Origin of the sequence: Amycolatopsis sp. NPDC051106 (assembly GCF_040682775.1) — a bacterium.
GTDB lineage: Bacteria > Actinomycetota > Actinomycetes > Mycobacteriales > Pseudonocardiaceae > Amycolatopsis.
The window spans coordinates 57,672-110,469 of record NZ_JBFBBQ010000024.1 but is presented as its reverse complement, the minus strand read 5'-3'; the positions used below and the strand labels follow the sequence as shown (position 1 = coordinate 110,469).

At 71.5% G+C, this 52,798-nt stretch carries 35 protein-coding genes and 2 pseudogenes; 27 read left to right on the top strand and 10 right to left on the bottom strand.

The window, feature by feature from the left end:
* Positions 1-207 precede the first annotated feature (207 nt).
* The 8 genes from AB0M83_RS20230 (at position 208) to AB0M83_RS20195 (ending at position 10,035) form a co-directional block, all read left to right on the top strand.
* The gene (locus tag AB0M83_RS20230) at positions 208-1,971 is read left to right on the top strand and encodes a glycoside hydrolase family 18 protein (RefSeq protein WP_364519095.1); all 1,764 of its coding nucleotides are present in this window, start codon (positions 208-210) and stop codon (positions 1,969-1,971) included.
* A gap of 43 nt (positions 1,972-2,014) precedes the next feature.
* On the top strand, positions 2,015-2,770 hold the full coding sequence (locus AB0M83_RS20225) for an IclR family transcriptional regulator (RefSeq protein WP_364519093.1): 756 nt from the start codon (positions 2,015-2,017) through the stop codon (positions 2,768-2,770).
* Positions 2,771-2,839: 69 nt separating this feature from the next.
* Positions 2,840-3,991: a 4-hydroxybenzoate 3-monooxygenase gene (locus AB0M83_RS20220; protein WP_364519091.1), complete on the top strand. Its 1,152-nt coding sequence runs from the start codon at positions 2,840-2,842 to the stop codon at positions 3,989-3,991.
* A gap of 209 nt (positions 3,992-4,200) precedes the next feature.
* The gene (locus tag AB0M83_RS20215; protein WP_364519089.1) at positions 4,201-5,817 is read left to right on the top strand and encodes an FAD-dependent oxidoreductase; all 1,617 of its coding nucleotides are present in this window, start codon (positions 4,201-4,203) and stop codon (positions 5,815-5,817) included.
* 47 nt (positions 5,818-5,864) lie between these two features.
* A complete protein-coding gene (locus AB0M83_RS20210) occupies positions 5,865-6,920 on the top strand; it encodes a LacI family DNA-binding transcriptional regulator (protein WP_364519088.1) in 1,056 nt (351 codons plus the stop codon).
* 73 nt (positions 6,921-6,993) lie between these two features.
* On the top strand, positions 6,994-8,283 hold the full coding sequence (locus AB0M83_RS20205) for a sugar ABC transporter substrate-binding protein (protein WP_364519086.1): 1,290 nt from the start codon (positions 6,994-6,996) through the stop codon (positions 8,281-8,283).
* Positions 8,280-9,218 carry a sugar ABC transporter permease gene (locus AB0M83_RS20200; RefSeq protein WP_364519084.1) on the top strand — a complete coding sequence of 313 codons (939 nt, stop codon included), beginning with the start codon at positions 8,280-8,282 and terminating at the stop codon, positions 9,216-9,218. The genes AB0M83_RS20205 and AB0M83_RS20200 overlap by 4 nt, the downstream gene beginning before the upstream one ends.
* Positions 9,208-10,035 carry a carbohydrate ABC transporter permease gene (locus AB0M83_RS20195; RefSeq protein ID WP_364519082.1) on the top strand — a complete coding sequence of 276 codons (828 nt, stop codon included), beginning with the start codon at positions 9,208-9,210 and terminating at the stop codon, positions 10,033-10,035. Before AB0M83_RS20200 ends, AB0M83_RS20195 begins: the two co-directional genes overlap by 11 nt.
* 1,761 nt (positions 10,036-11,796) lie before the next feature.
* On the opposite strand, the gene AB0M83_RS20190 is transcribed toward AB0M83_RS20195, so the two are convergent.
* Entirely contained in the window at positions 11,797-13,701 is a 1,905-nt protein-coding gene (locus AB0M83_RS20190; protein ID WP_364519080.1) for a HAMP domain-containing sensor histidine kinase, read from the bottom strand.
* On the bottom strand, positions 13,691-14,386 hold the full coding sequence (locus AB0M83_RS20185) for a response regulator transcription factor (protein ID WP_364519078.1): 696 nt from the start codon (positions 14,384-14,386) through the stop codon (positions 13,691-13,693). Before AB0M83_RS20185 ends, AB0M83_RS20190 begins: the two co-directional genes overlap by 11 nt.
* Before the next feature lie 159 nt (positions 14,387-14,545).
* On the opposite strand from AB0M83_RS20185, the gene AB0M83_RS20180 reads away from it, so the two are divergent.
* Complete coding sequence (locus AB0M83_RS20180; RefSeq protein ID WP_364519076.1) at positions 14,546-17,689, top strand: GH92 family glycosyl hydrolase; 3,144 nt, start codon at positions 14,546-14,548, stop codon at positions 17,687-17,689.
* A gap of 35 nt (positions 17,690-17,724) precedes the next feature.
* On the opposite strand, the gene AB0M83_RS20175 is transcribed toward AB0M83_RS20180, so the two are convergent.
* Entirely contained in the window at positions 17,725-18,588 is an 864-nt protein-coding gene (locus AB0M83_RS20175; protein ID WP_364519074.1) for an alpha/beta fold hydrolase, read from the bottom strand.
* A 115-nt stretch (positions 18,589-18,703) separates the two neighbouring features.
* On the opposite strand from AB0M83_RS20175, the gene AB0M83_RS20170 reads away from it, so the two are divergent.
* Together AB0M83_RS20170 and AB0M83_RS20165 are read left to right on the top strand one after the other, a co-directional pair.
* Positions 18,704-19,831 (top strand): helix-turn-helix domain-containing protein, encoded by a 1,128-nt coding sequence (locus AB0M83_RS20170; protein WP_364519072.1) that lies wholly within the window; start codon positions 18,704-18,706, stop codon positions 19,829-19,831.
* A gap of 370 nt (positions 19,832-20,201) precedes the next feature.
* Entirely contained in the window at positions 20,202-20,624 is a 423-nt protein-coding gene (locus tag AB0M83_RS20165) for a hypothetical protein (RefSeq protein ID WP_364519070.1), read from the top strand.
* On the opposite strand, the gene AB0M83_RS20160 is transcribed toward AB0M83_RS20165, so the two are convergent.
* From AB0M83_RS20160 to AB0M83_RS20140, 5 genes are all read right to left on the bottom strand, one after another.
* On the bottom strand, positions 20,621-22,246 hold the full coding sequence (locus tag AB0M83_RS20160) for a DUF885 domain-containing protein (RefSeq protein WP_364519068.1): 1,626 nt from the start codon (positions 22,244-22,246) through the stop codon (positions 20,621-20,623). The genes AB0M83_RS20165 and AB0M83_RS20160 overlap by 4 nt on opposite strands.
* 64 nt (positions 22,247-22,310) lie before the next feature.
* Positions 22,311-24,902, bottom strand: a complete 2,592-nt coding sequence (locus tag AB0M83_RS20155) for an exo 1,3/1,4-beta-D-glucan glucohydrolase (RefSeq protein WP_364519103.1) — start codon at positions 24,900-24,902, stop codon at positions 22,311-22,313.
* Between the two features lie 219 nt (positions 24,903-25,121).
* Positions 25,122-26,006, bottom strand: a complete 885-nt coding sequence (locus tag AB0M83_RS20150) for a sporulation-delaying protein SdpB family protein (protein WP_364519066.1) — start codon at positions 26,004-26,006, stop codon at positions 25,122-25,124.
* Positions 26,003-26,542 carry an SdpA family antimicrobial peptide system protein gene (locus tag AB0M83_RS20145; RefSeq protein WP_364519064.1) on the bottom strand — a complete coding sequence of 180 codons (540 nt, stop codon included), beginning with the start codon at positions 26,540-26,542 and terminating at the stop codon, positions 26,003-26,005. The genes AB0M83_RS20150 and AB0M83_RS20145 overlap by 4 nt, the downstream gene beginning before the upstream one ends.
* Positions 26,543-26,548: 6 nt before the next feature.
* Positions 26,549-26,695 carry a hypothetical protein gene (locus AB0M83_RS20140; protein WP_364519062.1) on the bottom strand — a complete coding sequence of 49 codons (147 nt, stop codon included), beginning with the start codon at positions 26,693-26,695 and terminating at the stop codon, positions 26,549-26,551.
* 289 nt (positions 26,696-26,984) lie between these two features.
* On the opposite strand from AB0M83_RS20140, the gene AB0M83_RS20135 reads away from it, so the two are divergent.
* The 16 genes and pseudogenes from AB0M83_RS20135 to AB0M83_RS20060 all read left to right on the top strand — a co-directional run bounded on the left by AB0M83_RS20135 (position 26,985) and on the right by AB0M83_RS20060 (position 52,007).
* Positions 26,985-30,035 (top strand): BTAD domain-containing putative transcriptional regulator, encoded by a 3,051-nt coding sequence (locus AB0M83_RS20135; protein ID WP_364519060.1) that lies wholly within the window; start codon positions 26,985-26,987, stop codon positions 30,033-30,035.
* 208 nt (positions 30,036-30,243) lie between these two features.
* The gene (locus AB0M83_RS20130; RefSeq protein ID WP_364519058.1) at positions 30,244-31,014 is read left to right on the top strand and encodes an AfsR/SARP family transcriptional regulator; all 771 of its coding nucleotides are present in this window, start codon (positions 30,244-30,246) and stop codon (positions 31,012-31,014) included.
* Between the two features lie 119 nt (positions 31,015-31,133).
* Positions 31,134-31,559 carry a cobalamin-dependent protein gene (locus AB0M83_RS20125; RefSeq protein ID WP_364519056.1) on the top strand — a complete coding sequence of 142 codons (426 nt, stop codon included), beginning with the start codon at positions 31,134-31,136 and terminating at the stop codon, positions 31,557-31,559.
* A complete protein-coding gene (locus tag AB0M83_RS20120) occupies positions 31,553-32,872 on the top strand; it encodes a methylaspartate mutase (RefSeq protein ID WP_364519054.1) in 1,320 nt (439 codons plus the stop codon). Before AB0M83_RS20125 ends, AB0M83_RS20120 begins: the two co-directional genes overlap by 7 nt.
* Positions 32,869-33,849 carry an asparagine synthetase A gene (locus AB0M83_RS20115; protein ID WP_364519052.1) on the top strand — a complete coding sequence of 327 codons (981 nt, stop codon included), beginning with the start codon at positions 32,869-32,871 and terminating at the stop codon, positions 33,847-33,849. Before AB0M83_RS20120 ends, AB0M83_RS20115 begins: the two co-directional genes overlap by 4 nt.
* Entirely contained in the window at positions 33,846-35,123 is a 1,278-nt protein-coding gene (locus AB0M83_RS20110) for a glutamate synthase-related protein (protein ID WP_364519050.1), read from the top strand. Before AB0M83_RS20115 ends, AB0M83_RS20110 begins: the two co-directional genes overlap by 4 nt.
* Positions 35,104-36,822 carry an amino acid adenylation domain-containing protein gene (locus AB0M83_RS20105; RefSeq protein WP_364519048.1) on the top strand — a complete coding sequence of 573 codons (1,719 nt, stop codon included), beginning with the start codon at positions 35,104-35,106 and terminating at the stop codon, positions 36,820-36,822. Before AB0M83_RS20110 ends, AB0M83_RS20105 begins: the two co-directional genes overlap by 20 nt.
* Positions 36,823-36,896: 74 nt before the next feature.
* Complete coding sequence (locus tag AB0M83_RS20100; protein WP_364519046.1) at positions 36,897-37,088, top strand: MbtH family NRPS accessory protein; 192 nt, start codon at positions 36,897-36,899, stop codon at positions 37,086-37,088.
* On the top strand, positions 37,085-40,591 hold the full coding sequence (locus tag AB0M83_RS20095) for an amino acid adenylation domain-containing protein (protein WP_364519044.1): 3,507 nt from the start codon (positions 37,085-37,087) through the stop codon (positions 40,589-40,591). The genes AB0M83_RS20100 and AB0M83_RS20095 overlap by 4 nt, the downstream gene beginning before the upstream one ends.
* Complete coding sequence (locus AB0M83_RS20090) at positions 40,584-43,880, top strand: amino acid adenylation domain-containing protein (protein ID WP_364519042.1); 3,297 nt, start codon at positions 40,584-40,586, stop codon at positions 43,878-43,880. The genes AB0M83_RS20095 and AB0M83_RS20090 overlap by 8 nt, the downstream gene beginning before the upstream one ends.
* Complete coding sequence (locus tag AB0M83_RS20085) at positions 43,877-47,794, top strand: amino acid adenylation domain-containing protein (protein WP_364519040.1); 3,918 nt, start codon at positions 43,877-43,879, stop codon at positions 47,792-47,794. Before AB0M83_RS20090 ends, AB0M83_RS20085 begins: the two co-directional genes overlap by 4 nt.
* The gene (locus AB0M83_RS20080) at positions 47,784-49,082 is read left to right on the top strand and encodes an MFS transporter (protein ID WP_364519038.1); all 1,299 of its coding nucleotides are present in this window, start codon (positions 47,784-47,786) and stop codon (positions 49,080-49,082) included. The genes AB0M83_RS20085 and AB0M83_RS20080 overlap by 11 nt, the downstream gene beginning before the upstream one ends.
* Positions 49,079-50,635 (top strand): condensation domain-containing protein, encoded by a 1,557-nt coding sequence (locus tag AB0M83_RS20075; RefSeq protein WP_364519036.1) that lies wholly within the window; start codon positions 49,079-49,081, stop codon positions 50,633-50,635. Before AB0M83_RS20080 ends, AB0M83_RS20075 begins: the two co-directional genes overlap by 4 nt.
* A complete protein-coding gene (locus AB0M83_RS20070) occupies positions 50,628-51,557 on the top strand; it encodes a TauD/TfdA family dioxygenase (RefSeq protein ID WP_364519034.1) in 930 nt (309 codons plus the stop codon). The genes AB0M83_RS20075 and AB0M83_RS20070 overlap by 8 nt, the downstream gene beginning before the upstream one ends.
* 172 nt (positions 51,558-51,729) lie before the next feature.
* Positions 51,730-51,878: pseudogene (locus AB0M83_RS20065) on the top strand (GNAT family N-acetyltransferase); the annotation flags it as partial.
* Positions 51,879-51,881: 3 nt separating this feature from the next.
* Positions 51,882-52,007: a hypothetical protein gene (locus AB0M83_RS20060; protein WP_364519105.1), complete on the top strand. Its 126-nt coding sequence runs from the start codon at positions 51,882-51,884 to the stop codon at positions 52,005-52,007.
* A gap of 61 nt (positions 52,008-52,068) precedes the next feature.
* Here AB0M83_RS20060 and AB0M83_RS20055 read toward each other — a convergent pair.
* Both AB0M83_RS20055 and AB0M83_RS20050 read right to left on the bottom strand, forming a co-directional pair.
* Positions 52,069-52,197: pseudogene (locus AB0M83_RS20055) on the bottom strand (DUF1698 domain-containing protein); the annotation flags it as partial.
* An 85-nt stretch (positions 52,198-52,282) separates the two neighbouring features.
* Positions 52,283-52,792, bottom strand: coding sequence for an Lrp/AsnC family transcriptional regulator (locus AB0M83_RS20050; RefSeq protein WP_364519101.1), 510 nt, complete (start codon positions 52,790-52,792; stop codon positions 52,283-52,285).
* Positions 52,793-52,798 lie beyond the last annotated feature (6 nt).

The following is a 52,798-nucleotide window of genomic DNA, read 5'->3' as shown; positions in this document are numbered from 1 at the left end:
TTCCTGGCGTCCGGTGCCAGGAATGAGTCATTCACTGCATCGCAAGCCGGGCACGTATACCCGCATCGGCGCCGCGCGGCCGGTCGTCACCGGCGCCGCGCGGCCGGCCGTCACCGGTGTCGCGCGGCCGGCCGTCACCCTTAGTTGGTCTGGACATTTTACATATTGGTCTAGACAATATCGGTATCTCCCCGACTGGAGGACCCGATGAGGCGTTCCAGACTGTCCGCAACCCTCGCCGCCTTCGTGCTCGCGCTCTCCGGTCTCGCGGCCGGTCCCGCCGAGGCGGCCAACCTCCTCACCAACCCGGGTTTCGAAGCCGGCTCGCTCTCCGGCTGGACCTGTGCCAACGCGACCGCCGTCAGCACGCCCGTGCACGGTGGTGGGTACGCCCTCGCCGCCACGCCCGTCGGCGCCGACTACGCCCAGTGCTCGCAGACCGTGTCCGTTCAGCCGAACACCACCTACACCGTCTCCGCCTGGGTGCGCGGGAACCCCGTCTACCTCGGCATCACCGGCGGCGCCTCCACCTGGTCCGGCAACGCGGGCGCCTACAACCAGCTGTCCCTCACCTTCACCACCGGCAACCAGACCTCCGCCCAGCTCTACCTCCACGGCTGGTACGGCGCGGGCACCTACTACGCCGACGACGTCGTCCTCGACGGTCCCGGCGGCAGTACCCCCGGCACGCCCGGTGCGCCCGGCACCCCTCAAGCAACAGCCACCACGAACTCCATCGCGCTGAGCTGGGGTGCCGCCGCCGGCACCGTCACCGGGTACCGCGTCTACGAAGGCAGCACCGCCGTCGCGACCGTCACCGGGACCAGCGCCACCATCGGAGGCCTGAAGGCCTGCGAAACCCACAGCTACGCCGTCGCCGCGTACAACTCCGCAGGTGAATCACCGAAGAGTCCGGCGACCAGCGCGACCACCACCGGCTGCGTCGACACCGGCCTGCCGAAGCACTCGCTCGTCGGTTACCTGCACGCCAGCTTCGCGAACGGCTCCGGCTACGTCCGGATGGCCGACGTCCCCGCCGCCTGGGACATCATCGATCTCGCGTTCGGCGAGCCGACGTCCGTCACGTCCGGGGACATCCGCTTCAACCGCTGCCCGGCCACCGAATGCCCGAACGTCGAGAGCGACGCGGACTTCACCGCCGCCATCAAGGCCAAGCAGGCGCAGGGCAAGAAGGTCCTGATCTCCATCGGCGGGCAGAACGGCCAGGTCCAGCTGACCACCACCGCCGCGCGCGACAAGTTCGTCAGCTCCGTCTCGGCGATCATCGACAAATACGGCCTCAACGGCCTCGACGTCGACTTCGAGGGCCACTCGCTCTCGCTCAACGCCGGCGACACCGACTTCCGCAACCCGACCACGCCGGTGATCGTCAACCTGATCTCCGCGCTGAAGTCGCTCAAGGCCAAGTACGGCTCGGGTTTCGTGCTCACGATGGCGCCGGAAACGTTCTTCGTGCAGGTCGGCTACCAGTTCTACGGCGGCTCGGGCGCCGGGGACGCGCGGACCGGCGCCTACCTGCCGGTGATCCACGCGCTGCGGGACGCGCTCACCGTGCTGCACGTCCAGGACTACAACTCCGGCCCGGTCATGGGCCTCGACAACCAGTACCACAACATGGGTGGCCCCGAGTTCCACATCGCGATGACCGACATGCTCAAGGCCGGCTTCACCGTGGCGAACACCGGGCAGTTCTTCCCCGGGCTGCGGCCGGACCAGATCGCGATCGGATTGCCGGCGGCGGTCAGCGCCGGCAACGGCTACACGTCGCCCGCGGACGTCCAGACGGCGGTGAACTGCCTGGTCAAGGGCAGTGGCTGCGGTTCGTACACGCTGCGCGGCGGGACGTCGCCGGCGCTGCGCGGGCTGATGACGTGGTCGATCAACTGGGACAAGTACTACAACTGGGAGTTCCAGAACAGCCACGAGCCGTTCCTGAACTCGCTGCCGTGACGCCGGGCAGTGTGCCCCGCTCGGGTGGGGCACACTGCCTGACATGACCAAGCCGGCGCAGGGAGAGTCCGTGCTCTCGCGCGTCGTCCGCATCTTCGAGACCTTCGGGCCGGACACGCCGGCGCTGCGGGTCACCGACATCGCGCGGCGGGCTGGCCTGCACGTCGCGACCGCGTCCCGGCTGGTCGACGAGCTGGTGGGGCACGGCTGGCTGCGCCGCGACCCCGATCGGAGGATCCGCGTGGGGGTCCGGTTGTGGGAGCTCGCGTCGCGCGCGTCGCCGACGCTCGGGCTTCGCGAAGCGGCGATGCCGTTCATGGAGGACCTGCACGCCGTCGTCGGGCACCACACCCAGCTCGCGGTGCTGGAGGACCGCGAAGTGCTGTTCGTCGAGCGGCTGTCGGCGCCTGGCGCGGTCGTGAACGTGACGCGCGTGGCCGGCCGGCTGCCGCTGCACGCGTCGTCGTCCGGGCTGGTGCTGCTCGCCCACGCCTCCGCCGAGCTGCAGGAACAGGTGCTGGCGGGCCCGCTGGAGGCGTTCCGGCGCACGACGTTGACCGACCCCGCGCGGCTGCGGCGGTTCCTCGCCGACGTCCGGCGCGACGGCTACGCGTTCTGCGCGGGGTTCATCGACGAAGAGACGACGGGCATCGCCGTGCCGGTGCGGGGGCCGGGCGGTGCCGTCGTCGCGGCGCTGTCGGTGATCGTGCCCAACGACCGGGACGCGCGGATGCAGATCCCGGCGTTGCGCGCCGCCGCGCGCGGGGTCTCGCGTGCGATGGGGAATTCCTCTCACTGAATGAGAATGTCGTAGAGTGCGCGCGGCGGGCGTTCCATGCTCGACGTCTCCGCGTGAAAGGACGTTGCCGTGCGCACCCAGGTCGTCATCGTCGGCGCCGGCCCGGCCGGGCTGCTGCTGTCCCACCTGCTCGGCCTCGAAGGCGTCGACTCGGTGCTGCTCGAACGGCAGACCCCCGAGTACGTCCAGGCGCGCATCCGCGCGGGCATGCTCGAGGGAGGCACGGTCGAGCTGCTGCGCTCGGTGGGCCTCGGCGACCGGCTCGACGCCGAAGGCATGGAGCACCGCGGCATCCACCTGCAGTGGCCCGGCGAGCGGCACCACCTGGACTTCGTCGACCTCGTCGGCCGGTCGGTGACGATCTACGGGCAGACCGAGGTCACCAAGGACCTCATGGTGGCGAGGGAGAAGGCGGGCCGTCCGGCGTTTTACTCGGCTTCGGACGTCGCCCTGCACGACGTGACGGGCTCGCCGTACGTGACCTTCGTCGACGCGGACGGCGCGGCGCGGCGGATCGACGCGGACGTGGTCGTCGGCTGCGACGGGTTCCACGGGCCGAGCCGGCTGTCCATTCCGGACGCTCAGGTGTGGGAGCGGGCGTACCCGTTCGCGTGGCTGGGCGTGCTGGCCGACGTCGCGCCGTCGGCCGACGAGCTCGTCTACGCCTGGCACCCGGACGGCTTCGCGATGCACAGCATGCGCTCGCCGCGGGTGAGCCGGTTCTACCTGCAGGTCGCGCCGGACGAGGACATCGCCGAGTGGAGCGACGACCGGATCTGGACGGCGCTGTCCACGCGGCTCGCGTTCCCCGGCTGGACGCTGCAGACGGGCAAGATCACGGAGAAGAGCGTGCTGCCGATGCGGAGTTTCGTGTCGACGCCGATGCGGCACGGGAACCTGTACCTGGCCGGGGATGCCGCGCACATCGTGCCGCCGACGGGGGCGAAGGGGCTGAACCTGGCCGTGGCCGACGTCGCGCTGCTGGCACGCGCGTTGACGGCGTCGTTCCGCGGCGACGACACGCTTGCGGCGGCGTACTCGGAGACGGCTTTGCGGCGAGTCTGGCGGTGCACGCACTTTTCGTGGTGGATGACGTCGATGCTGCACCGCCACGGCGACGACTTCGACGCCCAGCTCCAGCTCTCGCAACTCCGCCGCACGGTGAGCTCGGTGTCCGCGGCCACCGAGCTGGCCGACAACTACGCCGGCCTCCCCCTGTAGCCGTACCCGGAGGGTCGGCTCGCGTACCTGGACAGTCGGCTCGCGTATCCAGACGGTCGGTTCGTGAGCCGACCCTCCAGGTACGCGAGCCGACTCCCTGGGTACGTGAGCCGACCCTTTCTGTCTGGTTCTGACTCTTGACGTCCGTCCCTGGCCGGGCGCACCATACCCGCGTAGTAATTCGAATTATCAGCGGCGAGGAAGGCTTCATGAGGGAACTGGACACGGAGATTCTGGTGGTCGGCGGGGGACTCGGCGGGGTCGCCGCCGCGCTGGCCGCGGCGTCCTGCGGCCGGCGGGTCGTGCTCACCGAGGAGACCGGCTGGGTCGGCGGCCAGCTCACCGCCCAGGCCGTGCCGCCGGACGAGAACCCCTGGATCGAGCGGTTCGGCTCCACCCGCACCTACCGCGACCTGCGCGCGGGCATCCGCGACCACTACCGCCGCCACTACCCGCTGCGCGCCGAAGCCGCGAAGCGCCCGGAGCTGAACCCGGGCGCGGGGAGGGTCAGCAAGCTCTGCCACGAACCCCGCGTCGCCTTGGCCGTCCTCGAGGCCATGCTCGCGCCGCACGTCAGCGCCGGGCGGATCCACGTCCTGCGCCACCACCGCCCGGTCGCGGCGCACACCACCGGCGACCGCGTCGACGCCGTGGTCCTCGAAGGCGAAGACCGCGTCACCGTCAAAGCCCAGTACGTCCTCGACGCCACCGAGAACGGCGACCTCCTGCCGCTCACCGGCACCGAGCACGTCACCGGCGCCGAAGCCCGCAGTGAGCACGGCGAACCGAACGCGCCCGAGCAGGCCGACCCGGCCAACCTGCAAGGCATCACCTACTGCTTCGCGGTTTCCCACCACGAAGGCGAAAACCACGTCATCGACAAGCCGGAGATGTACGGCTTCTGGCGCGACTACCAGCCGGACTTCTGGCCCGGCCCGCTGCTCGGCTTCGTCGCGCCCGACCCGCGGACGCTCGAGCCCGTCAAGCGCACCTTCGTCCCGAACCCGCCGGGCGACCCGCTCGCCGTGAGCGCCGACCAGAGCGCCGACGCCGGCGACAAGGAACTGTGGGCGTTCCGCCGCATCCTGGCCCGCAACCTGCACACCGACGGTGCCTTCGACTCCGACATCACGCTCGTCAACTGGCCGCTCAACGACTACTGGCTCAAGCCCGCGCTGACGATCCCGGGCCACACGACCGAAGCGGATGTCGCCGAGGCGCACCACGAAGCCAAGCAGCTGAGCCTGTCCGTCCTGTACTGGCTGCAGACCGAAGCGCCCCGCGCGGACGGCGGCACCGGCTTCCCCGGTCTCAAGCTCCGCCCCGACGTCACCGACACGAAGGACGGCCTCGCGAAGTCCGCTTACGTCCGCGAAGCGCGGCGCATCAAGGCCGTCACGACTGTCACCGAGCACGACGTCTCGGCCGAGATCCTCGGCGTCGACGGCCGCGTCCGCCGCGAGGACGCCGTCGGGGTCGGGAGCTACCGGATCGACCTGCACCCGTCGACCGGCGGGGACAACTACATCGACGTCGCCAGCGTGCCCTACGAGATCCCGCTCGGCGCGCTGCTGCCCGTCCGCACGAAGAACCTCCTGCCCGCCGGCAAGAACATCGGCACCACGCACATCACCAACGGCTGCTTCCGGCTGCACCCGGTGGAGTGGAACATCGGCGAGGTCGCCGGGCTGCTCGCCGCGTTCGCCCTCACCGAGGACGTCGAACCGCGGGACGTGAAGACCGACCCGCGCCTCTTCGAAGACTTCGCCCGTGTGCTGGACGCCGCCGGAGTGGAACGCCGGTGGCCGGAAGTGCGGGGGTACTGAAGTGCCGCCGGTAAGGTTCGACGGAGTCACGCTGGAGGGAGTCACGGATGACGGCGGGTTCGGGCCGGGTCACGCAGGCCCAGGTGGCGCGCCTGGCCGGCGTCTCGCAGGCCGTCGTCTCGATGGTGCTCAACGGCTCCGACAGCCTGCGCATCACCCCCGAGACCCGCGACCGCGTGCAGCAGGTGCTCCGCGAAACCGGCTACACCGTGGACATCATGGGGCGCCGGCTGCGCGGCGGGACCAACCAGATCCTCGGCGTCTTCACCTACGAGTCGGTGTTCCCGTCCGGCGTGGCCGACTTCTACCGGCCGTTCCTGCTCGGCATCGAGGAGGAGGCCGAGGCCCAGGGCTTCGACCTGCTGCTGTTCACCAGCGGTGGCCGCCGCGACGGGCGCCGCCGCATCTACGAGGCGGGCACGAACCGGCTGCGCATCGCCGACGGCTCGATCCTGCTCGGCCGCCACAACGACCCGCAGGAGCTCGCGCAGCTCGTCGAGGAGCAGTTCCCGTTCGTGTTCGTCGGGCGCCGCGAGTCGCCGACCGGGCCGATCAGCTACGTCGGCGCGGACTACGTCGCGGCCACCCGTGAGGTCCACGAGCGGCTGTGGGACCTCGGGCACCGGCGGATCGGCCTGCTCAGCGTGACCGAGGAGAACGAGCCGACGCTCGACCGCCGCAGCGGGTACGAAGCGGCGGCGCGCAAGAGACGCCGGCCGCCGCTGGTGTTCCTCGAAGAGGACCCGGCGATCGCGCTGCGGCAGGTGCTCGACGAGGGCGTCACGGCGTTGCTCGTCGAGAGCTCGGCGATGGCCGACGGCATCCTCGCGTGCGCGCACGACCTCGGCCTGAAGGTGCCCGAAGACCTGTCGATCGTGGTGCTGGGCGACGCGGATCCGTCGCAGCAGCCCCAGGTGCATGCCGTGCCGAGCACCGCCACGGACTGGTCGATGTTCCGCATCCCGCGCCACGAAATGGGCGGGCACGCCGTGCGCGTGCTCGTCGGGCTGCTGAAGAACCCCGAGCCCCGGCAGCTGCTGCTGCCGTGCACGATCCACGAGGGCGCCACCACGGCGAAACCCTCCACAACAGACTCCCGCTGAGGCCGAACGGCCTGTTGACAGCACTGGCGGCGGCACTTACGGTCGCTGATAATTCGAATAACCAGGAGGCATCGTGGCCTACCGGAGAATCCGGCTGCTCGCCGCGGCCCTGTCCGCCGTCGCACTGGCTTCGACGGCGTGCTCGGGCGGCGCCGGCGACGACCAGAACATCGCCCTGCGCATGACGGTCTGGACGACCGACAAGAACCAGCTCGCCCTCTTCGACTCCATCGCCGCCGAGTACCGCCAGGCCCACCCGGAGGTCGCGTCGGTCAAGTTCGACGTCGTCCCGGGGGACACCAGTGCCTACTCGGCCGCGCTCACCACCCAGCTCTCCGGCGGCAACCCGCCCGACCTGGCGTGGATCCTCGAACGCGACGCCCCCGACTTCGTGCAGTCCGGTGCGCTGGCCAACCTGAAGCCCACATTGGACGCGGCCGCCGGCTACAACGCCGGCGAGCTGGTCCCGTCCGCGACGAAGCTGTGGACCAAGGACGGCGGCCTGTACGCCTACCCGTTCTCGACGTCGCCGTTCGGCATGTTCTACAACAAGAACCTGCTCACCCAGGCGGGGATCACCGAGACCCCGGACCAGCTGGTCGCGAGTGGACGGTGGACCTGGGACGCCGCCCGGCAGATCGCCACCCAGGTCGCCGCGAAGGACACCGGCAAGGCCGGCCTCGTCATCCGCGAGTTCGAGTACAAGCAGTGGGTGCTGCTGGCTTCGGTGTGGCGCGGCTTCGGTGCCGACGCGTGGGGCCCGGACGGCAAGACCTGCGGGTTCTCGACCCCGGAGATGACGTCCGCGATGACGTTCCTGCACGAGGCGATCTTCACCGACAAGGCGCTGCCCGGCCCGGGCACGACGGCGGACTTCTTCGCCGGGGAAAGCGGCCTGACGATCGCGCAGATCAGCCGCGCCGGGCTGCTGAAGGCCAAGCCGTTCGAGTGGGGCATCGTCCCGCTGCCCGCCGGGCCGAAGGCGAACGCGCAGGTCATCGGGCAGGCCGGGATCGGCGTGCCGGTGAAGGGCAAGCACGCCAAGGCCGCCGCGGACTTCCTCGCGTTCTTCACCAACCCGGCCAACTCCGCGAAGCTCGGCCAGTACTTCCCGCCGGCCCGGGACAGCCTGCTCAACGCGGCCACCCTCGCCAAGGCGAACCCGCTGTTCAGCCAAGACCAGCTGCAGAACGTCGTGGTGAACGGAATCAAGACCGGCGCGGTGCTGCCGTCGCACACCGGGAGCGCGCGGATCGCGTCGCTCGTGCAGTCCGCTTTGGACCCGATGTGGAAGCCGGACGCGAACGTGCCCGCCGCGCTGGCCGGGGTGTGCCAGGCCATCGACCCCGCGTTGAGCCGGTGACCGTGACGTCGGAGCGGCCCGCCGTGCGCGTCCCCGCCCGGCCGCGAAGTCCTTATTGGACGCAGTCGCGGCGGGACGCGCTGGCGGGGTGGATCTTCATCACCCCGCAGGCGCTCGGCTTCCTCGCTTTCGTGGTGGCGCCGCTGGCCGCCGTCGTCTGGTACAGCTTCCAGGACGTCAACCTGCTAGCCGGGACGTCGGCGTTCGCCGGCGCGGACAACTACGCGAAGCTCTTCGACGACCCGACCGCGCCGAAGGTCGCCCGGGCCACGGCGATCTTCTGCGTCGGCCTGGTCGTGCTGAACCTCGCGCTCGCGCTCTCGCTGGCGTTGCTGCTCAACCTGAAGCTGCGCGGCACCACGGTGTTCCGGACGGTCTTCTTCTCGCCGGTGGTCGTCACGCTCGTCGCGTGGACGATCGTGTGGAACTTCCTCCTGCAGGACAACGGCGGGATCAACGCACTGCTGCAGACCATCGGGGTCGACGGGCCGAACTGGCTGCGCGGCAACAGCACGGCGATGCTGTCGGTGATCGTGGTGCAGGTGCTGAAGAACGTCGGGCTCAACATGGTGCTGTTCCTCGCGGCTCTCCAAGGCATTCCGGCGTCCATCATGGAGGCGTCGCAACTGGACGGTGCCGGGCCGTGGCGCCGGTTCCGCTCGGTGATCCTGCCGATGATCAGCCCGACGACGCTGCTGACGGCGATCATCACCGTGGCCGGCGCGCTGCAGGTGTTCGCGCAGATCCAGGTGCTGACCCTCGGCGGTCCCGCGGACAGCACTAACGTGCTGGTGTTCTACTTCTACCAGCAGGCCTTCGCCAACCACGACCTCGGCTACGGGTCCGCGCTGGCCGTCGTGCTGTTCCTCGTCATCCTCGTGCTCACGCTGCTGCAGTGGCGGATGCGGAAGCGGTGGGTGTTCCATGAGTCGTAGGGCCAAGATCGCCTGCTACGCCGTGCTGGTCGTGCTGGCCGTGCCGTTCGTGTTCCCCACCTGGTGGATGATCACGGCGTCGCTGCTGCCGGCCAACGAGGTGCTCGCGTACCCGCCGAAGCTGTTCCCGGCGTCCCCGCGGTGGGAGAACTACCGGACCGCGTTCACGGACTTCCCGTTGGCGCAGCAGTACTTCAACAGCCTCTACATCGCGGTGCTCGTCACGCTCGGCACGATGTTCTTCTCTTCGCTGGCCGGCTACGCGTTCGCCCGCATCCGGTTCCGCGGCGAGAAGGTGTTCGGGCTGATCCTCATCGGGCTGATGGTGCCGAGCGAGGTCACGATCATCCCGCTGTTCCGGCTGGTCGACGACCTCGGGCTGACCAACACGCACTGGCCGCTGATCGTCGTCCCGATCTTCGGCGCACCGAGCGTGCTGGCGACGTTCGTGATGCGGCAGTTCTTCATCACGATCCCGGGCGAACTCGAAGAAGCCGGCCGGCTCGACGGGCTCTCGCGGTTCGGGCTGTACCGGCGCGTCGCCCTGCCGATCGCCAAGCCCGCGTTGGCCGCGGTCGCCATCTTCACGTTCCTCAACACGTGGAACTTCTTCCTGGAACCCCTCGTGTACCTGACCGACAAGAGCATGTTCACGCTGCCGGTGGCGCTGACGCAGTACGTCGACGTCTACGGCGGTCACCTCTGGAACGTCCAGCTCGCCGCCGCGACCACCACGGTCGTGCCGGTCCTGGTCGTGTTCATCATCGCGCAGCGCCAGTTCGTCGAAGGGCTCGCCCAGAGCGGCCTCAAAGGCTAGTGCTGCCGAACTGCTGGGAGGCAGTCGTGATCGATCGCAGAACCTTCCTCGGCGGAGCCACCGCCGCCGCTTTGCTGGGAATCGCCGGCGCGGGGACGGCCTCGGGCGCCGTGCCGCCGCCGGCCGGGCCGTTCCCGCCGCTCGCCCCGCTGCCGCCCGGCGCCCCGGACCGGCGGCTCTTCTCGCCCTTGGAGCAGCGCTTCGCGCCCTACCTCGCCCTTTTGCCGGGCATTGTCAACGATGTCAGCACCGATCCCGCCACGCTGGGCTTCTTCGGCGGTGGCTGGTGGCGCACGCCGAGCGAGCCGTACAACGCCCGCGTCCAGGAGCACGTCTACACCCTGAGCTGGTTCTACGCGAACCGGCGGCCGTGGAACCCGTACCACCTGGATCCCGCCCTGCGGAACCAGCTCGACGCGGCGATCGCGCACTACCTGAACCTGCAGCACGCCGATGGCTCGTTCCCCGAGTACTCGATCACCGAGAAGTCCAAGGCCGCCACCGGGTTCGGCCTCGGCTACCTCGCGAAGACCCTGGCCAACCTGCGGCAGGTCAACGCGCTGCCCGCCCGGCGCGCGCAGCTGGAAGCCGCGCTGCACCAGGGCATGACGTGGTTCCTCGACCCGGCCAACCCGATCTGGGCGCACCCGGTCGAGTACGCCAACCAGAACGCGTCCGGGCTGTCGTCTTCCCAGCTGGCGCTGAAGCTGAACCCGGACGCCGAGCTGGCCCGGAAGCTGCACGACCGCATCGAGTACCTCGCGGTGAACGGCCAGAGCCCGGCCGGGTTCTTCTACGAGCCGACCGGGATGGACGTCAACTACAACTTCGAGGTGATGCTCCCGGAGCTCGCCGAGGTCTACGCGCTGACCCGCAACCGGACGGTCGTGGGGATGGCCCGGAAGTTCGCGGACTGGTTCGGCTACAACGTCGTCCGCGAACCGGACGGTTCCGGTTCGCTGACCTACGTCGCGACGTCGAGCCGCACGCACGTCTCCTGCTACGACGACGTCATCCCGGATCCCGACCGGACCAACCTCGGCTCGCTGTTCGTGCCGGAAGTCCCGGACCTGGCCGCGTTCTTCACCACCCGCGAGGACCGCGCCGAGACGCGCCGGCAGTGGGCGAAGACGCCGGGCCCGGCGATCGAACCGGCCAAACAGGACACCTCGCCGCGCATCCCTCGCCCACGTCTCCTACGGCGAGGCTTTCCCGTCGCACGGCGAGAAGCAGGCGTCGATCCGGCCGCTGCCGTACCTGCGCTCGACCGACTTCGCCGTCCAGCGCCGGGACGCCGGGCTGAACCAGACGTACGTCTACGTGCGGCGGCCGCAGCTCTACCTCGCCGGGTTCTGGGGCACCCGGCCGTCGAGCTACGTCCGGGGCGCGCAGGGCATGCTGTGGCACCCGCGGGCCGGCATGGTCGTCCACTCGCAGCAGGACGACACGCAGTGCTGGGCCAGCCTGCTCCCGAACGGCCCCCCGGACGCCCGCGGCCTGCTGGACGCGACGTACGCCATCGGCGACCGCGCGTGGGACGGCACCCGGAAGGTGCCCGGCTCCGCACCGGTCATCGTCCGGTACGGCCTGGACACCCGGATCCGGACGGACTTGACGATCACGCGCGACACCGTCACCCGCGCGGTCCGCGGCACGACCCCGCTCACCGAACAGATCCCGCTGGTCCTGCACCCGGGCGACGACGTGCGGTTCGCCGACGGCACGCCGGTCGCCCACGGTGCCGGCGCGAGCGCGACGGCGTCAGGGCTGACGATCCGCCGCGGCCGCACGACGATCACGATCGGCTGGGGCACGTCCCTCGGCGCGACCGTCACCGCCACCGCCGTCACCTTCCTCCGCGACGGCGCCCGGCGGCTGCACGTCCTGCGCGTCCCGCACCCCGGCACCCTCACCACGGAGATCCGGCTTCGGTAGCCGGACGGTGAACGTCGAGCCGGTGTCCACTTCGGACTCGACGGTCACGGTGCCGCCGTGCGCCTCGACCAGGTGCCGCACGATGGCGAGGCCGAGCCCGCTGCCGCCGGTCTGGCGGCTGCGGGACTTCTCGGCCCGCCAGAACCGGTCGAACACGTGCGGCAGGTCCCCGGCGGCGATGCCGGTGCCGGTGTCCGCGACGACGATCACCACGTCGTCCACAGTGGACGACACGTGGATCGTCACGCGGCCGCCGGCCGGCGTGTGCCGGACCGCGTTGGTCGCCAGGTTGCCGACGATCTGGCGCAGGCGCACCGGGTCGGCCTCGAACCCCGTCTCGCCGTGGGCCGAAACGCCGAGCGTGACACCGGCCGCGGCGGCCCGGTCGGCGTGCGCGGCGGCGACGTGGCCGGCCAGCTCGGCCGCGTCGACGAACTCCGGGTGCAGCCGCAGCCGGCCGGCGTCGGCCGCGGCGAGGTCCTGCAGGTCCTCGACGATGTGCTGCAGCAGCACGGTTTCCTCGAGCAGCGACGCCGACAGGGCGTGGTCGAACGGCAGGTGGCCGTCCTCGGCGGCCTCCAGCCGGCCGCGGATGACGTTGAGCGGGTTGCGCAGCTCGTGGGCGATGTCGCTGACCATCGCCTTGCGCTGCTCCTCGATGCGCTCGCGGCGGGCGGTGAGCTCGTTGAAGGCGGCGGCGAGGTAGCCGACCTCGTCGCGGGACTTCACCGGCGCCGGCCGGTCCTGCTGCGCCGCCTCGGTCAGCGCGCGCAGCGGCCGGGACAGCCGGCGCGCGACGAGCACCGTGATCGCGGCCGCCAGCACCAGCACGCCGCCGGTCACCGCGAGGATCCGCGCCAGGTTCTCCCGCGACAGCGCGAACGTCGGCAGCTGCGAGCCGCCCGGGCCGAGCGTGAAGAGCAGCGCGGGCGGCGCGACGAACGGCGTGAGCTGCTCGCGGCGAGCCGAGTCGAGGCAACCGCGGCTCGGCCCCTGGGCGGGGCTCCCGAACACTTGGAGGTCGAGGTCCAGTTTCACCGCGTCCGCGCCCTGGCTCTGCAGGCAGCGGTTCACGGCTTCGTTGAGGCTGTCGAGCGCGGCCTGCTCGGTCGGGGTCGGCACGGCCAGTTCGTAGACCCCGCACTTGGCCGCGAAGTAGCGGACGCTGAGCGGGTCGGTCCCGGTGAGCTGCGCCCGCCCGCTCGCCGACTCCCGCACCTCGCCGGCGATGCCCAACCGGTCGAGGCAGGCGGCGGCCTTCCTGGCCAGGCCTTCGACGTCGTCGCGTTCCTTTTGGGGCAGCCGGAACGGGCCCACCGCGCGCGGGTCGATGCCGCTGGTGCCCGCCTGGGGCAGCAGCACCGGGTCGACGTGCAGCGGGTCGACCGACGCGGTCGCCTTCACCGGCAACGTGACCGGCGCGCCGCCGGAGTCGCCGAGGACGCGGCGGTCGAGGGTGGTCAGCACGATCCGCCTGCCGGTCTGGTCCGACAGCGTCTTGAGCTTCGGCCCGACCTGGTCCCAGGTGTGGTTGGCCGCCGCGAAGCCGAGCACCTCGGTGTAGATGGTCGCGTCGCCGGAGAGGGCCTGGCCCTGCTCCTGCTGGATCGCGCGGGTGGTGGTCTGCACGGCGAGCCACGCGGTCGCGGCGATCGAGCCCAGCGCGATCAGCAGGGAGACGGCGGTCAGCCGGACGACGAGACTGCGCCTGAGGGGGAAGCTACGCGTCATCGTCCGCCGTCAGCTTGTAGCCCACACCGAACACGGTGCGCAGGTAGACGGGTCTCTGCGGGTCCGGCTCGAGCTTCTTGCGCAGGTTGAGCACGTGGACGTCGATGATCCGGGTGCTGACGAACCGGTCGTCGCCGCGGGTGAGCTCCAGCAGCTGCCGGCGGGTGAACACCCGGCCCGGCTGCCGGATCAGCGTCTCGAGCAGCTGGAACTCACCCGGCGTCGTCTCCACCGGGCGGCCGTCGATCGCCACCTCGTGCCGCACCGGGTCGAGCCGCAGCGCGCCGGCGCGCAACGCCGTGTCGGGCGGTTCGCTGCGCGTCGCTGTCCGGCGCAGCAGCGTCCGGACGCGGGCCATCAGCTCGCGCGGGCTGTACGGCTTGGTGAGGTAGTCGTCGGCGCCGAGGTCGAGGCCGAGCAGCAGGTCGTCCTCGGTGGCGCGGGCGGTGAGCATCAGCACCGCGACGTCGGACTCGCCGCGCAGGATCCGGCAGACGTCGAGGCCGTCGACCTTGGGCATCATCACGTCGAGGACCAGCAGGTCGGGGCACTCGCGGCGGGCCTCGTCGAGCGCCGCCCGGCCGTCCGGGGCCAGCACGACGGTGTGACCCTCGCTTTCGAGGTAGAGCCGGAGGACCTCGGCCTGCTTCTCGTCGTCCTCGGCGACCAGTACACGTGCGCACACGGCGTCGAGGTTAGGCGCACTGACACGGTCGCCACCCGATCCTGACCGGATCTTCATACCTTGAGGGGCACGAGCCAGGTCTTTGTCAAAGTGTTGACCGCGGGCCCGTCCGCAGGCAAAGGTCGGATGAAATGGTCGGCGTCGATCGGGAGGCACCCGGTGCGGTTCAGGTTCATGGCGGCTCTCGTGACGACGGCGGTGCTCGCGGCACCCGCCGTCGCCGCAGCGGCTCCGACAACGATGTCACCCGGGTCTCCGCTGGTCGGTGATCCGTCGGCGTACGTCGACCCGCTGATCGGGACCGGCCGCGGCGGCAGTTCGGTCGGCGAGATCAACAACTTCCCCGGGCCGGCGGCGCCGTTCGGGATGATGCAGTTCTCCCCGGACACGCAGGGCGCGTACGCCGGCTACCAGTACCACTCCGACCAGATCCGAGGTTTCAGCCTCGACCACGCCTCGGTCGGCTGCAACGCGTTCGGCGACGTGCCGATCCTGCCGGTCACCGGCGACGTCGGCAGCGCGCCCTGGGACCGCGTCGAGCACTTCACCCACGACGACGAGAAGGCCGAGCCGGGCTACTACGCCGTGACGCTCGCCGACTCGAAGGTCCGGGCCGAGCTGACCGCCACGACCCGCACCGGGCTCGCGACGTTCACCTACCCGGCCGGCTCGACGCCGCAGGTGCTGGTCAAGGGCGGTGCCAGCCTCGCCGGGAACTCCGCCGCCACCTTGAAGATCACCGGTGACCGCGAGGTCAGCGGTTCGGCGACCACCGGGAACTTCTGCGGCAAGGGCAACCACTACACCGTCTACTACGCCATCACGTTCGACCAGCCGTTCACCGCGCACGGCACCTGGGACGGCGCCGGCGTCAAACCCGGTACCGACAGCGTCGACTCGCCCAAGGCGGGTGCGTACCTGACGTTCGGTTCGGAGACCGTGCACGCCAAGGTGTCGATGTCCTACGTGGGCGTCGACGGCGCGAAGGCCAACATGGCGGCGGAGGTGCCGGGCTTCGACTTCGCCGCCGTCCGGAAGTCCACCCGCGGCCAGTGGACGCAGGCGCTGGGCAAGATCCGCGTCGCGGGGCGCGACACCGCGCAGCTCAAGACGTTCTACACCGCGCTGTACCACTCGCTGATGCACCCGAACACGTTCGACGACGCGGACGGGCGCTACATCGGCTTCGACGACCAGGTCCGCACCTTGCCGAAGGGGCGGCACCAGTACGCGAACTTCTCCGACTGGGACACCTACCGCTCGCTCGCGCCGCTGCACGCCATGCTCTTCCCGAAGGAAGCCAGCGACATGGCGCAGTCGCTGACGAACGACGCCGTGCAGGGTGGCTGGTGGCCGCGCTGGCCGATGGCGAACGACTACACCGGCCAGATGACCGGCGACAGCTCGGTCGCGCTGATCTCGAACCTGTACGCGTTCGGCGCCCGCGACTTCGACGTCAAGACCGCGCTGAAGTACCTGGTCAAGGGGGCGACTTCGGTCGACGACACGCCTGGCGCGTACCAGGAACGGCGGGGGATCGCCGACTACGTCGCGCGTGGATACATGCCGAACAACGACGCTTCGCGCGGTGACCACGCCCGCGTCGGCGCGTCGATCACCCTGGAATGGGCCATCGACGACTTCGCCATCGCGCAGTTCGCGCAGGGCATCGGCGACCGCGACGTCGCGCGCGAGTTCACCAAGCGCGGCCAGAACTGGCAGAACATCTTCAACCCGTTGACGGGGTACCTCCAGCCGCGCGCGCAGGACGGCCGCTTCCCGGACGGCCCGGCGTACGTGCCGCCGCCGCCCGGCAAGTTCGGCCAGGACGGCTTCGACGAGGGCAACGCCGCGCAGTACACCTGGCTGGTGCCGCAGGACCCGGCCGGCCTGGTGACGGCGATGGGCGGGCCCGCGGCGGTGTCACAGCGGCTGGACACCTTCTTCCAGAAGCTGAACGCCGGCCCGAACGAGCCGTACATGTGGGCCGGCAACGAGCCCGACTTCGGCGTCCCGTTCCTGTACAACCACGTCGGGCAGCCGTGGAAGACGCAGCAGGTGGTCCGCGAGATCGCGACGACGCTGTTCAGCGCGACCCCGGACGGCGAGCCGGGCAACGACGACCTCGGCGCGCAGTCGTCGTGGTACGTCTGGGCCGCGCTCGGCATCTACCCGGGGACGCCCGGGACGCCGGACCTGGTCGTGGGCAGCCCGCTGTTCGAGCGTGCCGTGCTCTCGCTGCCGAACGGGCGGACCATCGACGTCCACGCGCCCCAGGCGCCGGCGACGTACGTCCACGACCTGGCGCTGAACGGCCGTGACTGGGACCGCACGTACCTGCCCGCGAACACCGCGCGCGACGGCGGGCGGCTGGACTTCTCGCTGGTGTCCACTCCGGACAAGCGCTGGGCGGCGAACTCGGCCCCACCGTCCTATCGGGACAATGAGCAGCCGTTCCTGGCGTCGGCGACCAACCAGGTCGTCGTCGAACCCGGCACCAGCGGCGAGGCCACGGTGAGCGGGCAGCGGCTCGGCGGGCACGACCGCGTTCTGGACGTGGCCACGCAGGCCCCGGCGGGGATCACGGTCACCGGGCCGCGGCAGCTCCGGCTCGACGACCGGACGGGCAGCGGCACCGCGAAGCTGACGGTGTCGGTGGCGGCCGGGACACCCGAGGGCTACTACCAGGTCCCGGTGACGGTCCGCGGCGGCGGGAAGTCGGTGCCCGGTTCGGTGATCGTGCTGGTCGCGCCTCGCGGTGGGCTGGCGGCCGCCTACTCGAACGTGGGCATCTCCGACGACGGCGACACCGGTTCGGCGGACATCGACGGCGCCGGGAACAGCCTTTCCCGGCAGGCCCTGGCCGCGGCGGGTCTGGTCGGCGGGAAGCCTTCGCAGGCGGCCGGTACGACGTTCACCTGGCCCGCCGCGCCGGCGGGACGGCCGGACAACGTCGTCGCGGCCGGGCAGACCGTGCAGGTGTCCGGGACCCGGCTGTCGTTCGTGGGCACCGCCTCGAACGGCGACCACCGCGGCTCCGCGACGGTCACCTTCACCGACGGCACCACCGCCCAGGCGGACCTGTCGTTCGGCGACTGGGTGTTCCCGGGCGGCGGCACGGACCCGGTGTTCGGCAACACGCTGGTGGCCCGCACGGACCACCGCAATCAGCCGGGCGGCCCGGGCGGCGGGGCGTCGGTGTACGCGACGGCGCCGTTCGACGCCCCGGCCGGGAAGCGGATCGCCTCGGTGACCCTGCCGTCCGACCCTGACCTGCACGTGTTCGCGATCGGCCTGGCCTGAGGTAGCTTGGGGCAGCAGGTCAGCAGGTCAGCCGGTCAGCCGGGGGAGCCCACCGCGCAGACCCTGATCGGGGTGGCGTGCGCCGGGTCGAGGGCGTTGCGAACCAGGTGCCACACGTTCAGGTCGTAGGCCTCGCCGATGTGGCCGACCGGGTCGAACGGGCAGAAGTCCTGGACGTACTGGTTCTTCACCCCGGGCTCGCGGATGAACGACGTCTCGGTCGGGGTCACCAGCTCGTCGTAGCGTGAGGTGATGATCGTGTAGCCGATGCCGGGCTGCGCGACCGGGCCGGTGTTGAGTGCGATGATCGCCGCGCCGCCGTCCAGCTCGTCGGCGAAGATCGGCAGGCCGATCGTCTTGACGATGGTGTCCCACGTGGACTTGCCGAGCAGTGTGTAGGCCAGCGTCAGGAGCCCGGACGCGTTGGCGCCGTGCGTCGGCGGGGCGATCGCGACGACCTGGCCGATCTCGCTCTGGATGCCCTGCATCTTGGCCAGGTAGATCGCCTGCAGGCCGCCTTCGGAGTGGCCGACGACGTCCACCTTGGCCGCGCCGGTGGCCGCGCGGACCTTTTCGACGTAGTTCTTGATCTCCAGCGACGACTCCGCGACCGGCTTGAGCCCGCCGGCGAACGGGAACTGCGGGTAGGCGCCGTAGGTCAGGGAGAACGTGCAGTAGCCGCGGGCGGCCAGGTCGGCCTGGAGGAAGTTGAGGTCCTCGTAGTAGGTGGCGAAGGTGCCGTGGAGCAGCACGACCGGGTTCGGGTGGGCCGCGCTCGGGCGGCAGCCGAAGTCGTTGTTGCCGCCGGCCGTCGCGGCCTGGGCCGGCGCCGCCACGCCCAGGGCGAGCAGGCTCGCGATCCCGAGCCCGGCCAGCCATCGTTTCGTTCCCCGCACCATTGCGAAGTCCTCTCGTCTGGTTGCTATGCACAGCATGCGCCCGTTGATCAACGCTGTCTGCTGGCAGTACGAGCAGAAACTTGCCGACGGCGTTTGTGCATGGTGACAATGTGGCATGGATCCGGTGGCTGAGCTGTTCCCTCGATCGGGTGAGATCGCGGCCGCGATGATGGCTCGGTGCGCCGCCGAGATCCCCGCGTACCGGCTGCTGCCGGCGAGCGTGCTGGAGGGCGATCTGGTCGCCAACGCGGCGGCGGTGTTCGAGCTGTTCCTCACGACGGTCGCCGAGGACCGGCGGCCGACGTCCGGCGAACTGGCCCTGCCGATCGCCTGGGGGGCCGAACGCGCCCGCGACGGCCTGCCGCTGGACGCCGTGCTGAAGATCTACCCCCTGGCCGCGAGCGTCGCCTGGGAGATGGTGGACGGTGACCGCCTCGCGCTGGGCGCCCGGATGCTCGACTTCCTCGGCGAGGTGATGCCGCGCGTCGCGGAGGCGTACCTGCGCGAGCGCGACGAGCTCGACTGGGAGCACCGGGAGGACCGGCAGCACCTCGCCGCCAGCCTCCTCGCCGGCCGGCCGGTGCGCCGCCGCGAGCTGGCGGAGAGCTACGACGTCGTGGTGTTCCACCTGCCCGCGCTGCCGGCGTCCGGGGGATCCCGTGCGGCGACGGACCTCTTCCGCGCCGTCCGGTCCGATTTGGACGGTCAACCGGACGTGCTCGTGACGTTCAAGGGTGACGGCGGCGTGCTGCTGGTGCCGGTGGCGTCACCGGTGTCGTCGGCCGCCTCGGTGGCGGCCCGGGTGGACCGCGTCTGCGGCCGTCCGTGCACCGCCGCGGCGGCTCGTGCGCCGGCTCTCGCCGACATTCCCGCCGCGCACTCCGAAGCCGTGGAAATCCTGGCCCTGGCGGAGAACCTGCGCCGGCCGCCCCGGCTCTACCGGCTGGCCGACCTGGCCATCGAGTACCAGCTTTCGCAGCCGGGGCCGGCGCGGGAAGCGCTCGCTCTCGTCCTGGCCCCGCTCGAGGACCACCCGCACCTGATCGACGCCCTGCGCGCGTTCGTGACGTCGGACTACAACCGCGGCGAAGCGGCGACGGCGTTGAACATCCACCGCAACACGCTGACCTACCGCCTGGGCCGCATCCAGCTGATCACGGGGTACGACGCGACGCGCCCCGCGGACGCCCGCCGCCTGGCCGCCGCGATGACGGCCTACGACATCGTGCGGCAGAACGGCTGAATTCAACGGGATAACGCTTGCGTCGCGTTCTCGTGGATCCGTTGCGGATCCGGCCGGGAGGCCGATTCCAGGAAGCGACGGAAGAAGTGATTCCCATGAGAACTGCCGCAATTCTCGTCGCCGCCCTGGTCCCGGCACGCCGCGCGACCACATGCCGGGGCTTCACCACTGTGTCCGCCATCCGTCGGCCGAATCACACCGCCGGAGCGACGGGCCCGAGCGCAACGACGGTTTCGCGCTGTCGTGGTGCCTGCCGATGACCATTGGTGGTGCCTTGCGTGAAATGCCGTAGTCGACCGCAATCTCGCTGTGAACCTTCCGGTGGCGTCATCGCCGGTAGCCACAGGACCCGGACGAAATGAGCCAGCTGATGCGTCTTTTCCGCGCCACCGCCGCCCTGTCCGCCGTGCTCGCGCTCGCCGCGTGCGGGGTGCCTGTCGCCGGCCACGCCGTCCCGGCGGGCATCCAGACGGTGGTCACCACGGCACCGAGCACCCCGACCGTCACCGTGGCACCACCACCGGCGCCGGTGATCGTGACCACCACCGCGCCCCCGCCGAAGGTGTACGCCCCCGCGGGCAGCCAGTGGTACGCCCAGTCGAGCTGGATCTACGCACAGCCGTGGATCGCGATCACCCCGGCGGCCGGGCAGACGCCGTGCCAGTGGCTCTACGCGCGCGGCTACAGCTACGCGCAGGCCTACGCGGCCTGGGCACAGAACGGCTACCCGGCGGCCTGGTCGGCCACCGGCGACGGCTACCCGTGCCAGAAGTCCTACGGCATGCAGCACTAGCCGGCCCAGGCGCGGACCACGTCGTCCAGGACCTTCAGCGGCAGCGGGCCGCCGCCGAGGACCACGTCGTGGAAGTCCTTGATGTCGAACGCTTTCCCGAGCTTCTCCTCGGCGAACCGGCGCAGGCGCAGGATTTCCAGCCGGCCGGTCATGTACGCCAGCGCCTGGCCGGGGGATTCGATGTAGCGGTCCGTTTCGGACTGGACCTCGACCTCGCTCAGCACGGTGTGCGCGCGCAGGAACTCGACGCACTGCTCGCGCGTCCAGCGCAGGGCGTGCAGGCCCGTGTCGACCACCAGCCGCGCGGCGCGGACCGAGTCCTCGGCGACCATGCCGAGCCGCATGACCTCGCTGGAGAACAGGCCCATCTCGTCGGCGAGCCGCTCGGTGTAGAGGGCCCAGCCCTCGCTGTAGGCGGTGATCAGCGCGATCCGCCGCAGTTGCGGCAACCCGGTCAGTTGCTGCGCCAGCGACTCCGCGAAGTGGTGGCCCGGCACCGCTTCGTGGAACGCCACCGTCTCGGCGATGAACCGGTCGCGCGTGCGCACCTCGTGCGTGTTGGTGAAGTAGACGCCCGGCCGCGAACCGTCGAGCGCGGGCGGCATGTAGTACGCCGCCGCGGCGACCGGTGCTTCGGCGTCCGGGACCGCCCGCACGACGCACTCGGCTTCCGGCACCCGGGGAAACCAGTCCGGCGCGGCGGCGATCGCGCGGGCGACGGCGGCGCGCGCGGTGTCGAGCATTTCCTCGGCGTCGCGCCAGCGGAGGCTTTCGTCGCTGCGCAGCCGGCGGCGCACCTGCGCAGGGTCGGTCAGCCCGAACACTCGGCCACCGAGCTCGGCGTACTCGGCTTCGAGCCCGGCGAGCACGTCGAGGCCGAGCTGGTGCAGCTCTTCCGGCGTGTGGTCGGTGGTCGTGTGCGTGCGCGCCAGCGCCGCGTAGTGCGCCTCGCCGTCTTCCAGCCAGCAGAGTCCCGGTCGGTCGTCGGGCCGGCCGTGCCCGGCGACTTCGGTCGCGAGGAACTCGCGGTAGCGCGTCAGGGCGGGCCGCACCACCTCGGCCACCAGCCGGTCGCGGCGCCCGCCGCGGTCGCCGGTCAGCGGCTGGGGAAACGGCGTTTCCTGCGCCAGGAACCGGTCCAGGAAGCCGATCGCGTTGTGCACCATGCGGTCCACCGGCGTCCGGCCCGCGCGCAGGCCGTCTCGCTGGCGCCGCGCCACCGCGTCGTAGAACGCCGGGAAGGCGGCCAGCCGGGCCAGGAAGTCCTCCTCGGCCCGCTCGCCGGCGGGGGTGAGCTGGGGCAGGAAGGCCAGGTGGCTCATCGCGGTCGCGAACATCGGGTCGGCGAGCGTGAACTCCACGACCCGCGCGTCGAGCTGGGTGAGCACCACTTCCGCCTGCTGGACGACGACGCCGAGCGTGACGTAGTCGTCGTCCGCCGAGGCCCGCGCCCGCGCCCGGATGCCGGCGGCCCGTGCGCGAAGCCGCTGGTGGCCGGCTTCGCTGGGGTCGGGCAGCTCGGCGTCGTGACCGGGGACGCCCACGAAGGTCGCTTCGAGCGGCATCCAGGTGCCCAGGACGTCCAGGAGTTCGTCGGCGAGCGCGATCGCTTCGGAGGTCATCACCCCATTCTGTCGGATGAAACGAAACCGGGCCGGGAGCTTCCGCTCCCGGCCCGGCCGGTACCTAGGTCAAGCTCGAACAGGGTCTCGCATCAGGATCCTTGGCCCCGTTGGGGACCCACCGCACGTTCGCGAACGACGCCTGGAACGCGGCGTCGGTGTAAACCAGGAACGGCGTGTTGATGTGCTCGAAGTCCAGCCCGTTGTTGAAGCAGGACAACGGGATCTTGACCGTCGTCTTCGGGCCGCCCGCCAGGTCGGTGAACAGCTTCGTCGCGTTCACCTCCGAGAAGCACGGGTAGACGCAGTGCATGCTGATCACCGTCCGGTTGACCGGTGCCTGCTGAACGGTCGTGTCGAACTCGAGCGCCCCGTCCGCGTTCAGGTAGCTGCGCAGGTCGTTCGTGCCCGCCGTGTTCTGCATGTAGAGCTGAGCCGCTCCGGTACCCGTCCAGGTCGCCTTCAGGCCGTCGCCCTGCACGTTGACGTCCGTCGGGACCGTGTTGATCTCGGGGTGGTCGGCCGCGCCGTCCGGGCCGATCACGGTGCCGCCCCAGTTCGAAGCCGAGCCGATCTGGCTGGTGTACGGCGGCACGTCGGTGCGGTCGTAGATCGACAGGTCCTCGGTCGCCGTCCCGCCACCGCCGGTCGTGCCGCAGGCCGCGGGGCCCGGGGTCTCGTCCAGCTGGCCGATCGTGACGCGCTGGCTGCTCTTCAGGCCGTAGCCGAGCTTGAACAGCGGGTCGTAGTCCGGCGACCACGGGTTGAGCGGCGACTGGCACGCGCTCTTCGGCCACGAGTACGACAGCGTGCCCTGGTAACCGGTGCCGTCCTTGCCCTTGACCAGCATGTCGGCGACGCCGCCGCCCTCGGTGCCGGGCAGCCAGGCCGCCACGAACGCGTCGGAGCGGTTGATCTCCTTGTTCATGTACAGCGGGCGGCCGCCGACGTAGACGGTGACGACCGGGGTGCCCTTGCCGCTGACCTTGTCCAGCACGGCCAGGTCCTCGGGGTAGAGCTTCGACGCCTCGAGGGTCTTGCGGGTCAGGTCGCCGACGCCCTCGGCGTACGGCGTCTCACCGATGACGGCGATGACGGCGTCGTAGCCCTTCGGGTCGATGTCGCCCTTTTCGTCGAAGGTGACGTTCGCGTCGCCGAGGTCCTGCTTGATGCCGGTCAGGATCGAGGTGGCGTTCGGGAAGTCGGCGTTGGTGTTGCCGGTGCCCTGCCAGCTCAGCGTCCAGCCGCCGGTCTGGTTCTGGATGTTGTCGGCGCTCTTGCCGACCACCAGCACCTTCGACTTCGGCTTGAGCGGCAGCACGTTGCCGTTGTTCTTCAGCAGCGTCTGCGACTCGCGGGCCGCGTCGCGGGCCAGCCAGTTGTCCTTCAGCGCCTCGTCGGAGTTCGCGTAGGAGCGGTCGGAGGGCTTCTGCGACTCGAACAGGCCGTCCCGGATCTTGACGCGCAGGATGCGGGTGACGGCGTCGTCGATCCGCGCCATCGGGATCTGGCCGTCCTTGACCTGGGCGATCGTGTTGGTGATGAACGCCTTCCAGTCGGCGGGCACCATCACGATGTCGATGCCGGCGTTGATCGCCTGCGGGCACGAGGAGTTCGTGCAGCCGGTGACCTGGCCGATGCCGTTCCAGTCCGACACGACGAGGCCGTCGAAGCCCATCTTGCCCTTGAGGATCTGGTTCATCGCCTTGTCGCTGCCGTGCAGCTTGCCCTCGTTGATGCCGAGGTCGGCATTGGTCCAGCTGTTGAACGACACCATGACGGTCTGGGTGCCGGCGGCGAGCGCGCCGTAGTAGCCCTGGCCGTGGATGTTGATCATGTCGGCCTCGGACGAGGGGTTGACGCCCTGGTCCTGGCCCTTGAGCGTGCCGCCGTCGCCGATGAAGTGCTTGGCGGTCGCGATGACGCCGTTGTAGCCGATGCGCTTGGTGGCGCCGTCCTGGAGGCCGTTGATGGCCTCGAAGCCGTAGGAACGCGTGATGCGCGGGTCCTCGGAGAAGCCTTCGTAGGTGCGGCCCCAGCGATCGTCCTGGACGACGGCGAGGGTGGGCGAGAAGGCCCAGTCCTGGCCGGTGGCGCGGATCTGCCGGGCGGTCGCGCCGGCGACGTCACGCACCAGGCACGGGTCGTGCGCCGCGCCGAGACCGATGTTGTGGGGGAACACGGTCGCGCCGTAGACGTTGTTGTTGCCGTGCACCGCGTCGATGCCCCAGATGACGGGGATCTTCGTGCGGCTGGTCTTGGAGGCGTTCCAGTAGGCGTCGGCGAGGTTCAGCCAGTCCTGCTGGGTGGCGTGCTTGTTGCCGCCGGGCCACGCGCCGCCGCCGTTGAGGACGGAGCCGATGGCGTACTGCTTGACCTCGTCGGGGGTGATCGAGGTGATCTCGGGCTGCGTCATCTGCCCGACCTTTTCCTCGAGGGTCATGCCCGCGAGGATCTGCGCGATGCGCGCCTCGTCGTCGGCCTTGCCCTTGAAGCGGCTGTCGACCTTCGGCCAGTCGGCCAGGGTCGGCAGGCTCTTTTCGATCTTGGCGCAGCCGTCCTTGTCCTTGGCGGGCTGGCCGATCACGGGCTGTGGTGGCTCGGCGGCTTGGGCGGGCGCGGCTTGCGCGACCCCACCCAGCAGGCTCAGGCTCATCAGGGTGACGAGCGAACTTCGGCGCGCACGGGACCACGCGCGTGATCTTCTGGCCATGGTCTGGTCCATTCTGCGGTGAACGGCGGCGGACCGGCCGATCCTCACCGGGCGAAGGGGACGGCGTCAATAGTTTCGGACGGTTGGGGGTCTAGTTAATTCTCGACATAAAATAAGAGTCGTCCCGCGACCGGCTACCGTTAGCGCGTGGCACGCTTGCGGTCAAGGGTGCTGCGGGGCAAAGGTGGTGCCCGACGAGGCGGCCAGGAGGACCGCGCCGATCATGACGGCGCCGAAGCTCACCAGACCCATCAGCACCATGATGCCGCCGTGCAGCGGGACGGCGATCCAGGCGGCGGCCCGGCGGGCCCGGGGCGGCGCCCACAGGAGCACCGCGATCGCGAGTTCGCCGATGATCGTGCCCCAGCCCAGCAGGACCGTCGCCGGGCCTGGGCCGGCGAGAGCGCCGGCCCAGTGCTGCCAGAGCGGAGCGGCCCCGTAGTAGGGATCGAGGATTACCTCGCTCAAGGCCGTCCCGTCCCGCCACTCCGCGACGACGACCTTTGACAGGGCGGAGTCGAGGTAGACCACGGTGACCTGGGCGCGGATGACGAGGCCGGCCACGTGGGCGCTGCCCCGCCAGCGGGCGGGCAGCGGCTCACGGGGCACCGTCCATTGCCACTGCCTGGCGTCGCCCAGGCAGAGCGGGATGAGCAGCAGGGTGACGATCCGGGCGACGCCCTCGCCGCCGTTCGCCACGGTCATCGCCGCGCCGAGCGAGAAGGTCACGTACCAGTGCGGGACACAGGTCCACCGAGGCCGGTAGCCCACGGCGGTGACGACGAGGACCGCGCAGGTGACCAGCCGGCAGGCCGGCTGCGCACCCGGATCTCCGCCGGTCCAGCACCAGAAGGAGACCGAGCGGATCCCCGCGCACCGCGCGCCCGACGGCAGCTGCGCGGTGCCCAGGAACAGTGCGTCGTCCGAGGTGAACAGCAGGACGCTCAGCTCGGCGAGGGCGAGCAGGGAGCGCCCGGCCGCGAACCAGCGCTGCCGGGGTTCGAAGACGCTCGCGGCCGCCACCCAGCGATCCAGCAGGACGCTCATCCGCACGCCACCTCGACCGCCGCCAGCCGGAGCGCCGCGGTGGCACGCTGCGCCACGAACACGACCGGTCCGCACAGCGACGGGGTGGTCACCTCGTTCCGGACGGCCGGCCGCTCCGCCGGAGCGGTGGCGAGGCAGGTTTCCGCCTGGGCGCCACCGCAGGCGCGCCAGGCAACCGCCGGGATCCGGGCGGCGACGAGCTGGATCTCCAGCAGCCGGGTGTAGCCGCCGCGGTCGAGGCCGGTGGTGTTCTCCGGCGACCCCAGCGGAAAGGTCAGTGACGGTCCCGGACCGGACGGGACCCACCGGTAGGCCACCAGCACCCCGTCTCGGGGTTGTTCGGCGAAGAAGGACCAGCCCTGGGGCCAGAAGGCCGTGTAGACGTCGGCTTGGCGGTGCTGCCAGGCGCCGGCGAGCCGGCCGGGGAGCAGGTTCACGAGGCTGAGGACGAGCGCAACGGCGAGCAGACTCCCGGTGACGGCGATGCCGGCTTTCACTTCGCGTTGATCCTGCTCGCCGTCGCGCTCGATGGCCACAGTCGCTCAGCAGCCGATGCAGATCGACCCGTCGAGCCGTGACTGCGGCGGAGCGGCCTGGGCGGGAGCGGGCCCGGCCTGCCCCCCGGCGAGGATGACGGTGAGTGCGGTGAGCGCCGCGAGCGCCGTGCCGAGCAGCCAGTGTCGTTTCATTGTCGCCCCTCTTGTCGTTTCAGGACAATGTCCGGAACCGGCCACCACGAAACGGCTGTGGTAACCGGATCGGCTGGTTGGATTCAGCCGGGTTCAGACCGTAGCGATGGTCGCTACTCGCTCCCTATCGGTTCGGAGAACGTCCGCTATCGAAACAACCCGTTCGGAGCATCCCGGTGGCAAAAGCTGTCGGTAAATTGCTGGCGGACGCCGAATGGGCACGGCGTGAGGGGAAAGTCCGATGGAGTTTCGTGTTCTCGGGCCGGTCCAGGTTCGAACCGACCGGGGTATGCGTGCGTTGCGCGGTGCGCGTCAGCGGCGTTTGCTCGCCGCGCTCCTGCTGAACGCCAACACCGTGGTGCCCATCGAGCAGCTGATCGACCAGTTGTGGGACGACCCGCCCGACACGTCCCGCCAGCAGGTGCACAACGCGGTCGCGGCCCTGCGGCGCTGGCTCGTCGACGGTGGCGTGGAGAGCACGATCGTCACCGACGACGTCGGGTACCGGATCGTCGTGCGGCCCGAGCAGCTCGACCTGGCCTGCTTCCTCGACGCGGTCGGGACTGCCCGCGCCGCCGAGGAAGCCGGCCGGGTGGGCGAAGCGGTGGCTTCGTTGCGGACTGCCCTCGACCAGTGGCGCGGACCCGCCTTCGCCGGCGTCGGCGGCTCGCGGTTCGCCAACGCCGCCGCCAGACTGGCCGAACAACGATTGGCGGCGCGGGAAAAGCTCGTGGCACTGCGGCTCGACCTCGGGGAGCACGAGCAGGTCATCGGCGAGCTGACGGAACTCGTCGCGAGCGAGCCGCTACGGGAGTCGTTGCGGTGTTCTCTGATGCTCGCGCTCTACCGGAGCGGCCGCCAGAGCGACGCGTTGCAGGTGTACCGGGAGGGCAGGCAGTCGCTCGCCACGGAGCTGGGGCTCGACCCCGGCCCGGAGCTGATGGAGCTGCACAGCCGGGTGTTGCGCGGCGACGCCGAGCTGCTCGGCGAACTCGCGCCGTCGCAGCGGCGGAACCGGCCGGCCGAAGCGGCGGACCCGCGGCGGCCGCCGGATGACCGGCCTTCTTTCCTCCCGCACGGCACACGGGACTTCACCGGGCGTGACACCGAAATCGAGCTGCTGCTGGCCGAACTCGCGATCCGGCCGGGTACCGGGCCGGTCATCCTCGCGATCGACGGCATGGGCGGGGTCGGCAAGACCACGCTTGCCGTGCACCTCGGCCATCGGCTGGCGGACCAGTTCCCCGATGGCCACTACTTCGTCGATCTCCACGGTTACACGGCCGGACACGTCCCGCTGACCCCGGCCGCAGCCCTGGACCTGCTGCTGCGGTCGAGCGGATACCCGGCCGAACGGATCCACGGCGACCTCGCGGCCCGCGCCGCGCAGTGGCGTTCGCACCTCGCCGGCCGGCGAGTCCTCGTCGTGCTCGACAACGCCGTCGACGAAGCACAGGTGCGGCACCTGTTGCCCGGGACGAGCGCCGCCGCCGTACTCGTCACCAGCAGGCATCGGATGTCCGGGCTCGAAGCGGCGGTGCCGGTGTCGCTGGACGTACTGCCCCCGGACGACGCCGTCGAGCTGTTCACGAGGGTCGCCGGTGTCCGCGGCACCGAGGCCGAGCTCACGGACGTGGCGGAGGTCGTGCGCCTGTGCGGCAGGTTGCCGCTGGCCATCCGGGTGGCCGCATCCCGGCTGCGGCACCGCCTCTCGTGGACGGTCGGCCACCTCGCGAGCCTGCTCCGCGACGAGACCGAGCGCGCGCGGCTGCTGGCCGTCGGCGACCGGAGTGTCGCGGCCGTCCTGGAGGTGTCCTACCGGCACCTCGACGAACCGTCGCGCCGGCTGCTCGCCCTGCTCGGGGTGCACCCGGGGACCGATTTCGACCCTCCGGCCGTCTCGGCGGTCGGTGACCTTCCCCTGCCTGCCACCGAAGACCTCCTCGACGGGCTGGTGCAGGCGCACCTGGTCACCCAGCATTCGTCGAGCCGCTACCGGCTGCACGACCTCGTGCGCGACTTCGCTCGCACGGTGCTCCACGAGCGGGAGGACGCCGAACGGGTCCAGGCGCGGCACCGGCTGTTCGACCACTACCTGCGGCTCGCGAGTGTCTGTTGTGGACCGATCGCGCGCGGTTTCTCCCGGATCGAACCCGAGATCATGCACCCGCCGCGGTATGCGCCCGAGTTCGAGTCCGAGCCGGTGGCCATGGATCTGCTCAAGGCGGAGCTGCAGAACCTCGTGGCGACGGCGCGCGCGGCCATCGACGAGGACTGGGCCGGCTACGCGTGGCAGCTGCCGTGCGTACTGGAGCCGTTCTTCTCCCGGATCAACTACCGGGAGAAGAACTTGGACGTCTTCCGAGGTGCGCTGGCAGCGGCGCGGCGGCATCGCAGCGTGCGCGGTGAAGCCGCCGCCTTGACCAATATCGCGCTGATCCTCCGCGACCGGGGCTGGTACGACGAGGTCCGCAGGTTGCTGCTCGAGGCGATCCGGCTGACCAGGCAGACGGAGGACGAGCCCGCCGTCGCCTACCTGCTGGCCAACCTCGGAATCGCCCGCATCCGCGCCGGCGATCTGCCGGAGGCTTCGCAGACTTTTTCCCAGGCCCGCGAAATCGCGATGCGCCTGGGTGACCGCCAGGGGTACGCCGCCTTCACCAACAACGTCGGGGCGGTCGCGTCCCGGATGGGGCACACCGAAACCGCGTTGCACTACTTTTCCGAAGCGCTGGAAATCTGCCAGGACCTGGACTTCCGGCAGGGGGAAGCGATCACGCACATCAACATCGGTGAGGCGCACCTGCTGGCCGGGCGTCCGGACACCGCGGCCGAGCTGCTGACCCGCGGTCTCGTGATCAGCAAGCGGATCAGATACGAGCCAGGCACCTGCTTCGCGCTTTCCTGGCTGGGAGCGGCGCACCGCGAGCTCGGCGACCTCGGGCGGGCCCGAGAACTCGGACGGGAGGCGCTGGAGCTCAGCCGGGCGGCGAACATCGGCGAGGTCGAGTGCGACGTGCTGACGATGCTCGGGGAAACGGCGCTCGCGGCCGGACTGCTCGCCGAGGCCGCGCGCCTGTTCGAACAAGCGCATTCACGTTCGACGGAACTGCACCTGCCGTTGCTCGTCGGACGAGCCTGCGAAGGCCTGGCCCACGTCGCGCTGGCCGCCGGTGACGCCGAACGCGCCCGCCGGCACTGGGAAACCGCGCTCGACCGGTACCCCGCCGGAATCGCGGCGGCTCGCAACGCGCGGGACCACCTGGCCGCGCTCGGCGACGACCGGGTGACGTGCCAGCGGTGCCGGACGGCTCTCGCGAGCCAGGTACCTGGCGAATAGGACAGCGATAGCGTCCGCTCCTAGTGTTCCGGCGGAGACCGGAGCGGTGCCCTGGTGACGCGGTGACCGATCGTACGAACGCGAAGGCGTACGTGAGTTCGCGCTGTCGGTTGTCCTCTCCCATGTATCTCGCCCCGGTCCCGGCGCAACTTGTCGATGTCCGTTTTGTGCGGCAAAAGCGCCGAGGGGACGACCAAGGGGAGTGGGAATGCTGTCTTACAAGATACTCGGGCCGGTCACCACCGTGACCGGGGACGTGGAGTTTTCCGTCGGCGGGCCGCGGGAACGGAAGGCACTGGGGGTGCTGCTGCTCGACGCCGGCCGGCCGACAACCGTTGCCCGGCTGGCGGACGTGCTGTGGGAGGGGCGGCCGCCACGCAGCGCCGGTGCGCAGATCCGCAACGTGGTCGCGATCCTCCGCCGCACGATCTCCGAAGCCACCGGCCAGGCCGCCCCAATCCGCCGGGCCGGTCAGGGTCTGGTCATCACCGTGGCCGACGGCCAGCTCGATCTGGACGTCTTCCGCGTCCGGGCCCTGACGGCCGCCGGGCTGACGGACGCGGGGGACTACGCGCGCGCGGCCGGAGAACTGCGCCGGGGACTGGCACTCTGGCGTGGTCCCCTGTTCGGCGGCGCGGGTTCGAGCGTCCTGGACATCGACGTGTACCAGCTGGAAGAGGAACGCCTGGCGGCGCTCGAGCACCTGCTGGAGCTCGAGGTGGCCCTGGGCCGCTCCCGGGCCGTTGTGGGGGAACTGGCCGCGTTGACCGCGCGCTACCCGTTGCGGGAGCGGCTGATCGAGCTGTACATGCTCGCGCTCGACCGGTCGGGCCGGCGGACGGCCGCGCTGGAGGTGTTCACCACGGCGAGGGCGCGCCTGCGCGACGAGGTGGGCCTCGACCCCCGGCGGCAGCTGTCGGAGCTGCACGCCGCACTGCTGCGCGGCGAGGCCGGAACCGGGGTGCTCGCCGGGCCGTAGTCCCGCTTCCGTGCGATCTCGATACGTCTCCGGCTTAGCGTCGGCATCGAGGAACGGGACGACCGGTGATGGGAGCGACAGTGCGAAGCGGGCTAGGGACATCTCGGCCACCAGCCGCCATGGGCGGGCTCGAGGTGGTCATCACCACGATCGCGTCCGACTCGCACACCTGGAACCTGATCTTCCTCGAACTGCTGGTGCGGGAGTGGGGACATCGCGTGGTCAACCTCGGGCCGTGTGTGCCGGATGCGTTGCTGCGCGAGGAATGCTTGCGTCGCAGACCGGACCTGGTCGTCGTCAGCACCGTGAACGGGCACGGCGCCGACGAAGGGGGCAGGCTTGCCCGCACTCTGCGAGCGGCACCCGGGCTCGGCACCGTCCCGCTGGTGATCGGCGGGAAACTCGGGACGGGACAGGAAGATCCCGCCGGATCAGCCGGGAGCCTCCTCGACGCGGGCTTCACGGCGGTGTTCGGGCACGACGCCGCCGGCCTGGCCGCGTTCCGGCGGTTCGTGGACCGGATCGGGGCCGGTGTCCGGTGCTGACCGGGACTTCCGCCGCACCGGCCCCGACGGGGAACGCGTTCGCGGACTTCGTCACCCGTGCGCACCGGGCGGGGCGGCTCGTGGTCCAGCCCCGGATGGGCTTCAGCGATCCGGGCACCATGCGGTCGGCGCTGCTCGCGGTCCGGGACGCGACGGCGACCACGGTCGGCACACTGACCCTCGACAGCTACACCCGGGTCGGCGACCACGAGTCGGCGCGCCAGGCCCTCTGCTCGGGTACGCCGTTGAACGGGTACCCGCTCGTCGCGCACGGCCAGCGGACCAATCGGAGGGTGTTGGCCGGTGTGTCCGGCGCGGACTTCCCGGTCCAGGTGCGGCACGGCTCGGCGATCCCGCAGCGGATCATGACCGCCCTGATGCTGGCCGGGCTCGACGCCACCGAGGGTGGGCCTGTCTCGTACTGCCTGCCGTACGGCCGAACGCCGCTGCGGCATTCGGTGCGCAACTGGGAACAGAGCTGTGCGCTGCTCGTCCAGCTGCGCGACGCCGGGATCGAGCCGCACCTGGAGACGTTCGGTGGCTGCCTGATGGGACAACTGTGCCCTCCCGGTCTGCTGGTCGCGGTGAGCCTCCTGGAGGCGATGTTCTTCAAGCAGCACGGCCTGCGGTCGGTTTCGCTGAGCTACGCCCAGCTGGCGCACCCGGGTCAGGACCGGGAAGCCTTGCACGCGCTGCGCACGCTCGCCGGCCGGTATCTCGCCGACATCGACTGGCACTTGGTCGTTTACGCGTACATGGGGCTGTTCCCGCGGACCCACGCGGGCGCGCTGCTCCTGCTCGAAGAGTCTGCGAGGCTGGCGGCCGAGTGCGGGGCCGCCCGGCTGATCGTCAAGACGGTCGCCGAGTCCGAGCGGATCCCGTCCGTCCTCGAAAACGTCCAGGCGCTGCAGATCGCGAGCCTGTCGGCAGCGGCGGCGAACCGGGCACCCGAGCCGGCCGGTCCGGAGTCCCCGGTGCTGGCCGAGGCGAGCGCGCTCGTGCGTGGCGTGCTGGAGCTCGACGGCGACATCGGCCGGGCGCTGGTGGAGGCCTTCCGGCTGGGGCGGCTGGACGTGCCGTTCTGCCTCCACCCGGACAACGCCCGGCGGACCCGCAGCCGGCTGGGGGCCGACGGCCGCCTGCGCTGGGCGGACGTCGGCGGACTGCCGATCGACGGCGTCACGAGCCGCCGCGGGGGGCCTGCCCCGACTTCCGCGGACCTGTTGGCCTCGCTGTCTTTCGTGCGCGACAGGTTCGACCGGATCGCGGGGGCGCAGCGAAGTACCACCACACCGATCGGGAGGGCGACATGAACGAGTACGGCCGGGATCCGGGGGAGCACCTTCGCAGCCCCGTCACGCAGGCGGCGCTGCGGATCCAGAACCGCATCGTCACCGCCGCGCGCGAGTGCCTGCGGGACGCGGGTTTCACGGAGCTGCTGCTGCCGGTGATCGGCCCGGTCACCGACCCCGGCGGCCGGGGTTCCAAGCAGGTCGACGTCGACTTCTACGGCCACCGGTACAAGCTGATGACCAGCGCGATCCTCTACAAGCAGGCCGCGTTGCTCGGCTTTGATCGGATCTTCACGGTGGCGCCCAACGTCCGGCTCGAGCCGCCCGAAACCCAGGGCACGGGCCGGCACCTGGTCGAGTTCCACCAGATTGACGTCGAGGCTGCCGGCGCGTCGGGCGAGGAGGTGATGGCCGTCGCCGAATCCGTGGTGCGGCACGCGGTTTCGGCGGTCGTGACCGAAGGTGCCGCGGACCTGGCCTTGCTGGGGCGGGACCCGGCGTCGTTCGTCGAGCTGCTCACACAGCCGTTCGACCGGGTCACCCACTCCGAGGCGGTCGCCGACCTCCGGCGGTTCGGCCACGCCCAGAACCCGGACGCCGAGCTCGACTGGGAAGGGGAGGCACTGCTGTCGGGAAAGGCCGGGCGGCCGTTTTTCGTCACCGGTTATCCGAAGGGGGCCCGCGGGTTCTACGACCGCGAAGACGATCGGGAGCCCGGCCGGCTGCGCAACTTCGACCTGATCGCCCCCGAGGCGTACGGCGAGCTGGTCAGCGGCGGCGAGCGGGAGCACGACTACGCCCGGATCGTCACGCGGATGCGGGAGACCGCCGAGAACCCGGCCAAGTACGGCTGGTACCTCGACCTGGTGCGCGAAGGGATCCCGGCGAGCGCCGGGTTCGGCCTCGGGCTCGAACGGCTGACCCGCTACGTGGCCGGTCTCGGCGCGGTGTGGCAGGCGAGCGCGTTCCCGAAGCTGGCCGGCGTGGTCTCGCCGTGACGGGCCTCGAGGCCCGCGGGTTCCCCGAGGCGGCCGTCCGCGAACGGGCTCGATCCGGCGCCGCGGCGGCGTTCCCCGCCGAGGATGAGTACGGTCGCGGTCTGTACGGCGCCGGAACGGCGGGCAACAGGGGCGACGAGCTCGACGCAGTGCGTCTCGTGCCTCCGGTCTTCGTGCCGGAACGGCTGGAGAAGCTGATCGACCTGGGTCGGGAGCCCGGCCACGACGACGTCACGCTGGAAACCGAGATCGGCGGGTTCCGGTCCGAACTGCCCCTCTACGTCTCGGCCTTCGGCTCCACCCGGGCCGGTTCGTCCCTTGCGGTCGCCGTCAGCGCGCAGGCGGGGGCGCTCGGGATCCCCATGGTCATCGGGGAGAACGTGGTGCCGACGAGCGGTTCCCGGTCCGAGGCGGATGCCGTGCGCGGGCTGACCGCAAGGCTGCTGGCGTACACGGACGCGCTGCCGGGGGCGAGCGGAGGCGTCGTCGTCCAGCAGAGCACGGAGGACGCCGACGCCGAGGTGTGGAACCTGGTGTACAGCGCGCCCGAAGCGCAGCCGCTGCTGGATTCCGGGCGGCTCGCGTTCGAGCTCAAGGTCGGCCAGGGGGCCAAGCCGGGGCTCGGCGGTATGGCCATTGTGGACAGTACGGCGGCGACCGTGTCCACCGGCCGGTACCGTTCCGCGGACGTCCTGCGTGACGGCCGCCGCGTGCTGCGCTGCGCGACCCCGGGCACCTTCACCGAAGAGATCCTGCGCCAGCAGATCCGGTTCATGCGCAACAACTATCCCCGTGCACGGGTGTGGGTGAAGCTGCCGCCCGGCCGGGACGTCGGCGGTGCGGCCGCGGTCGCCTGGGCCGCGGGTGCGGACGCGGTCACGGTGGATGGCGCCGAGGGCGGCACGGGGTGGGCGCCGGAGGTGGCGCTCGAGCACCTCGGTCTTCCGCTCGCCGAGTGCCTCCGCCGGATCGAGACCGGGCCCGGCTGCTTGCTCGTCTCCGGCCGGATGTGGGAAGGAGCCCGGGTGGTGAAGGCGCTGGCGCTGGGTGCCCGCGCGGCCGGCCTCGGCCGCGCGGCCCTGCTGGCGGTGGACGAGGACGCGGCGGCCGGCCTGGTGCGGCTGGTGTCCTGCCTGCGGCTGGAGCTCCAGCTGCTGGTCAGCGCACTCGGCAAGTACTCCGGGCGCGCCCTGCGCGCCGAGGACGTGTGGCGTCCCGGTGGCGAAACCGTGGGCCGGATCCGGGAGGAACGCGATGACGAATCCGTTCGATGACGACGGCGGCTGTTACCTGCTGGTGGGCGGCGCGGCCGGGCAGCTTTCGCTCTGGCCGGCTGCCCACTCGGTCCCCGGCGGCTGGTCCGTCGTGCACGGCCCGGCGAGCCGGGCCGCTTGCCTGCGAGAAGCCGACGTGCGCACGCTTCCGGCGCCGCCGCCGCCCGTCGCCGACCTCCGCCTGCACCAGCTGTTCGAGCAGCAGGCGGCGGTCACGCCCGACGCGGTGGCCCTGGTGTTCGAGGGGACGCGCCTGAGCTACGCCGAGCTGAACGACCGGGCGAACGTCTTCGCCCGCCGGCTCATCGCCCGCCGCGTCGGCCGGGGTGACGTGGTCGGTGTCCACGTCGAACGCGGCGTCGAGCTCGTCGTCGCCCTGCTCGCCGTCCTCAAGGCCGGAGCCGGGTACGCCCTGCTGGACCCGCACTTCCCGGCGGCGCGGCTCGACGCGGCGCTGGCCGACAGCGGCAGCGCGGTCGTCGTGTCGTCACCGCGGCTGCGCGGGCAGCTGGCCGGCGAGCAGGTCGTCGTCGAGCCACCTTCAGCCGGTGAAGCCGTCATCGGGACGGCGAACCCCGCGGTGGCCGGCCACCCCGGCGACACCGCCTGCGTGATGTACACGTCGGGGTCGACCGGCAGGCCGAAGGGTGTCGCTGCGCCGCACCGGGCGCTCCTCGGCACCTACTCCGGGCAGTCGTACGCGAAGTTCGGGCCGGGCGAGGTGTTCCTGCAGTGTTCGCCGGTGTCCTGGGACGGCTTCGCGCTCGAACTCTTCGGCGCGCTGCTCTTCGGCGGGACTTGTGTGCTCCAGCCGGGCCAGAGCCCGGACCCGGCGCTGATCGAGGAACTGGTCGCCGTCCACGCTGTCACGATGCTGCAGCTGTCGTCGAGCCTCTTCAACTATCTGGTCGACGAGCACCCCGCGGCGTTCGCCGGGGTCCGGCACGTGTTCACCGGCGGCGAGGTCGCGTCGGCCGAGCACATCGCCCGCGCGCTGAGCCGGTTTCCGGGCCTCCGGGTGAGCAACGGGTACGGCCCGGTCGAAAGCATGGGATTCACGACGTGCCACGTGGTGCGGCCGGAAGATCTCACCGGTGGTCCGGTTCCGATCGGCGATCCGGTGGAACACAAGCAGGTGTATTTGCTCGATTCCCGGCTCGAGCCGGTTCCCGGCGGGGAAATCGGCGAAATTTACCTCGGGGGTGCGGGAATCGCGAATGGTTACCTGAACCAGCCCGCGCGCACCGCGGAACGTTTTGTGCCCGACGTCGTGCGGGCCGACGGTGGCCGGATGTACCGCACCGGGGATCTCGGCAGGCGCCGGCCCGGTGGAAAGCTCGAGTTCTGCGGCCGGGCGGACCTGCAGGTCAAGATCCGCGGGTTCCGGGTCGAACCCGGCGAGGTGGAAGCGGTGCTCGCGAAACACCCTGGGGTGAGCCGGGCCGCCGTCGTCGTGCGCGAGGACCGGCCCGGCGCGCGGCGGCTCGTCGCCTACGTCGTCGGCCGGGCCGGTGCGGCGCCGGTGCCGGTCGCGGCGCTGCGCGCGCACGCCGGGAAACTCCTGCCGGAACACATGATCCCCGCCGGTTTCGTGGTGCTCGAATCCTTGCCGCTGACCGCCAACGGGAAACTCGACCGGGCCGCATTGCTGGCGCTGCCCGCTTTCGGCCGGAACCGGCGGCCGCGGCCGGTCGCCTGAGCAATTCCGGGAATGCGCTTTCGATACGGGCGCATTGCTAACGTCGATGAAGATGCGATTGAAGGGGAGCCGTCTTGAGTGACCGATTCGTGGTCGTGGTGAACGACGAGGAACAATACTCGATCTGGCCGGCGGAACGCGCGCTTCCGGCGGGGTGGGCCGACGGTGGGTTCGCCGGTACGCGGGCGGACTGTCTCGCCCACGTCGACGAGGTCTGGACCGACATGCGCCCGGCCGGCCTGCGTCGCGAGATGGAGCGGGCGTGACCGCCGAAAGCCTGCTCACCGCGGCGTCGGCCGCGGCGGGCCTGGTGCACCGGACCGTCGCGCGGTGGGCGGACCTCCGGCCCGGCGAGCTCGCCGTCGCCGACACCACGGGACGCCGGACGACGTACCGCGAACTCGACCGGGGAAGCGACGCCGTGGCGAACCGGCTCGCGGCCCTCGGCGCCGGCCGGGAAACCGTGGTCGCGCTCGCCTTCGAGACCGGCGTGGACGTGGTGACGGCGATGCTCGGCGTGCTGAAGGCCGGCGCGGCCTACCAGCCCCTGAGCATCGCGGATCCGCGCGAGCGCCTGGAGTTCGTGCTCGGTGACGCGGGCGCGTCGCTGGTCCTGGCCGACGCCGCCGGTGCCGGACGCCTGGCCGGGTGCGGGATTCCCGTGCTCGAGTTCGGAAGTGTGGTCGATGAGCCGTGGCCGCCCGGACCGGCGGCCCCGGTTTCCCGGGATGCCCTGGCCTACGTCATCCACACGTCGGGCTCGACCGGGCGTCCCAAAGGGGTCGGGGTCACGCACGGGAACTTGGCGGCCTACGTCGAACAGGTTCTGCCGGTGCTCGGCGCGAAGCCGGGCGAGGTCTTCGCGATGGTCCAGCCGGTGACCTTCGACTCCTGCCTGACGATGCTGTACCCGGCGCTCGCCGCCGGCGGCGCACTGTGGCTCGTCCCGCCCGAACGGGCCGCGGACGCCCGGTGGATGGCCGCGCACCTGCGCGAGGCCGGGGTCGACCACGTCAAGATCACGCCGTCGCACCTGGCCGCCCTGCAGCAGGACGGCGACGCGGCCGCGTTGATGCCGCGCCGCACCCTCGTCCTCGGCGGCGAACCGTCCACCCGGGAGTGGTTCACCGGGCTGACGCGCTTGCGCGCGGGCTGTGCGGTGATCAACCACTACGGCCCGACCGAGACGACGGTCGGCGTCGCCGCGTTGACCGACGCGGCCGCGGCCCGCCCGCCCGGTCCCGGCACTCCGCTCGGACCGGCGATGCGCAACGCTGCCCTGTACGTGCTGGACGAATCCGGTGATCCGGTGCCGGACGGCGAACCGGGTGAGCTCTGCATAGGCGGCGCGACCGTCAGCCGTGGTTACGTCGGCCGGCCCGCGGCGACCGCGGCGGCCTTCGTCCCCGACCCGTTCGGGGGCGTGCCCGGGGCCCGCCTCTACCGCACCGGTGATCGCGTCCGCCGCCGCGCGGACGGCTCGCTCGACTTCCTCGGCCGGGCCGACGACCAGGTGAAGGTGCGCGGCTTCCGGGTCGAGCCCACCGAGGTCGCACTGGCACTGCGCACCATTCCCGGTGTCGACGACGTGGTCGTCGTCCCGTGGCCCGCCGATGACGGTGGTCACCGTCTCGCGGCCCACGTGCGGTCGGCTGCGCGGATCACCGCCGACGCCGTCCGCGCCGAAGCCGCGCGGCGCCTGCCGGCTCACCTCGTGCCCGAATCCGTCCACGTGCTCGCGGCGTTTCCCTTGACCCGCCACGGAAAGCTGGACCGCGCCGGGTTGCCCGCGCCGGAGTTCGACACGGCGGCCGGGGTGACCGTCGATGGCACTGCCGAGCGGCGGATCGCAGCGATCTTCGCGGACCTCCTCGGCCGCCCAGCGGTCGGCGCCGACGAGGGCTTCTTCGACCTGGGCGGCCATTCCCTGCTGGCGGCCAAGCTGATTTCCCGCCTGCGCGCGGAGTTCGCCGTCGAGATCCCGGTCAAGCTCGTGTTCGAGGCGCCGACCCCGGGCGAAATCGCCCGGCGGCTGCCATCCGGTGACACCGGCGACGTGCTGCCACCAGTACGGCCGGTGTCGCGCGCCGAGCCGATCCCGGCGTCCCCCGGTCAGCGCCGGATGTGGTTCTTCAACCAGTTCGCGCCCGAAAGTGCCTTGTACAACACGAACCTCGCCGTGCGCCTGCTCGGCACGGTCGACGTGGCCCTGCTGCGCGAGTGCGTGACCGCGCTGGTCGAGCGGCACGAGGTGCTGCGGACGCGTCTCGTTGCCGACGGCGACGCGCTCCTCCAGGTGATCGAGCGGGCGCCGGTGATCCCGTTCGCGTCGGCCGACCTCTCGGCCTGCGACGACGACGAACTCGACGACGAGGTGCGCCGGTCGCTCGAGGCGTACAGCGAGCGCCCGTTCGACCTCTCCGCGGAGATCCCGGTCCGGGTGCTGTGCCTCCGGCTGGCCGAGGACGAGCACCTGCTGCTGCTGAGCCTGCACCACGTCGCCACGGACGCGTCGTCCATGGTGATCCTCCACCGCGAGCTGGGCCGGCTCTACGCGGCCCGGCGAGCCGGCCGGGAAGCCGGCCTGCCGCCGCTGGCCGCCCAGTACGCCGACTACGCCGCCTGGCAACGGGACGTGCTGGCCGGTGACGCCTGGGCCGGCCAGCTGGCGCACTGGCGCAGCGGGCTGGCGAACCTGCCACCCCGGGTGGAGCTGCGCACCGACCGGCCGCGGCCGGCGGAGGTCGGCGCCGCGGGTTCGCGTGTGCGGTTCGAGGTGGCCGACGGGACGATCGAGAAGCTGCGTGCACTGGGCGCGACGGCGGGCGCGACCTTGTTCATGGTCCTGTTCGCCGGGACGCTCGTCGCCCTGCGCGACCTGACCGCGCAAGAGGACATCGCGATCGGGGTGCCCACGGCGTTCCGGCCCCGGCCGGAGCTGGAAGGCACGGTCGGGTACTTCGGCAACACGGTGGTGCTGCGCACGGACGTGTCCGGCGCGCCGACGTTCCGCGAGCTGCTCGGGCGGGTGACCGCGACGGCCGTGGCGGCCATGGCGAACCGCGATCTACCGTTCGAAGCGCTGGTCGAGGACCTCGCGCCGCGACGGAGTTTCGGTAACAACCCCTGGGTCAACGTCCTGTTCGCGCTGGCCGCCGAAGAGCGGGAGCCGGTGGTGCTGGACGAGGTGACCTTCCAGGCCGAACCGGTGGACACCGCGACCGCCGCGGCCGACCTCGCGGTGCTGTTCCAGCAGACACCGGCCGGGTGCGCCGCCGAGCTCGAGTACCGCACCGACCTGTTCGACGAGGCGACCGTCCGGCGGTTCGCCGGGCGGCTCGGCCAGGTGCTCGAAGCCGTGGTGGCCGAGCCGGACCGCTCGATCGCCGGGTTCGGCGACCCGGACGCCGCGGCACCCGTGCGTGCCGCCGAGCCCGGCGAGCCGGAGCCGGCGGGTGAACTCGGCGAGTACGTCGCGCCGTCGACCGATCTCGAACGGGAACTCTGCGCCCTGTGGGCCGATCTGACCGGGAGTGATGACATCGGCACGGCGGACGACTTCTTCGCCGTGGGCGGGCATTCGCTGATGGCAGCCCAGGTCGTCCAGCGGATCAGGCAGCGCCACGGGGTGGCCGTGCCGTTGCGCTGGTGCTTCGACCAGCCGACGGTCGCCGACCTCGCGCTGCTGGTGCTCGCCGCGCAACTGCAGGACCGGCCGGACGGGGACCGGATCCTGGCCGACGTGGAGGAGGACGGCTCCGATGACTGAGCTGCTGGAAAGACTGGCGTCCCTGACCGGGGCCCAGCGGGCGGCGCTCGAGCGGCGCGTCCGCACCACGGCACCGGCGGCCGGGCCCGCGCCCGTCGCTGTCGGCGCCCGCCCGCCGCTGTCCCACACCCAGCAGCGGCTGTGGTTCCTGGACCGGCTCGATCCGGACGGCGTCGGCTACAACACCTTGTCCGCCTGGCGGATCACGGGCGACCTCGACCGCACCGCGCTGGCGGCGGCCTTCGCGGCGGTCGTCGAACGGCACCCAGCTCTGCGCACGGTCTTCCCGGAAACGGAGGGCGAGCCCTGGCAGCAGGTACTGCCTTCGGTCGAAGTGCCGGTGGTGTTCGACGAGCCGGACGGCGCGTCCGCGGCCGAGCGCCGCGCGCAGTCCGAGCGGATCGCGCGGCAGGAGGTCCGCCGTCGCTTCTCCCTGGAGACCGGCCCGCTGGCCAGGCTCCGGCTCGTGCGCCTCGGCCCGGAGGAACACGACCTCCTGCTGACCGTCCACCACATCGTGCTCGACGGCTGGGGGCTGTCGATCCTGCTGACCGATCTGTTCCAGGCCTACGAGGACATCCGGGCCGGGCACACCCCGGCGTGGGAGCCGCTTCCGGTGTCGTACGCGGAGTTCGCGGTCGGACAGCAGACGGCCGGCGTCGACGAGACCGGGCTGGGCTACTGGCAGGAGACCCTCGCCGGGCTGCCGTCGGTGCTGGAGCTGCCGGCCGACCGGCCCCGGCCGCCGCGGCCGAGCCACCGCGGGCACCGGGTCACCTTCTGGTTCGACGCGGACCTCACCACGGGGCTGCACCTGTTGGCGCGCAAGGAGGACGCGACGCTGTTCACGGTGCTGCTGGCCGGCTGGCAGGCGCTGCTGGCCCGCTACACCGGCCGGACGGACATCCCGGTGGGCACGCCGATTTCGATCCGGCCGGAAAGCCACGAAGGAGTCGTCGGGCTGTTCCTCAACACCCTCGTCCTGCGTGGCGACCTCGGTGGTGACCCGACCTTCGCCGAACTGGTCCGGGCCACGACGACAACGGCGTTCGCCGGATACGAACACCGGGACGTGCCGTTCGAGACGCTCGTCGACCGGCTCGGCGTGGCGCGTGACCTCAGCCGGAACCCGTTGTTCCAGGTGATGCTCGCGCTGCAGAACACCCCGCCGCCGCCACGGCGGTCGGGCGGGCTGGAGATCAGCCCCGTCCAGGTGGACACCAGGGTCGCGAAGTTCGACCTCAACCTCGGCGTCACCGAGGTCGACGGCAGGCTCCGCTGCGACCTGGACGCGGCGGCTGACCTCTTCGACGCCAAGCGCGCCGAGCGCATCGGAGAGCACCTGCGCGAGCTGCTGACCGCGGCGGTGGCGGACCCCGGTCGCCGGATTTCCGTACTGCCGCTGCTGACCGCCGACGAGCGGGCGTCGATCGAGGAGTGGAACCGCACCGACACGACGTACGGACGGCAGACGCTTTCCGAGCAGTTCTTCGCCCGGGCGGCGGCGACGCCCGACGCCCCGGCACTCGGGTTCGAGGGCACCTGGCTCACCTACGGCGAGCTCGTGGCCAAGGTGAGCGCGCTGGCCGGCCGCCTGCGCCGGGCCGGCGCCGCGCCGGACACGGTGGTGGGCGTCTGCCTCACGCGGGGCGTCGACCAGGTCGTGGCCCTGCACGCGGTCCACGCCGCAGGCGCGGCGTACCTGCCGCTGGAGCCCGGGTACCCGGCCGAACGGCTCGAGTTCATGCTCGGCGACGCGAAACCCGTCGCGGTCGTGACCGGCGCCGACCTTGCCGGCCGCTTCGCGCGTCCCGTGCTCGTCGACGACGAGGGTGGGCCGGGCGACGGCATCGGCCTGCCCGTGCCGGTGCCGCCGGACTCGCTCGCCTACGTGATCTACACGTCGGGGTCGACCGGCCGGCCCAAGGGCGTCGGGGTCTCCCACCGGGCGATGGTCAACCGGCTCGCGTGGATGCAGGAGTACTTCCCGCTCACGGCCGGGGACCGGGTCCTGCAGAAGACGCCGTTCAGCTTCGACGTCTCGGTGTGGGAATACTTCTGGGCCCCCGCCGTCGGCGCGAGCCTCGTCGTGGCGCGTCCCGAGGGACACCGCGACTCCGGGTACCTCGCCGACCTGATCGAGCGCGAGCGCGTCACCACGGTGCACTTCGTGCCGTCGATGCTGGACGCCTTCCTCGACGAGCCGGACCTCGGGGCGCGCCTTCCGGGTCTGCGCCGGATCTTCTGCTCCGGCGAGGCGCTCCCCGTGGAGTTCGTCACCCGGGCCTGCACCGCGCTGCCGCGGACCGAGCTGCACAACCTTTACGGCCCCACCGAAGCCGCGGTCGACGTGACCTGGCAGTCCTGCCGGGGGCTCGGTCCTGCGGATGGCGTGCCGATCGGAAAGCCGGTCGCCAACACCCGGCTGGAGATCCTCGACGACGCCCGGCGGAGGGTGCCTATCGGCGTGCCCGGCGAGCTGTGCCTCGGCGGGGTCCAGCTGGCCCGCGGTTACCTCGGCCGGCCGGCACTGACCGCGGAGCGGTTCGTCCCGGACCCGTTCGGCCCGGCGGGCGAGCGGCTCTACCGCACCGGCGATCTGGCCCGGTGGCGGCGGGACGGGACCGTCGAATACCTCGGCCGGCTGGACCACCAGGTCAAGATCAACGGGTTTCGCATCGAGCTCGGGGAGATCGAAACGGCTTTGCTGGCGGAACCGGACGTCCGCGCCGCGGCGGTGCTGGCCGGCGACGGCCGGCTGGTGGCTTACGTCGTCCCGGAACCGGGAACCCCGGAAGACGTCGACTGGCCGGACCGGCTGCGGCGCTCACTGCCGGAGCACTGCGTGCCCCGGCAGTGGGTCCGCGTCGATCGCATGCCGGTCACTGCGAACGGGAAGCTCGATCGGGTGGCGCTCGCCGCGCTGTCCCCGGCGGTCACGACAGGTGGCTCCGCCACGCCGTTGGCGCCCGGCTCCGAGACCGTGATCGGCGGCATCTGGGCAGCCGTGCTCGGCGTCACCGGTATCGGGGCCCAGGACGACTTCTTCGCCGTGGGCGGCGATTCGATCCGAAGTCTGAAGGTGCTGTCCGGGCTGCGCGAGGCGGGTTACCCGGTCACCCTCGCGGAACTCTTCACCCACCCCACACCGCGTGCGCTCGGCCGGTTGCTCGGCGAGCGCGGCGGCCAGGAGCCGTCCGGGACCGGGCCGGCCCGCACCCCGTTCGACATGCTCAGCGCCGCCGACCGGGCGCGGCTGTCGGCCACGAACCCGGAGGACCCCGCATGATCGAGGACGCTTATCCGCTCGCCGCGCTGCAGTCCGGCATGCTCTACCACGGCCTGCGGGAAACGCGGACGGCGATGTTCCACGACGTGTTTTCCCTGACGCTGGCGGGATCGTTCGACCGGGTCACTCTCGAGACCGCGGTCGAAGCCGTTTTCGCGCGCCACCCGGTCTTGCGCACGTCGTTCGACCTGACCGGGTTTTCGGAGCCGGTGCAGCTGGTGCACGACCGCGTCGAGTTGCCGGTGGTGGTCACCGATCTCAGCGGCTCGCCCGCCGCCGACGCCGCGGAAACCCTGCGGCAGTGGCGGCTCGAGGAGCAGTTCCGCGGCTACGACCTCACCGTCGCGCCGCTCGTGCGGGTGGCGGTGCACCTGCTGCCGGACGACCGGTTCGCGCTCAACATCAGCTTCCACCACGCGATCCTCGACGGCTGGAGCGCGGCGAGCCTGGTCACGGAGATCCTGCGCCGGTACAACGACGGCCTCCGCGGCCGGACTTCTTCCGCCGCGCCGCTCGACGACACCTTCGCGGGCTTCGTCGCCGCCGAGCGGGACGCGATCGCCTCGGCCGAGACTGCGGAGTTCTGGCGCGGCGTCGTCACCGGCAGCCCGGCGACCCGGGTGCCGCGGTGGCCGGGCCACCCGCTCGACGGCCCGACGGTGTGCGACCACGCCACCGCCGATCTCGATCCGGAGCTCACCGAGCGGCTCGTGAAGGTCGCCGAACGGCTGCGGGTGCCGCTGCGCGCGGTGCTGCTCGCGGCCCACGTCCGGGTGCTGGGCCTGCTGAGCGGGGAACCCGAGGTGCTGACCGGGATCGTCTCGCACGGCAGGCCGGAAACCGCCACGGGAGACCAGGTTCTCGGCCTGTTCCTCAACATGGTCCCGGTGCGGGTCCGGGTCGACCGGCCGAGCTGGGCGGAACTGATCCGTGACGTCCACGCCGCCCAGGTCGCCCTGTTGCCGCACCGGCGCTACCCGTTGTTCGAGATCCAGCGGCTGGCCGGCCGGTCGCCGTTGTTCGAAACCGGGTTCGACTACCGCGACTTCCACGTCTACGACGCGCTCGAGGACGACGCCCCGGTGACGCTCGTCGAGCGGGACCACCTCGAGACCACCGACATCCCGTTCGCCGCCGCGTTCGCCCGCTCGCGCGACCACGGCGGCCTGGTCATGATGCTGTCCCACGACCGCACCCAGTTCCCCGCCGAGCAGATCACTGAAGTGCTCGACCGGTACCTCGCGGCGCTGGGGGAGATCGCCGCGGACGTCACGCGCGATCCCCGCCCCGCCGAGCCGTACCTCGCCGGCGACCTCACCCGGATCGCCCGGTGGAACGACACGGCGGTCCCGCTCGGCCGGCCGGTCGCGATGCACGCGCTCGTGGCCGAGGCGGCGGAAGCCACGCCGGACGCCGTCGCCGTGGTGGACGAGCAGGGCAGCACCACTTACGTCGATCTCTGGCGGCGTGCCGGAGCGCTCGCTGCCCGGCTCGAAGCGGCCGGCGTCGGCCCGGAGTCGGTGGTCGCGGTCGGCCTGCCGCGGTGTGCGGCGGCGGTGGTCGCGACGCTGGCCGTGCTGCAGGCGGGAGGCGCGGTGCTCCCCCTCGACCTGGGACACCCGGACGCCCGGCTGGCCGAGCTGATGGCCACGGCGGAGGCGAAGGTGCTGGTGACCCGTGCCCGGCTCCGGGACCGGTTCCCCGGCGCGAAGGACGTGGTCCTGGTCGACGCCGTCGAGGAGGTCGTGTCGGGGCGGTGCCCGGCGCCCGTCCTGCGGTCACCCGCTTCGCTGGCTTTCGTCCTGTTCACCTCCGGGTCGACGGGGCGGCCGAAGGGCGTGATGCTCACGGACGAGGCGGTCGCGCACCACCCGCTGGCGGCGGCGGCGAGCCTGGGGCTCGGCCCGGCCTCGCGGGTGGCCCAGCGGTCACCGTTGAGCGTCGACGCGTCGTTGTCCGAGCTGATCATGCCGTTCGCGGCCGGCGGCGCCGCGGTCATGCTGCCCACGGAGACCGTGGTGGACCCGGCGGCCTTCGAACGCGCCTGCCGGGCCGAGGGGATCACGACCGCCATCCTCGTGCCCAGCCTGCTGGCGCCGCTCGTCGAGGCCGGAGCCTTCGCACGCTGCCCGTCGCTGCGGCAGATCGCTTCGGTCGGGGAGGCCCTGCCGCGTCCGCTCGCCGATGCGTTCCTCGCTCAGTCAGATGCGCGGCTGCACAACCTCTACGGGCCGACCGAGGCCGGCATCGGCGTCACCGAGTTCGTGGTGCGCCCCGGGCTGTCCGCCGACATCGTGCCGATCGGCTCGCCGAGCCCGAACGTCCGGGTCCGGCTGCTCGATCCCCGGGGTGAACCGGTCCCGGTCGGCACCGCCGGGGAGCTGTACGTCAGCGGGCGGCAGCTGGCCCGGGGTTACCTCGGCCGGCCGGGGCTGACGGCCGAGCGGTTCGTCCCCGACCCGTTCGCCGCCGAGCCCGGCCGGCGCATGTACCGGACCGGCGACCTGGCGCGCTGGCTGCCCGGCGGTGCGCTGGAGTTCCTCGGCCGGGTCGACGGTCAGCTCAAGATCCGGGGCGTCCGGACCGAGCCGGGCGAGATCGAAGCCGTCCTGCTGGAACACCCGGACGTGGTGCAGGCGGTCGTGGTCCCGCACTATGAAGACGGCCGGGACCCGGTGCTCGTGACGTACCTGCGCTGGAGCGGGGAACTCGCGCAGCCGGCACCCGCACTGCGCGCTTTCCTCTCCGAACGGCTTCCCCGGGCGCTGGTGCCGACGGCTTACGTCGTGCTGGAAGAACTGCCGGTGCTGCCCAGCGGAAAGGTGGACCGCGCGGCGCTGCCCGCGCCCGGGCTAACCCCGGCCGGCGACCGGCTCCCACCACGGGACCTGGTGGAGGGGCGGCTGGTCGCGCTGTGGGAAGAGGTCCTCGGCCTGCCCGAGGTCGGCGTCCGTGACGACTTCTTCGAGCTGGGTGGGCATTCGCTGAACGCGCTGCGGCTGACCATGCGGATCCGCCAGGAGTTCGGCCGGGACATGGCGATGGACGCGCTCCTGTCCGGGCCGACCGTCGAGCAACTGGCCGTCGTCCTCCGCTCGCCCGAGCTCCTCGCGCCGTCGGTTCCGGTGGTGCCGCTGCGTGCCTCGGGCGGGAAGCCACCGCTGTTCTTCGTCCACGGGCTGGGCGGGCAGGTCTTCCGCTACCACAAGATCGCCCAGCACCTCGGAGACGACCAGCCGGTGTACGGCATCCCGGCCCGGGGTTTCGGCGCGGCGGAAGAGCCGCATCCGACCGTCGACGCGATGGCGGACGACTACGCCCGGCGGATCCTCGAAGCACGTCCGGAAGGGCCGTACTTCGTCGGCGGGTTCTGCGTGGGGGGCAACCTCTCGCTCGAGGTCGCGCGCCGGCTGCGCCAGGCCGGTGCCGAGGTGCCGCTGGTCGTCGCCTTCTGGTCGCACGCCGACAACCCGATCTCGCCGGACCTCTACGACGACACGACGCTGATGATGTACGCGCTGGCGGACGGACCGTTCGAGATCGACCGGGCGGCGCTCGCCGGGCTCAGCGCGGACGAGCAGCTGCTGGCCGTCGTCGAGGGCGCCGGCCGGCGCGGGGACCTGAACCCCGCGGTCACCGACCTGGAGCAGGCCAAGCGGATCATGCGCGTCTACCGGTCGAACGCGATGGCGCTCGGCGGGTACCGGCACCAGCCGTACGACGGCGACATGGTCCTGCTGAAGCCGGTCGAAGACGACGACTTCCCGATCGAGGACGACTTCAGCTGGGGCGAGGTCGTCCGGGGCGAGCTGCGGCTGGTTCCCATCCCGGGCAGCCGGGGAAACGTTGCCGACGAACCGCAGGCCGGCCAGGCCGCGGCGATCCTGAAGGGCCTGATCGACGGTGTCCAGTGAACTGACCGAGCTCGACGAGCCGCGCCCGGAAGACCGGGCTCCCAAGACCCTCTGGCGCCACGCCGACTTCCTGAAGCTCTGGGCGGGGCAAAGCCTTTCCCTGATCGGCTCCGAGGTGACGGTGGTCGCGCTGCCCCTCGTGGCGGTGGCCGTCCTGCACGCCTCCACCGCCCAGATGGGCGTGCTGACCGCACTGGGCCGGGCCCCGTACATCCTGATCCTGTTCGTCGGGGTCTGGGTCGACCGGGTCCGGCGCCGTCCGCTGCTCGCGGGCAGCGACATCGGCCGCGCGTTGCTGCTGGCCTCGGTGCCGATCGCGTACTTCAGCGGTCAGCTCGGCATGGGCTGGCTGTTCGTGGTCATGCTGCTGGTCGGGTTCTTCACGGTGATCTTCGACGTCGCCTGGGCGGCCTACCTGCCCTTCCTCGTCGACCGCCGGAACCTGGCCGAAGGCAACAGCAAGCTCCAGCTGAGCATGTCCACGGCCGAGGTCGCGGGGCCGGGGCTGACCGCGATCCTGCTCCGGTGGTTCTCCGCGGCGACGGTCGTGATCGTGGACGTCGTGTCGTTCGTGATTTCGGCGGTCCTGCTGCTGCTGATCCGCAAGCCCGAGGAGCGGCCGCGCACGGACGGCGAGAAGGCGCCGAACGTCTTCCGATCCATCCGCTCGGGACTCCGTCTCGTGTGGACGGAGCCGCTCCTGCGGCCGACGCTGCTCTCGACCGCGTTCTTCATGTTCTTCGTGCCGGGCATCCAGGCGCTGTACTTCGTGTTCACCTACCGCGAGCTGCACCTGTCCGCAAGCACGATCGCGGTGGTGCTGACGCTCGCCGGCCCCGGCGCGATCGTGGGCGCCATCCTGGCGCCGCGGCTGATCAAGAAGATCGGGCTGGGCCGGATGTGCGTGATCGCCGCGCTCGGGGGCAACACGTCGTACCTGCTGGTGCCGCTCGCCGGCGGGCCGACTTGGCTGGCCGTCGGGATGCTGGGTGCGGCCCAGGTGCTGTTCGGCTTCACGATGCCGCTCGGCGGCATCAGCGTCACGACGATCCGCCAGGCCATCACCCCGGACGACATGCAGGGCCGGGTAGCGGCGACGTTCCGGGCGTTCGGGCTCGGCCTGGCCCCGTTCGGCGCGCTCGCGGCCGGGTTCGCGGGTGACGTCATCGGGCTCCGCACCACGATTCTCATCGGTGCGCTGGGCGTCCTCGTGCCGATCTTCTTCCTCCTCCGCTCGCCCCTCCCGAAGGTGCGCGGTGAGGAGGACCTGGTGAAGGTGGGGACGTGACCACGGCCGAGCAGGCCCGGGGCAGCGTGGCGCGCATCTGGGCCGAGGTCCTGCGAGTGCCGGAGCCGGGTCCGCGCGACGACTTCTTCGCACTCGGCGGCGACTCCATCGCCGCGACTCGCCTGGTGGCCCGCCTGCGCGCGGACCTGCGGATCAGCCTGCCCGCGACCGCGGTGTTCGGCACGCCCGTGCTGGGCGACCTGGTCGAGCTCGTGGCGAACGCGGACGTCCTGCCGCCCGCCGCGCCGCGTTCCGCCGCGCCGGCCGGACTCTCGGCGGCCCAGCGAAGGCAGTGGTTCCTCGAGCTGTTCTCCGAAGGCGCGCCGTCGTACCACATCCCGCTGGTCCTCCGGATCCGCGGACCGCTGGACGCGGGTGCGCTGCGGGCCGCCGTGCGCGGACTCGTCGACCGGCACCGGATCCTGCGCACGCGGTACCCCGATCGCGAAGGGGAACCGTATGCGGTGACCGACGACGCCGACGGGTTCACCGTGGGCATGGCGCGGGTGCCGCCCGGGCAGATCGACGCGTGGATCCGGGCGCAGGTCCGGATGCCGTTCGACCTCGCCGGCGGCCCGGTCTTCCGGGCGGTCCTCGGGCGAGCCGGGCGTGGCGACCACGTGCTGGCCTGTACGGTCCACCACATCGCCGCGGACGGCTGGTCGCGCCGGATCCTGCTCGACGAGCTGGCGGTGCTCTACGCGTTCCACCGCGGGCTCGGCCCCGCGCCGGACCCGGCGCCGCCGCAATACGCGGACGTCCTCGGCCGGACAGCGACCACGGCCGACGTCGCCTGGTGGGTCGAGGCGCTGCGCGGAGCGCCCGACCGCACGACCTTCCCGGCAGATCATGCCCGGCCGGCCGTGCTGACGGACGCCGGCGCTACGATCCCGTTCGAGCTGGGGCCGGAGCTGTCCGCCGCGGTGCGGAACCTGGCTCGGTCGTGCCACACCACCACCTACGGCGTGCTGATGACCGCGCTCCAGCTGCTACTGGCCCGTGAGACCGGGGAAACCGACACGGTCGTCGCGACGTCGGTGGCCGGGCGTGACGACCCGGCTGCCGAGGCGGTGGTCGGCTGCTTCATCAACACCGTGGCGATCCGGGTGGACCAGGCGGGGGACCCGGTCGTGGCCGACCTCGTCCGCCGGGTCCGGGCAGCGACGCTCGGTGCACTGGACCACGCGCACGTGTCCTTCGACCAGGTCGTCGAGGCGGCGGACGTGTGCCGCGATCCCGCCTACCGCCCGCTGTTCCAGGTCATGCTCACCGTCCACAACGAACCCGCGCCGAAGCCGTCGCTGACCGGCCTCGACGTCACGTGGCTCGACGTGGACAACGGCGGCGCCAAGTGCGACACCTTCTTCGCCGTGACCGACGACGGGGGGCCGTTGACCGGTGCCCTCACCTACCGCACCCAGCTCTACGAGCACGCGGGCGCGGCCCGGCTCGTCGACGGCTTCCGCGCGGTCCTCGCCGCGATGGCCGGTCAGGCCGGCCGGCGGGTTTCGGAGCTCGACACCGCACACCAGGAGGGAACCCGAAATGCTTGAGGAAAAACTGAGCCACGGCGGGACCACGCTGACGGTCCTGGCCATGACGAAAGCGGAGCTCCCGGACCGCCGGGCGGAAATCGAGGAAGCGTGCCTGCGCGACGGGGCGGTGGTGGTGCGCGGGCTGGGCGTCGCCGAACCGGAGGACCTGCACGGCGTCGTGACCGGCTTCGGCGCGCCGCTGGACAGCTACCGAGGCGGGAACACGCCGCGGAAGTCGTTGTCCGCCGGGGTTTTCACCTCGACCGAGTATCCGGCGCAGTACGAGATCTCGTTGCACAACGAGCTTTCGTACGCGGCCACGTCGCCGCGGCGGCTGTATTTCGCCTGCCTGTTGGCCAGCGAGACCGGCGGCGCGACCCCGGTGTGCGACGGCCGGGCGTTGCTGGCCGACCTCCACCCCGCCGTCCGGCAGCGGTTCGAGACGAAGGGCGTCTGCTACCACCAGCTGCTGCACGGCGGGCACGGCTTCGGCAAGTCTTGGCAGGAGACGTTCGAGAGCGCCGATCGTGCTGTCGTCGAAGAGTTCCTGGCAGGATCTCGCGCTTCGTGGACCTGGACCGCCGACGGCGGTCTGCGGGTCGCCCAGAACCGTCCCGCTGTGCGGCGGCACCCTCGGACGGGTGAGATCGCCTGGTTCAACCAGGCCGAGCAGTGGCACCCGTCGAGCCTGCCGAGCGAAGACGCCGAGGCGATGCTGGCCCTGGTGGGAGCCGAGGAGGACCTGCCGCAGTGGGTGACCTACGGCGACGGCACCCGGATCCCGGACGCGGACCTGGCCCGCGTCCGTGAAGCGGCCGAACGCAACAAGCTCGTCCGGCGCTGGCAAGGGGGTGAGGTCATGTTCGTCGACAACGTGCTGGCGCTGCACGGGCGTTCGCCCTACACCGGGCAGCGCCGGATCACCGTCGCGATGACCTGAGCCGTCTCAGCGGGTTCTTGGTCAGGCATGCTTGCGGTCGACGTGTGCGCGGGCGAAGGTCTTGCTCCACGGACATCCGCCGGATCACTTCGCCGTCGCCTGTCGTGCGGGCTTCCTCGCGTCCGAGGGGCATAACTTGCTGATCGCGTATGTGAACGACGAGCCGGCGGGAATGGTGACGGGGGTCGAGATGACGCACCAGGACAAGGGGACGGAGATGTTCCTGTACGAGCTGGGTGTCGACGCCGGGTTCCGGGGGCGGGGATCGGCCGGGCCCTCGTGACGGCGTTGGCCGAGGTGGGCCGGGAGCGCGGTTGTCACGGCATGAGGGTGGTGATGTCGGCGGACAACGCGGCGGCTCTGTCGACCTACCGCGGGGCTGGCGGGCTGGCGGAGGAAGGGCAGACGGTTCTGGTGTGGACGTTCGAGGACCGCGAGTCGACTTCCTGATCACGCAAGCCGCCCCCTCGATCACGCGAGCCGACCCTCCAGGTACGCGAGTCGTCCCTCCGGGTACATGGGGCTCTACCCCGAGCACCGAACGCGCGTCGCGCGCGAAGCGCGGCAGATGGAACCCGTCGCCGCAGCCGACGTCCAGCACGTCCCGGCCGGCCCAGTCACCCCCTGCACGCAGCACGCGTGACCTGACCCGGAACTCGCGTGATTGAAGGCGGAACTCGCGTGATTGGAGGGGCATCTCGCGTGACTGGCGGGGCGACACGGTGTCAGCTCAGTACCGAGCCCGGCAGTTCCTCGAAGATCAGCCACGTCCGCGTCGACCGCACGCCCTCCAGGGCCTGCAGCCGCTCCAGGACGACGTCCCGGAGCGTCTGGTTGTCCGGTGTCCGGACCAGCAGCAGGATGTCGAAGTCGCCGCCGACCAGGGCCACGTGGTCGACGTACGGGATCTCGTGCAGGTCCGTCGCCATCGTGCGCCACGACGTCTGCTCCACCGTCACCATGATGTACGCCGACGTGCCCAGCCCGGCCCGGCGCGGGTCGATCCGCGCGCCGAAGCCCGTGACCACCCCTTCCGCCATCAACCGCTCCAACCGCGCGTACGCGTTCGTGCGCGAGATGTGCAGCTTCTCGGCCAGCGCCCGGACCGCCAGGCGGCCGTCCGAAGACAGCTCCGCCAGCATCGCCCGGTCGACCTCGTCCAGGGCCGGGACCGTTCGTCCCGGAAGCGCCCCCTGGGTCCGCGCGTCGTTGGACGGTTGGTCACCGGAAGGCATCGAAGC

Coding starts and splice junctions, on each gene's coding strand:
- AB0M83_RS20230 (WP_364519095.1), top strand. CDS start 208: ATGAGGCGTTCCAGACTGTCCGCAACCCTCGCCGCCTTCGTGCTCGCG.
- AB0M83_RS20225 (WP_364519093.1), top strand. CDS start 2,015: ATGACCAAGCCGGCGCAGGGAGAGTCCGTGCTCTCGCGCGTCGTCCGC.
- AB0M83_RS20215 (WP_364519089.1), top strand. CDS start 4,201: ATGAGGGAACTGGACACGGAGATTCTGGTGGTCGGCGGGGGACTCGGC.
- AB0M83_RS20210 (WP_364519088.1), top strand. CDS start 5,865: ATGACGGCGGGTTCGGGCCGGGTCACGCAGGCCCAGGTGGCGCGCCTG.
- AB0M83_RS20195 (WP_364519082.1), top strand. CDS start 9,208: ATGAGTCGTAGGGCCAAGATCGCCTGCTACGCCGTGCTGGTCGTGCTG.
- AB0M83_RS20190 (WP_364519080.1), bottom strand. CDS start 13,701: ATGACGCGTAGCTTCCCCCTCAGGCGCAGTCTCGTCGTCCGGCTGACC.
- AB0M83_RS20175 (WP_364519074.1), bottom strand. CDS start 18,588: ATGGTGCGGGGAACGAAACGATGGCTGGCCGGGCTCGGGATCGCGAGC.
- AB0M83_RS20170 (WP_364519072.1), top strand. CDS start 18,704: ATGGATCCGGTGGCTGAGCTGTTCCCTCGATCGGGTGAGATCGCGGCC.
- AB0M83_RS20165 (WP_364519070.1), top strand. CDS start 20,202: ATGCGTCTTTTCCGCGCCACCGCCGCCCTGTCCGCCGTGCTCGCGCTC.
- AB0M83_RS20160 (WP_364519068.1), bottom strand. CDS start 22,246: ATGACCTCCGAAGCGATCGCGCTCGCCGACGAACTCCTGGACGTCCTG.
- AB0M83_RS20155 (WP_364519103.1), bottom strand. CDS start 24,902: ATGAGCCTGAGCCTGCTGGGTGGGGTCGCGCAAGCCGCGCCCGCCCAA.
- AB0M83_RS20150 (WP_364519066.1), bottom strand. CDS start 26,006: ATGAGCGTCCTGCTGGATCGCTGGGTGGCGGCCGCGAGCGTCTTCGAA.
- AB0M83_RS20140 (WP_364519062.1), bottom strand. CDS start 26,695: ATGAAACGACACTGGCTGCTCGGCACGGCGCTCGCGGCGCTCACCGCA.
- AB0M83_RS20135 (WP_364519060.1), top strand. CDS start 26,985: ATGCGTGCGTTGCGCGGTGCGCGTCAGCGGCGTTTGCTCGCCGCGCTC.
- AB0M83_RS20130 (WP_364519058.1), top strand. CDS start 30,244: ATGCTGTCTTACAAGATACTCGGGCCGGTCACCACCGTGACCGGGGAC.
- AB0M83_RS20125 (WP_364519056.1), top strand. CDS start 31,134: ATGGGCGGGCTCGAGGTGGTCATCACCACGATCGCGTCCGACTCGCAC.
- AB0M83_RS20115 (WP_364519052.1), top strand. CDS start 32,869: ATGAACGAGTACGGCCGGGATCCGGGGGAGCACCTTCGCAGCCCCGTC.
- AB0M83_RS20105 (WP_364519048.1), top strand. CDS start 35,104: ATGACGAATCCGTTCGATGACGACGGCGGCTGTTACCTGCTGGTGGGC.
- AB0M83_RS20090 (WP_364519042.1), top strand. CDS start 40,584: ATGACTGAGCTGCTGGAAAGACTGGCGTCCCTGACCGGGGCCCAGCGG.
- AB0M83_RS20085 (WP_364519040.1), top strand. CDS start 43,877: ATGATCGAGGACGCTTATCCGCTCGCCGCGCTGCAGTCCGGCATGCTC.
- AB0M83_RS20070 (WP_364519034.1), top strand. CDS start 50,628: ATGCTTGAGGAAAAACTGAGCCACGGCGGGACCACGCTGACGGTCCTG.
- AB0M83_RS20060 (WP_364519105.1), top strand. CDS start 51,882: ATGAGGGTGGTGATGTCGGCGGACAACGCGGCGGCTCTGTCGACCTAC.
- AB0M83_RS20050 (WP_364519101.1), bottom strand. CDS start 52,792: ATGCCTTCCGGTGACCAACCGTCCAACGACGCGCGGACCCAGGGGGCG.